At 60.9% G+C, this 56243-nt stretch carries 50 protein-coding genes and 1 tRNA gene; 35 read left to right on the top strand and 16 right to left on the bottom strand.

Going from position 1 to position 56243, the window contains the following annotated elements; genetic code table 11:
* The first annotated feature begins 64 nt into the window (after nt 1-64).
* From GXB78_RS02425 to GXB78_RS02410, 4 genes are all read left to right on the top strand, one after another.
* Nucleotides 65-625, top strand: coding sequence for a YbhB/YbcL family Raf kinase inhibitor-like protein (locus tag GXB78_RS02425; RefSeq protein ID WP_329514001.1), 561 nt, complete (start codon nt 65-67; stop codon nt 623-625).
* A gap of 46 nt (nt 626-671) precedes the next feature.
* Nucleotides 672-938, top strand: a complete 267-nt coding sequence (locus tag GXB78_RS02420) for a hypothetical protein (protein ID WP_329514000.1) — start codon at nt 672-674, stop codon at nt 936-938.
* 75 nt (nt 939-1013) lie between these two features.
* Nucleotides 1014-1391 (top strand): type II toxin-antitoxin system Phd/YefM family antitoxin, encoded by a 378-nt coding sequence (locus GXB78_RS02415; RefSeq protein WP_329513999.1) that lies wholly within the window; start codon nt 1014-1016, stop codon nt 1389-1391.
* Nucleotides 1388-1702, top strand: a complete 315-nt coding sequence (locus tag GXB78_RS02410) for a type II toxin-antitoxin system RelE/ParE family toxin (protein ID WP_329513998.1) — start codon at nt 1388-1390, stop codon at nt 1700-1702. The genes GXB78_RS02415 and GXB78_RS02410 overlap by 4 nt, the downstream gene beginning before the upstream one ends.
* Nucleotides 1703-1770: 68 nt before the next feature.
* On the opposite strand, the gene GXB78_RS02405 is transcribed toward GXB78_RS02410, so the two are convergent.
* A tRNA-Arg gene (locus GXB78_RS02405) sits at nt 1771-1847 on the bottom strand.
* A gap of 433 nt (nt 1848-2280) precedes the next feature.
* Between GXB78_RS02405 and gabD the strand changes: the two genes are divergently transcribed.
* The 3 genes from gabD (at nt 2281) to GXB78_RS02390 (ending at nt 6533) form a co-directional block, all read left to right on the top strand.
* The gene (gene gabD, locus GXB78_RS02400; RefSeq protein ID WP_329513997.1) at nt 2281-3723 is read left to right on the top strand and encodes an NADP-dependent succinate-semialdehyde dehydrogenase; all 1443 of its coding nucleotides are present in this window, start codon (nt 2281-2283) and stop codon (nt 3721-3723) included.
* Between the two features lie 185 nt (nt 3724-3908).
* Nucleotides 3909-5186: a 4-aminobutyrate--2-oxoglutarate transaminase gene (gabT, locus tag GXB78_RS02395; protein WP_329513996.1), complete on the top strand. Its 1278-nt coding sequence runs from the start codon at nt 3909-3911 to the stop codon at nt 5184-5186.
* A 135-nt stretch (nt 5187-5321) separates the two neighbouring features.
* Nucleotides 5322-6533, top strand: coding sequence for a response regulator (locus GXB78_RS02390; RefSeq protein WP_329513995.1), 1212 nt, complete (start codon nt 5322-5324; stop codon nt 6531-6533).
* Between the two features lie 137 nt (nt 6534-6670).
* Here the strand turns inward: GXB78_RS02390 and GXB78_RS02385 are convergent, their stop codons facing one another.
* Entirely contained in the window at nt 6671-7660 is a 990-nt protein-coding gene (locus GXB78_RS02385) for a GGDEF domain-containing protein (RefSeq protein ID WP_329513994.1), read from the bottom strand.
* Between the two features lie 211 nt (nt 7661-7871).
* Nucleotides 7872-9056, bottom strand: coding sequence for a delta-9 fatty acid desaturase DesA (gene desA, locus GXB78_RS02380; RefSeq protein WP_253497810.1), 1185 nt, complete (start codon nt 9054-9056; stop codon nt 7872-7874).
* A 147-nt stretch (nt 9057-9203) separates the two neighbouring features.
* Between desA and dibA the strand changes: the two genes are divergently transcribed.
* The 6 genes from dibA (at nt 9204) to GXB78_RS02350 (ending at nt 15607) form a co-directional block, all read left to right on the top strand.
* On the top strand, nt 9204-11123 hold the full coding sequence (dibA, locus tag GXB78_RS02375) for a phosphodiesterase DibA (RefSeq protein ID WP_329513993.1): 1920 nt from the start codon (nt 9204-9206) through the stop codon (nt 11121-11123).
* Nucleotides 11124-11413: 290 nt separating this feature from the next.
* Nucleotides 11414-11596 (top strand): sulfur starvation response protein OscA, encoded by a 183-nt coding sequence (gene oscA / locus GXB78_RS02370; RefSeq protein ID WP_007917682.1) that lies wholly within the window; start codon nt 11414-11416, stop codon nt 11594-11596.
* 146 nt (nt 11597-11742) lie between these two features.
* Complete coding sequence (locus GXB78_RS02365) at nt 11743-12756, top strand: sulfate ABC transporter substrate-binding protein (protein ID WP_329513992.1); 1014 nt, start codon at nt 11743-11745, stop codon at nt 12754-12756.
* Nucleotides 12757-12910: 154 nt separating this feature from the next.
* Nucleotides 12911-13729, top strand: coding sequence for a sulfate ABC transporter permease subunit CysT (cysT, locus tag GXB78_RS02360; protein WP_007952818.1), 819 nt, complete (start codon nt 12911-12913; stop codon nt 13727-13729).
* A gap of 12 nt (nt 13730-13741) precedes the next feature.
* On the top strand, nt 13742-14614 hold the full coding sequence (cysW, locus tag GXB78_RS02355) for a sulfate ABC transporter permease subunit CysW (protein ID WP_064361637.1): 873 nt from the start codon (nt 13742-13744) through the stop codon (nt 14612-14614).
* 3 nt (nt 14615-14617) lie between these two features.
* A complete protein-coding gene (locus GXB78_RS02350; protein WP_024011135.1) occupies nt 14618-15607 on the top strand; it encodes a sulfate/molybdate ABC transporter ATP-binding protein in 990 nt (329 codons plus the stop codon).
* Between the two features lie 81 nt (nt 15608-15688).
* On the opposite strand, the gene GXB78_RS02345 is transcribed toward GXB78_RS02350, so the two are convergent.
* Nucleotides 15689-16213 (bottom strand): Mpo1 family 2-hydroxy fatty acid dioxygenase, encoded by a 525-nt coding sequence (locus GXB78_RS02345; RefSeq protein ID WP_329513991.1) that lies wholly within the window; start codon nt 16211-16213, stop codon nt 15689-15691.
* Nucleotides 16214-16297: 84 nt separating this feature from the next.
* On the opposite strand from GXB78_RS02345, the gene GXB78_RS02340 reads away from it, so the two are divergent.
* Nucleotides 16298-16975, top strand: coding sequence for a Crp/Fnr family transcriptional regulator (locus GXB78_RS02340; RefSeq protein WP_329513990.1), 678 nt, complete (start codon nt 16298-16300; stop codon nt 16973-16975).
* A 126-nt stretch (nt 16976-17101) separates the two neighbouring features.
* Here GXB78_RS02340 and uraH read toward each other — a convergent pair whose 3' ends face one another.
* Both uraH and GXB78_RS02330 read right to left on the bottom strand, forming a co-directional pair.
* Nucleotides 17102-17512 carry a hydroxyisourate hydrolase gene (gene uraH, locus GXB78_RS02335; protein ID WP_042610175.1) on the bottom strand — a complete coding sequence of 137 codons (411 nt, stop codon included), beginning with the start codon at nt 17510-17512 and terminating at the stop codon, nt 17102-17104.
* A gap of 11 nt (nt 17513-17523) precedes the next feature.
* The gene (locus GXB78_RS02330) at nt 17524-18009 is read right to left on the bottom strand and encodes a GlcG/HbpS family heme-binding protein (protein ID WP_329513989.1); all 486 of its coding nucleotides are present in this window, start codon (nt 18007-18009) and stop codon (nt 17524-17526) included.
* A 136-nt stretch (nt 18010-18145) separates the two neighbouring features.
* On the opposite strand from GXB78_RS02330, the gene GXB78_RS02325 reads away from it, so the two are divergent.
* Nucleotides 18146-18826 carry a heavy metal response regulator transcription factor gene (locus GXB78_RS02325; protein ID WP_329513988.1) on the top strand — a complete coding sequence of 227 codons (681 nt, stop codon included), beginning with the start codon at nt 18146-18148 and terminating at the stop codon, nt 18824-18826.
* Complete coding sequence (locus GXB78_RS02320; RefSeq protein WP_329513987.1) at nt 18816-20201, top strand: heavy metal sensor histidine kinase; 1386 nt, start codon at nt 18816-18818, stop codon at nt 20199-20201. Before GXB78_RS02325 ends, GXB78_RS02320 begins: the two co-directional genes overlap by 11 nt.
* Before the next feature lie 104 nt (nt 20202-20305).
* Here GXB78_RS02320 and GXB78_RS02315 read toward each other — a convergent pair whose 3' ends face one another.
* Nucleotides 20306-21310 (bottom strand): AraC family transcriptional regulator, encoded by a 1005-nt coding sequence (locus GXB78_RS02315; protein WP_329513986.1) that lies wholly within the window; start codon nt 21308-21310, stop codon nt 20306-20308.
* Nucleotides 21311-21410: 100 nt separating this feature from the next.
* On the opposite strand from GXB78_RS02315, the gene GXB78_RS02310 reads away from it, so the two are divergent.
* Entirely contained in the window at nt 21411-22481 is a 1071-nt protein-coding gene (locus GXB78_RS02310) for a fatty acid desaturase (RefSeq protein ID WP_329513985.1), read from the top strand.
* Between the two features lie 178 nt (nt 22482-22659).
* On the opposite strand, the gene GXB78_RS02305 is transcribed toward GXB78_RS02310, so the two are convergent.
* Genes GXB78_RS02305 through GXB78_RS02295 form a run of 3 tightly spaced genes read right to left on the bottom strand, consistent with a single transcriptional unit; the run spans nt 22660 to nt 26695 of the window.
* Nucleotides 22660-24270 carry an arylsulfatase gene (locus GXB78_RS02305; RefSeq protein WP_329513984.1) on the bottom strand — a complete coding sequence of 537 codons (1611 nt, stop codon included), beginning with the start codon at nt 24268-24270 and terminating at the stop codon, nt 22660-22662.
* 14 nt (nt 24271-24284) lie between these two features.
* On the bottom strand, nt 24285-25100 hold the full coding sequence (locus GXB78_RS02300; RefSeq protein WP_329513983.1) for an ABC transporter ATP-binding protein: 816 nt from the start codon (nt 25098-25100) through the stop codon (nt 24285-24287).
* On the bottom strand, nt 25097-26695 hold the full coding sequence (locus GXB78_RS02295; protein ID WP_329513982.1) for an ABC transporter permease: 1599 nt from the start codon (nt 26693-26695) through the stop codon (nt 25097-25099). The genes GXB78_RS02300 and GXB78_RS02295 overlap by 4 nt, the downstream gene beginning before the upstream one ends.
* 396 nt (nt 26696-27091) lie before the next feature.
* Between GXB78_RS02295 and GXB78_RS02290 the strand changes: the two genes are divergently transcribed.
* Nucleotides 27092-28105 (top strand): ABC transporter substrate-binding protein, encoded by a 1014-nt coding sequence (locus tag GXB78_RS02290; protein ID WP_329513981.1) that lies wholly within the window; start codon nt 27092-27094, stop codon nt 28103-28105.
* A 101-nt stretch (nt 28106-28206) separates the two neighbouring features.
* Here GXB78_RS02290 and GXB78_RS02285 read toward each other — a convergent pair whose 3' ends face one another.
* Entirely contained in the window at nt 28207-29127 is a 921-nt protein-coding gene (locus GXB78_RS02285; RefSeq protein WP_329513980.1) for a LysR family transcriptional regulator, read from the bottom strand.
* Nucleotides 29128-29309: 182 nt separating this feature from the next.
* Between GXB78_RS02285 and GXB78_RS02280 the strand changes: the two genes are divergently transcribed.
* Nucleotides 29310-30230 carry a TauD/TfdA dioxygenase family protein gene (locus GXB78_RS02280; RefSeq protein ID WP_329513979.1) on the top strand — a complete coding sequence of 307 codons (921 nt, stop codon included), beginning with the start codon at nt 29310-29312 and terminating at the stop codon, nt 30228-30230.
* Nucleotides 30231-30337: 107 nt separating this feature from the next.
* Here GXB78_RS02280 and GXB78_RS02275 read toward each other — a convergent pair whose 3' ends face one another.
* Both GXB78_RS02275 and GXB78_RS02270 read right to left on the bottom strand, forming a co-directional pair.
* A complete protein-coding gene (locus GXB78_RS02275) occupies nt 30338-31954 on the bottom strand; it encodes an alkaline phosphatase family protein (protein WP_329513978.1) in 1617 nt (538 codons plus the stop codon).
* Nucleotides 31955-32131: 177 nt separating this feature from the next.
* The gene (locus tag GXB78_RS02270; RefSeq protein WP_329513977.1) at nt 32132-33076 is read right to left on the bottom strand and encodes a LysR family transcriptional regulator; all 945 of its coding nucleotides are present in this window, start codon (nt 33074-33076) and stop codon (nt 32132-32134) included.
* Between the two features lie 165 nt (nt 33077-33241).
* Between GXB78_RS02270 and GXB78_RS02265 the strand changes: the two genes are divergently transcribed.
* The 12 genes from GXB78_RS02265 (at nt 33242) to GXB78_RS02210 (ending at nt 45711) form a co-directional block, all read left to right on the top strand.
* Entirely contained in the window at nt 33242-35602 is a 2361-nt protein-coding gene (locus GXB78_RS02265; protein ID WP_329513976.1) for a TonB-dependent receptor, read from the top strand.
* Between the two features lie 22 nt (nt 35603-35624).
* Nucleotides 35625-36968, top strand: a complete 1344-nt coding sequence (locus GXB78_RS02260) for an aryl-sulfate sulfotransferase (RefSeq protein ID WP_329513975.1) — start codon at nt 35625-35627, stop codon at nt 36966-36968.
* 271 nt (nt 36969-37239) lie between these two features.
* Nucleotides 37240-38049, top strand: coding sequence for an energy transducer TonB (locus tag GXB78_RS02255; RefSeq protein ID WP_329513974.1), 810 nt, complete (start codon nt 37240-37242; stop codon nt 38047-38049).
* Nucleotides 38050-38094: 45 nt separating this feature from the next.
* The gene (locus tag GXB78_RS02250) at nt 38095-38820 is read left to right on the top strand and encodes a MotA/TolQ/ExbB proton channel family protein (protein ID WP_329513973.1); all 726 of its coding nucleotides are present in this window, start codon (nt 38095-38097) and stop codon (nt 38818-38820) included.
* A 1-nt stretch (nt 38821) separates the two neighbouring features.
* A complete protein-coding gene (locus GXB78_RS02245; RefSeq protein WP_007972930.1) occupies nt 38822-39223 on the top strand; it encodes an ExbD/TolR family protein in 402 nt (133 codons plus the stop codon).
* Nucleotides 39224-39587: 364 nt separating this feature from the next.
* Nucleotides 39588-40169, top strand: a complete 582-nt coding sequence (locus GXB78_RS02240) for an alpha/beta hydrolase (RefSeq protein WP_007918704.1) — start codon at nt 39588-39590, stop codon at nt 40167-40169.
* 51 nt (nt 40170-40220) lie between these two features.
* Nucleotides 40221-41153: a sigma 54-interacting transcriptional regulator gene (locus GXB78_RS02235; RefSeq protein WP_329513972.1), complete on the top strand. Its 933-nt coding sequence runs from the start codon at nt 40221-40223 to the stop codon at nt 41151-41153.
* 166 nt (nt 41154-41319) lie between these two features.
* Nucleotides 41320-42117, top strand: a complete 798-nt coding sequence (locus tag GXB78_RS02230) for a MetQ/NlpA family ABC transporter substrate-binding protein (protein ID WP_329513971.1) — start codon at nt 41320-41322, stop codon at nt 42115-42117.
* A gap of 640 nt (nt 42118-42757) precedes the next feature.
* Nucleotides 42758-43423, top strand: a complete 666-nt coding sequence (locus GXB78_RS02225; protein WP_329513970.1) for an amino acid ABC transporter permease — start codon at nt 42758-42760, stop codon at nt 43421-43423.
* Nucleotides 43404-44063, top strand: a complete 660-nt coding sequence (locus GXB78_RS02220; RefSeq protein ID WP_329513969.1) for an amino acid ABC transporter permease — start codon at nt 43404-43406, stop codon at nt 44061-44063. The genes GXB78_RS02225 and GXB78_RS02220 overlap by 20 nt, the downstream gene beginning before the upstream one ends.
* On the top strand, nt 44060-44842 hold the full coding sequence (locus tag GXB78_RS02215) for an amino acid ABC transporter ATP-binding protein (protein WP_329513968.1): 783 nt from the start codon (nt 44060-44062) through the stop codon (nt 44840-44842). Before GXB78_RS02220 ends, GXB78_RS02215 begins: the two co-directional genes overlap by 4 nt.
* The gene (locus GXB78_RS02210; RefSeq protein WP_329513967.1) at nt 44839-45711 is read left to right on the top strand and encodes a transporter substrate-binding domain-containing protein; all 873 of its coding nucleotides are present in this window, start codon (nt 44839-44841) and stop codon (nt 45709-45711) included. The genes GXB78_RS02215 and GXB78_RS02210 overlap by 4 nt, the downstream gene beginning before the upstream one ends.
* Before the next feature lie 111 nt (nt 45712-45822).
* On the opposite strand, the gene GXB78_RS02205 is transcribed toward GXB78_RS02210, so the two are convergent.
* On the bottom strand, nt 45823-46983 hold the full coding sequence (locus GXB78_RS02205) for an AAA family ATPase (RefSeq protein ID WP_329513966.1): 1161 nt from the start codon (nt 46981-46983) through the stop codon (nt 45823-45825).
* A gap of 194 nt (nt 46984-47177) precedes the next feature.
* Between GXB78_RS02205 and GXB78_RS02200 the strand changes: the two genes are divergently transcribed.
* The 4 genes from GXB78_RS02200 to GXB78_RS02185 all read left to right on the top strand — a co-directional run bounded on the left by GXB78_RS02200 (nt 47178) and on the right by GXB78_RS02185 (nt 54743).
* Nucleotides 47178-48281, top strand: a complete 1104-nt coding sequence (locus GXB78_RS02200; RefSeq protein WP_329513965.1) for an efflux RND transporter periplasmic adaptor subunit — start codon at nt 47178-47180, stop codon at nt 48279-48281.
* On the top strand, nt 48278-49342 hold the full coding sequence (locus tag GXB78_RS02195; protein WP_329513964.1) for an efflux RND transporter periplasmic adaptor subunit: 1065 nt from the start codon (nt 48278-48280) through the stop codon (nt 49340-49342). The genes GXB78_RS02200 and GXB78_RS02195 overlap by 4 nt, the downstream gene beginning before the upstream one ends.
* Nucleotides 49339-52401, top strand: coding sequence for an efflux RND transporter permease subunit (locus GXB78_RS02190; RefSeq protein ID WP_329513963.1), 3063 nt, complete (start codon nt 49339-49341; stop codon nt 52399-52401). Before GXB78_RS02195 ends, GXB78_RS02190 begins: the two co-directional genes overlap by 4 nt.
* 89 nt (nt 52402-52490) lie before the next feature.
* Nucleotides 52491-54743, top strand: a complete 2253-nt coding sequence (locus GXB78_RS02185; protein WP_329513962.1) for a glycoside hydrolase — start codon at nt 52491-52493, stop codon at nt 54741-54743.
* Nucleotide 54744: 1 nt separating this feature from the next.
* Here the strand turns inward: GXB78_RS02185 and GXB78_RS02180 are convergent, their stop codons facing one another.
* Complete coding sequence (locus GXB78_RS02180) at nt 54745-55371, bottom strand: class I SAM-dependent methyltransferase (RefSeq protein WP_329513961.1); 627 nt, start codon at nt 55369-55371, stop codon at nt 54745-54747.
* A 105-nt stretch (nt 55372-55476) separates the two neighbouring features.
* The gene (locus tag GXB78_RS02175) at nt 55477-55833 is read right to left on the bottom strand and encodes a DUF6124 family protein (RefSeq protein ID WP_041477463.1); all 357 of its coding nucleotides are present in this window, start codon (nt 55831-55833) and stop codon (nt 55477-55479) included.
* Nucleotides 55834-56243: the final 410 nt, after the last annotated feature.

The raw sequence follows: 56243 nt of genomic DNA, 5'->3' as shown, positions 1-56243 counted from the left end.
GCATGAACGGTACAGCTATAGTCTGCGGGCCGACGACGGCCTCACTGCACAAGGTGCTCCCGGAATGACCCGATTGACCTCTCTCAACCCATGGCTGGCGGCCATCGCCGTGACCCTTTGCGTGCAGTTCCCGGCGCAGGCCCAGGAGCGCTTCACCCTGAGCATCCCAGGCGTATCGGACAACCGTCTGTTCACCTCGGCAGCCGCCAGTGACGCGCCCGGCTGCGGCGGCAAGAACCAGTCGCCGGCGCTGAGCTGGAACGCCGGCCCCGCCGGAACCCAGAGCTACGCCATCGTCATGCACGACCCGGACGGCCAGAAAGGCCTGGGCGTCGATCACTGGATTCACTATGGGATCAAACCCACCACCCACCAGATCGCGGCCGGCGTCGGCGCCAAATCCGCCCTCGAAGGCGTCGGCGGCACCAACAGCAAAGGCAACACCCATTACATGGGCCCGTGCCCGCCAGTGGGTGACAGCGCGCACCATTACATCATCCAGATCTACGCCCTCGACCTCGCCCCGGACGCTTTGCCGGCCGGCCTGACCCGCACCGAGTTGATGGAGAAAATCAAAGGCCACGTGCTGCGCAACAGCAGCGCCGTGCGGCGTTATCACCGCTGAGGTTGTGCCGCTCAGCAGCGGCTGACCGCGCCAATCCCCCAGCCATTTGGCATTGCCCCGCGAAAACGCGCACTATCGAGCCATTGCCAATGCGCTGGAGGACACCGTGGCAGCAAAAATCGACCGCATCGCCCAGCTACTCAACTGCCCGGAGAAGGGCGAACAAATGCGGCGTGCAGTAACCGAGACACGTAAGGAATTTCTGCTGAATCAGCCGGAAGAAGACCTCGTTGAAGAAGACGAGGAGTTTGACGAGGTTGAGGAGGAGGGGGATGACGATGAATATGATGAGTTCGACTGGACGACGGAGTGACGTGCTTTGAAATCCTACCTCCATATGCGATGGATGCGTTTACCCTTGACCGCGAATAGCTGACGCCTGCGCGCCGTGGACTATTTGCTGATTGACCCAAGACTTCTTAAAAGAGCACTATTAGGTACTTTTTTACGTACCTTTGGAGTCGTTATGGAGCAGCTGCTTGCTAATCGCTCGGTGAGTATTACCGAATTGAAACGCAGTCCCAGTACGGTGATTGACCAAGCTGGGACAGAACCCATCGCCGTTCTCAACCATAATCGTCCGGCTGCCTATTTATTAGCCCATGCGACATATCAAGAACTATTAGATCGTCTTCGAGCGGCTGAATTGCGTGAAGCGATTGCTGCAAGTCGAAATGATCCTCGTCCACCTGTTGCAGCCGATACGGTATTTGCAGAGCTTGATGCGCTTATAGATGGCATCGAAGCTGAGCAAAATCACGGATGAGGCGATTATTATTTTCAGAAATTTCCCGAGATGATCTGTTGCAGATTGCCCGCTATATCGCTCGTGACAATCCTGGACGTGCTCGTTCTTTCGTCGCCGAATTACATATGCGATGTGCTCAGTTGACCAGTTTGCCAAATCAAGGAATTGCCCGGGAGGATTGCGCCAAAGGTCTGAAAATGATCACTCACGGCAGATACCTGATTTTCTACTCAATATTGAAAAGTGATGTGCTGATAGAGCGGGTACTACATGGCGCGCGGGATATAACGCGGCTATTTGATACCCCCACCACGGATCAGCCTCAGTAAGTCTCATATATCGTTACCCACAAAAAAGCCCCGGACCATCACAGTCCGGGGCTTTCTCGTTTGATTCATGGTGCACCAGGCGGGATTCGAACCCACGACCCCTGCCTTCGGAGGGCAGTACTCTATCCAGCTGAGCTACTGGTGCAGCGGGCGACATCATACCTAGGTCGGCTCGGGGCGTCCATGCCGGGTTTGGCGGGTTTTGTCAGTGTGCGTGTCGGCGCAAAATCGCTGCATTCCTTAAAGCGGTAACGTCCTGCAAAACCCTCGCTTGGCGCTTTGCCGGGGTTGATCTAAGGTTTTTCCTGCGGCACGGATTTTCGGTGCGTTGATCTGAAAAGCGGCATTTTTGTTCTTTTTTTCGAACGACCTATTGTCCTTTACCCCCTTTGAACCTACGATCCGTTTGAGATTTCAAACGCTCGTTGACGGGATGTTGCAGCGCAGGTGCGCCCGGTCGTGCACTGTAGATGCGCCACAATCCGCTCACTGATTTCCCTGACGGCAGCCTTGCGAGGCGCCTTTCTACAATCATAATTTGCTCCGCGCAGGCCGCGGTGCTGTTAAGGAAAGCCGACATGCAGCTTAAAGACACCCAGTTGTTCCGCCAGCAAGCCTTCATCGATGGCGCTTGGGTCGATGCCGACAACGGTCAGACGATCAAGGTCAACAACCCGGCCACCGGCGAAATCCTCGGCACCGTGCCGAAGATGGGCGCCGCTGAAACCCGCCGTGCCATCGAGGCCGCTGATAAGGCGCTGCCGGCTTGGCGTGCGCTGACCGCCAAAGAGCGTGCCGGCAAGCTGCGTCGCTGGTTCGAGCTGATGATCGAGAATCAGGACGATCTCGCACGCCTGATGACCCTCGAGCAGGGCAAGCCGCTGGCCGAAGCCAAGGGCGAAATCGTTTACGCCGCTTCGTTCATCGAATGGTTCGCTGAAGAAGCCAAGCGCATCTACGGTGACGTGATCCCGGGCCATCAGCCGGACAAGCGCCTGATCGTGATCAAGCAGCCGATCGGCGTCACCGCTGCGATCACTCCGTGGAACTTCCCGGCAGCAATGATCACTCGCAAGGCCGGCCCAGCACTGGCCGCCGGTTGCACCATGGTGCTCAAGCCGGCTTCGCAAACTCCATTTTCCTTTTTCGCCCTGGCCGAACTGGCCCAGCGCGCGGGCATTCCGGCGGGCGTGTTCAGCGTGGTCTCCGGCAGCGCTGGCGACATCGGCAGCGAGCTGACCAGCAACCCGATCGTGCGCAAACTGTCCTTCACCGGCTCGACCGAAATCGGTCGCCAGTTGATGGCCGAATGCGCCAAGGACATCAAGAAAGTCTCGCTGGAACTGGGCGGCAACGCGCCGTTCATCGTGTTCGACGACGCGGACCTGGATAAGGCCGTCGAAGGCGCGATCATCTCCAAGTACCGCAACAACGGCCAGACCTGCGTCTGCGCCAACCGTCTGTACATTCAGGACGCGGTCTACGATGCGTTCGCCGAGAAGCTGAAAGTGGCCGTGGCCAAACTGAAAATCGGCAACGGTCTGGAAGACGGTACCACCACCGGCCCGCTGATCGACGAAAAAGCCGTGGCCAAGGTTCAGGAACACATCGCTGACGCCGTGAGCAAAGGCGCCACCGTTTTGGCTGGCGGCAAGGCGATGGAAGGCAATTTCTTCGAGCCGACCATTCTCACCAACGTGCCGAAAAACGCTGCCGTGGCCAAGGAAGAAACCTTCGGTCCGCTGGCGCCGCTGTTCCGCTTCAAAGACGAAGCCGAAGTGATCGCCATGTCCAACGACACCGAGTTCGGTCTGGCCTCGTATTTCTACGCACGTGACCTCGGCCGTGTGTTCCGTGTCGCCGAAGCGCTGGAATACGGCATGGTCGGCGTCAACACCGGGCTGATCTCCAACGAAGTCGCGCCGTTCGGCGGTATCAAGGCCTCGGGCCTGGGCCGTGAAGGCTCCAAGTACGGCATCGAAGATTACCTGGAAATCAAATACCTCTGCCTGGGCATCTAAGCCGAGAAAGGGATCGCTGCAAACGCAAAGGGCACGAGAGCGCTGTCCCTTTGCGTCGTTTCAAACAGGAATTTTCTCTGCGGCCGGGAACGCCGTGGCAGTCGATCATCGCATGCTGCCACCGCCGATTCCTCCCGCTTCATCCTTGAACCACGCCGCCCGATGAGCGGCGAATGAGGACTGTAATGAGCAAGACTAACGCTGAACTGATGGCCCGTCGTACCGCAGCTGTTCCACGTGGTGTTGGCCAGATTCACCCGATCTTCGCCGAGTCGGCAAAGAACGCTACCGTGACTGACGTTGAAGGTCGTGAGTTCATCGACTTCGCTGGCGGCATCGCTGTACTGAACACCGGCCACGTGCACCCGAAAATCATTGCCGCCGTGACCGAGCAGCTGAACAAGCTGACCCACACCTGCTTCCAGGTGCTGGCGTATGAGCCGTACGTTGAGCTGTGCGAAAAAATCAACGCCAAGGTGCCAGGTGATTTCGCCAAGAAAACCCTGCTGGTCACCACCGGTTCCGAAGCGGTAGAAAACGCCGTGAAGATCGCCCGTGCCGCCACCGGCCGCGCCGGCGTGATCGCTTTCACCGGCGCTTACCATGGTCGCACGATGATGACCCTCGGCCTGACCGGTAAAGTCGTGCCGTACTCGGCGGGCATGGGCCTGATGCCAGGCGGCATCTTCCGCGCGCTGTACCCGAACGAACTGCACGGCGTGAGCATCGACGATTCGATCGCTTCCATCGAACGCATTTTCAAGAACGACGCCGAGCCGAAAGACATCGCCGCGATCATCATCGAACCGGTGCAAGGCGAAGGTGGTTTCTACGTCGCGCCGAAAGACTTCATGAAGCGTCTGCGCGCGCTGTGCGACCAGCACGGCATTCTGCTGATCGCTGACGAAGTGCAGACCGGCGCTGGCCGTACCGGCACCTTCTTCGCCATGGAGCAGATGGGCGTTGCCGCCGACCTGACCACCTTCGCCAAGTCCATCGCAGGCGGCTTTCCGCTGGCCGGCGTGTGTGGCAAGGCCGAATACATGGACGCCATCGCCCCGGGCGGCCTCGGCGGCACCTACGCCGGTAGCCCGATCGCTTGCGCCGCTGCGCTGGCGGTGATGGAAGTGTTTGAAGAAGAGCAATTGCTGGATCGCTGCAAGGCTGTCGGCGAGCGCCTGGTTACCGGCCTCAAGGCCATTCAGGCCAAGTACCCGGTGATCGGTGAAGTGCGTGCGCTGGGCGCGATGATCGCGGTCGAGCTGTTCGAAAACGGCGACAGCCACAAGCCAAACCCGACTGCGGTGGCAGCTGTAGTGGCCAAGGCACGTGACAAGGGCCTGATCCTGCTGTCCTGCGGAACTCACGGTAACGTGCTGCGCGTGCTGGTCCCGCTGACTTCGCCGGACGAGCAACTGGACAAAGGTCTGGCGATCATCGAAGAGTGCTTCTCTGAACTCTGATTCGTCGGTGTGACCTGCTCGACAAAAACCCGCTTCGGCGGGTTTTTTTACGCCCCTTGAAACACATCGGCGGTGTTTGCGCTGTAACGAATGGCCGGCATTGGCTAAGGTTCAGGCATTGCAAGGAGAGCGCGCATGATTGCCGTTGATTTACCCGCCGTACCCCGGGTGTTGATTGCCGAGGCGGATCCCTGGGCCCGCGACCTGCTCAAACAAGTGCTGCTCAACGTGCGCTGCGATGCGCGGCTGGATCTGTGTGCCGATGGTCAGCAGGCAATGTCGTTGCTCGGCGAGGTGCCCTATGACCTGGCCATCGTTGATTGGGAACTGCCAGGTATCGATGGCTTGCATGTGCTGCGCAGCGTCCGCCAGCGCAAACGCAATCCGCCGCTGCCGTTCATTCTCCTGAGCAGCCGCAACGACAGCGCCAGCGTGCGCGAAGCGATTCCGCTGGCGCCGACGGCGTACCTGACCAAACCGTTGAACATGGAAGGCCTGACCGAGCGCTTGCAGGGGTTGCTGCTCAATCCCGGCGAGGCCGTGGTTTGCGAAGTGCCGGCACTGGCGCCGGGCATGACCTTGTCGGTGTTTCTGGAGCGGCGTCGCGAGCAGGCCGATGGCGCGCCGCTGATGACCGACGTGCAAGTGGCGGTCAAGCGCAGCCTCAATCCCGAGGGGCTGGACCTCAAACTGCTGGAGGAAGAGATCCGCACCGATCCGCAGATCACCGCTGTGCTGATCGCGGCCGCCAACAGTGCTGCGCAGCATCACGGTGCACCTGTGCAGACTTTGGCGCAGGCGCTGCATCGACTCGGCACCGGGCAAAGCATGAACCTGATCCTCGGGCTGGCGCTCAAACGCAGCGCACGGCTCAGCGATCCATGCCTGGCGGATTACGCCGAGCGCTACTGGGGATTGTCCCTGCACACGGCGGAATATGCGCGCACGCTGGCGCGCTTGCTCGATCTGGATCAGGAGCGCTGCTATTGCGCGGGCATGCTGCATCGACTCGGCGATCTGGCGCTGCTGCGCTGCTTGCAGGAATGGCAGCAGGCCGGCGGCGAGCTGGACGAACTGGAAGAGGTCGGTGAAGCGTTGGCAAAGTTTGCCGCTTCTTACGGCTCGGCATTGAGAACTCGTTGGCGGCTGCCGCTGGAGCTGCGCGAGTTGATTGCTTCGGTCTATCAGCTCGGTGGTGGCGTTTACAGTCGTGAGGCGCTGGTGATGCACATGGCGGCGCAAATGGCGCGGCTGACCGAGCATGAGGGTGTTGAGGAACTGGCGCAGAGCCGGACGGCGCGGTTGCTCAAGATCGGCTTGCCGGAGTTGCTGCGGATGCGCAAATAAACAGATGTCACCGCCAGTCAATGTGGGAGCGAGCCTGCTCGCGAAGGCGGTGTGTCATTCAGCTTTGAGTGCATTGACAGAATGCTTTCGCGAGCAGGCTCGCTCCCACAGGTGCAGCAACAGGCGCGGAGACCGGGTCAGGCCGCAATAATCCGGTTCTTGCCCTGCCGCTTCGCCTCGTACATTGCCGCATCCGCGCGGGCGAACAGGCTGTCGAGGCTCCTGTCGTCGTCGGTGAGATTGGTCAGGCCCTGGCTCACGGTGATGCTGAACGGCTGACCGTCGTGGTTGAAGCGCAGCCGTTGAATTTCCGTTTGCAGTCGTTCCGCCACCTGCACGGCCATGTCTGGCGCACAGCCGGGGAATACCGCAGCGAACTCCTCACCGCCAATCCGCCCGAACAGATCGCCACGGCGCAATGATCCACGTCCGCACTCGGCGATCCGTTGCAGCACATTGTCGCCTTCGGGGTGGCCATAGCTGTCGTTGATCACCTTGAAGTCGTCGATGTCCAGCAGCAGGAAGGCCAGCGGTGTGCCCTGGCGGCGCGCCTCGGCGAACTCGCGGTGGGCACATTCGAAGAAGTGGCGGCGGTTGCTGCTTTGCGTCAGCACATCGGTGGTGGCCAAGCGTTGCAGCTCGGTTTCCATGTGTTTTTTGTCGGTGATGTCTTCGGCGATGCCGACGATGATCACCGGCTGCCCGGGCTCGTCCTGGCGATTGATAAAGCATTTGTCGCTGAGCCAGCGCACCTGGCCATCGGCCGCGATGATGCGGTACTCGCGATCTTCCACCGCACCTCGGTGCAGGACTTCGGCGAGGCTCTGCTCGGCGTACTCCAGATCATCGGGATAAATGCTGTCGCGCCATTGGTTGTAGTCAGCCAGCAGAAGCGCGGCGGAACGGCCGAAGATCCGTTCATAGGCCGGGCTGACATACAGCACTTGCCGGGTTTCCCAGTTGAAAGCCCAGAGCACGGCATTGACGCTGACCAGCAATGAGCTGATCAACTGTTCGCGCTCGCTCAGACGCGCGACTTCGCCTTGCGCGTGCATCAGCGCCATCAGCGTTTGCGCGGCCTCGGGCCATTGGGTGAAGGATGTGTCTTTCTGGTTGTTGTTGACCATCGGCACAGATCTCAAAGGGCACGCCGCAATGTCGACAACGGCCACAGGACAACCCGCCGGAGATGGCGAAGTGTCTTTGAGATAGGGGATTTTCGGCGAAGTTCCCGGCCATTACCGAGTCCCGCCAAGCGGCGAGATGTAGGAGCTGACGAGTGCAACGAGGCTGCGATCTCTTGATCCTCAGAATCAAAAGATCGCAGCCAGTGCCGGGTCAGACAGCCGCAGGACGCAGCGAGTAGGTTTTCAGCTGATCAGCAAAATCACGCAACGACTGAATGCCACTGGCCTCGGCCTCGTGAATCCATTCCTTGATGGCAGCGAGCATGTCGTGGCCATTGGAGCTGGTCTTGACCCAGATCTGCTGCAGGGCCAGGCGTTTTTCGTAAATGACTTTCAGCGCCTGGCTGTGTTCGAGCATGGTCTGGATGCGCAGGTGATGACGGTCTTCCAGCAGGCTGGTTTCCCGCGACAGCAGGCGTTTGGCCCGGTGGAACTGGTGGCGCACCGAGTGATCGACCTTGGCCAGCTCCTGCTTGACCAGCGGGCCGATCACCAATTTGCGGTACTGGGCCATGATCTGGAAGCGGTTGTTGAGGATCGCCATGGCAGTGTCCATGTCGAGGCTGCCTTTGCCTTCGACGCGGTGGGCGATTGGCGCGATTCGCTGCACCTTGGCCAGGCGCAGGAAGCAGAAGACCTTGATCCACGCCCAGCCGAGGTCGAATTCCCACTTCTTCACCGACAGCTTGGCCGAGTTGGGGTAGGTGTGATGGTTGTTGTGCAGTTCTTCGCCGCCGATCAGGATGCCCCACGGCACGAGATTGGTCGCCGCGTCGCGGCATTCGAAGTTGCGGTAGCCGACAGCATGGCCCAGACCATTGATGACGCCGGCGGCCCACACCGGAATCCACATCATCTGGATGGCCCAGATGGTGATGCCGATGGTGCCGAACAGCAGCAGGTCGATCACGCCCATGATCGCCACGCCCAGCAGCGGATAGCGGCTGTACAGGTTGCGTTCGATCCAGTCTTCCGGGCAGTTCTTGCCGTAGATGCGCAGGGTTTCCGGGTTCTGCGCTTCGCTGCGGTACAGCTCGGCACCGGTGCGCAGCACCGTGGACAGGCCCTTGATCACCGGGCTGTGCGGGTCATCTTCGGTTTCGCATTTGGCGTGGTGTTTGCGGTGGATGGCGGTCCACTCGCGGGTGTTCTGCGCCGTGGTCAGCCACAGCCAGAAACGGAAAAAGTGCTTCAGACCCGCATTGAGCTCCAGCGAGCGGTGGGCCGAATAACGGTGCAGATAGACCGTGACGGCAACAATCGTCACATGGGTCATCAGCAGGGTGACCGCGACCAGTGACCAGGCCGACAAGCCAAGAAAACCTTCGTACCACATAGGCTATAGGGCCCTCGATAAAGATAAAAACAGCCGTTGCATTATCACTAAGCACACAGATAAAACCAGTCGCCCTTTCAGATAAGAAGTCGCTGAATGTTTCTTGACCTATAATCCCAACCTTTTTGTAGGGACATGGACGACCGAATGTCTGCGACTTACCGCGATGCCTGGCGTGCAGCGCTGCTCTACCTGGTACTGGCCGCCGTGTGGCTGCAAGCGACTGATCATTTATCAAGCAAGTTCTTCGATGACTCCATTGAGCTGGCCCATTGGCAACTGATCAACGGTTATCTGCTGGCCGTGGTCAGCGCCGGGTTGATTTTCCTCGCGCGGGCGCGTCTTGGCCGGTTTTTCGGCCTTGGTGCGCGTTTGCGTGAGCGCAACACCGACCGCGAGCGCCTGCGTCAGGCAGCGGCAGTGTTCGACTGCACTCGCGAAGGCGTACTGGTCACCGACCATCGAGGGCTGATCGTCCACGTCAACCGCGCTTTTATCGAGATCACTGGTTATCGGCGCGATGAGGTGCTCGGCCAGCAGCCCAGCCTGTTCAAGTCCGGACACCATCCGCCGGGGTTCTATCAGGCAATGTTCGCCACCCTTGAGGCCGAAGGTGAGTGGAGCGGCGAGATCTGGAACCGGCGCAAGACCGGCGAGATTTATCCACAGTGGCAGACCATCCGGGTGATTCACGATGATTTCGGCCGGCTCAGCCATTACGTGGCGGTGTTCTCCGACATCAGTGCGATCAAGGATTCCGAGTCCGAGCTCAAACACCTGGCGCATCACGATCCGTTGACCGATCTGCCCAATCGCCTGCTGTTCAGCGACCGCGCCGAGCAGGCGCTGGCGTCGGCGCAGACGCACAAGCGTGGCTGCGCGCTGCTGATGCTTGATCTGGATCACTTCAAGCTGATCAACGACAGCCTCGGGCATAACGTTGGTGACCGCTTGCTCAAAGCGGTGGCCACGCGTTTGCAGGAGCTGTCCGGCCCCGGCATCACCCTGGCGCGGCTAGGCGGGGACGAGTTCGCGGTGCTCGCGGAAAGTTGTCCACAGCCCGCCCAGGCAGCGGCATTGGCGCAACGGATTCTGGACGCATTGAAGGAGCCGCTGCCGATCGATGGCAATCAACTGTTCATCGACGCCAGCATCGGCATCAGCCTGTTTCCCAGCGATGCCTTGAGCGCCGAGCAGTTGTTGCGCAACGCCGACAGTGCGTTGTTCAAGGCCAAAAGCAGCGGGCGCAACGGCTACGCGCTGTACACCGAAGAGCTGACCGCGCACGCCCAGGAACGGGTCGAAATCGCCTTTGAGCTGCGGCGCGCACTGGAGCAGCAGGAACTGCGTGTCTATTACCAACCGGTGCACGAACTGCAAAGCAGCCGTCTGATCGGCGTCGAGGCACTGGTGCGCTGGCAGCATCCGCAGCGCGGGCTGGTGTCGCCGGCAGAATTCATTCCGATTGCCGAGCGCACCGGTCTGATCGCCGACATCGATGCCTGGGTGATGCAGCAGGCCTGCCGGCAGATGTGCCAATGGCAGCAGAGCGGCGTGGTGCTGGCGTTCGTCGCGGTGAATGTCTCGTCGCGGCTGTTTGCCCGGCGTGAGCTTTACCAGCAGGTGGCGCAGGTGCTGCACGACACCGGGCTGGATCCGGCCCATCTGGAACTGGAAGTCACCGAAAGCGCGGTGATGGACGATCCGGAAGTGGCCCTGGAACAGATGCATCGTTTGCGTGAACTGGGTGTGCGCCTGGCCATCGATGATTTCGGCACCGGTTATTCGTCGCTGCTGCGGCTCAAGCGTCTGCCGGTGCAGAAACTCAAGATCGATCAGGGCTTCGTTGCCGGGTTGCCGTGGGATGAAGATGATGCGGCGATTGTCCGGGTGATCGTCGCGCTGGCGCGGAGCATGGGCATGCAGGTGCATGCCGAAGGGATCGAACAGGTTGAGCAGGCGGCGTTTTTGCTTGAGCAGGCGTGTGATCTGGGGCAGGGGTATTGGTTTGGGCGGCCGGTTCCGGCGACCGAAATTGACTGGACGAAAGCACCATCCTTCTATTGAAACCTGTTCCTGTGGCGAGGGAGCTTGCTCCGCTGGACTGCGCAGCAGGCCCAAAAAACTGCGAGCGCTGCGCACTCGAGCGGGAGCAAGCTCCCTCGCCACAAGGGGTTGTGGTGTTCTTTTAAACCGGGACCACCGCGCAAACCCTTGGCCCGCCACATAATGTTTTCTAGTTATATAAACATTCTTAAATAGTCTTTTTAAGAATATCCGTGCCTCTCTTATATTGCTCCCACGCCGATCGCAGTGCCGCCCACTGCCAGGCAAAATCCCTTCAAAGGAGCAGCACCATGAGCGCATCCCTTCGCAGCGTTGACGGTCAGGACGAAAGCACCATCTTGCGTGAAATCCAGAGCGCCCTGCGCGATCTGCGGTTCGGCGCGGTGGAGATCACTGTGCACAACGCGCAAGTCGTACAGATCGAACGCAAAGAGAAATTCCGTTTGCAGCAACCCGGTAAACAACCGGGCTGAGCTGAAGGTCAAGAGATCGCAGCCTGCGGCAGCTCCTACAGGGGGCTGTGCGTAGGAGCTGCCGCAGGCTGCGATCTTTGAAACGGCACCACAATTTCCGCAATACATAAGAAAAGCCACCACCAGGAATTCCAGGAGCTTTCACCATGTCGTCGATTCGCCGTTACGCTTTGGCCGCGCTGGCCAGTGCCGTGTTTGCCGGTTCCGCCGTTGCCAAGGATTACGAGCTGCTCAACGTGTCGTATGACCCGACGCGCGAGCTGTATCAGGAATACAACGCCGAATTCATCAAGTTCTGGCAGAAGGATCATGCCGGAGACACGGTGAAAATCCAGCAATCCCATGGCGGTTCGGGCAAGCAGGGTCGTGCGGTGATCGACGGTCTGCGTGCTGACGTGGTGACCCTGGCCCTGGCCGGCGACATCGATGAAATCGCCAAGCTCGGCAAGAGCCTGCCGGCCGACTGGCAGAAGCGTCTGCCGGAAGCGAGCACGCCTTACACCTCGACCATTGTGTTTCTGGTGCGCAAGGGCAACCCGAAAGGCATCAAGGACTGGGGCGATCTGGTCAAGAACGACGTTTCGGTGATTACGCCAAACCCGAAAACCTCGGGTGGCGCGCGCTGGAACTTCCTCGCCGCGTGGGCCTATGGCCTGAAAGCCAACGGCGGTGATGAAGCCAAGGCCAAGCAATACGTACAAACCCTGTTCAAGCATGTGCCGATCCTCGACACCGGCGCCCGTGGTTCGACCATCACCTTCGTCAACAACGGTCAGGGCGACGTGTTGCTGGCCTGGGAAAACGAAGCGTTCCTGGCGCTGAAAGAAGACGGCGGCGCCGACAAGTTCGATATCGTCGTACCTTCGCTGTCGATCCTCGCCGAACCGCCAGTGGCGGTGGTCGACAAGAATGCCGAGAAGAAGGGCAACGCGCAGATCGCCGAAGCCTACCTCAAGCACCTGTACAGCCCGGCCGGCCAGGAAATCGCTGCGAAAAACTTCTATCGTCCACGTGACAAGGACGTGGCGGCCAAGTACGCCCAGCAGTTCCCGAAACTGGAACTGGTGACCATCGACAAGGACTTCGGCGGCTGGAAATCCGCGCAGCCGAAATTCTTCAACGACGGTGGCGTGTTCGACCAGATTTATCAGGCGCAGTAATCTCACTCGAAACGAGCCTGGAGTTCAGGCACAAACCATGTGGGAGCGAGCCTGCTCGCGAAGGCGGTCTATCAGCGACAGGGATGTTGACTGATACTCCCTCTTCGCGAGCCGGCTCGCTCCCACATTGATGCGTTTTCAACCAGGGACTTTTATGTCGCGTCGTATCTCCCCCGTCATACCCGGCTTCGGGCTGACGCTGGGCTACACCTTGGTGTACCTCAGCCTGATTGTGCTTATCCCGCTGGCGGCGATGTTCGTCCACGCCGCCCAACTCACCTGGGATCAGTTCTGGACGATCATTTCCGCGCCGCGGGTGCTGGCAGCATTGAAGCTGAGCTTCGGTACCGCGCTGTGTGCGGCAATCATCAACGGCATCATCGGCACGTTGCTGGCCTGGGTGCTGGTGCGCTACACGTTCCCGGGGCGCAAGGTGATCGACGCGATGATCGATCTGCCGTTCGCCTTGCCCACCGCCGTGGCAGGTATCGCGCTGACGGCGCTGTACACGCCGACCGGTCTGGTCGGCCAGTTCGCCGCCGACCTTGGTTTCAAGATTGCCTACACGCCGCTGGGCATCACCCTTGCCCTGACTTTCGTGACCTTGCCCTTCGTGGTGCGCACGGTGCAGCCGGTGCTGGCCGATATTCCCCGTGAAGTCGAAGAAGCGGCCGCCTGCCTTGGTGCCAAGCCGTTGCAGGTGTTCCGGCACATTCTGCTGCCGGCATTGCTGCCCGCCTGGCTGACCGGTTTCGCCCTGGCGTTTGCCCGTGGTGTCGGCGAGTACGGTTCGGTGATTTTCATCGCCGGCAACATGCCGATGAAAACCGAGATTCTGCCGCTGCTGATCATGGTCAAACTCGACCAGTACGATTACACCGGCGCCACTTCCATCGGCGTGCTGATGCTGGTGGTTTCCTTCGTCCTGTTGCTGCTGATCAACTTGCTGCAGCGGCGTATCGAAACCCCATAAGGAGGCGCGAACATGTCCCAATCGTCTATTGCGGCCGCGTCCTCGGCCAACGCTGCGCGGCGTGGCAGCGCCACTTCGCGCCGAATCCTGATCGGTCTTGGCTGGCTGATCTTTTTCCTGTTTCTGCTGCTGCCGCTGTTCATCGTCGTATCCCAAGGTTTGAAAAACGGCCTCGGCGCGTTCTTCACTGCGATCTTTGAACCGGATGCGCTGTCGGCGCTGAAACTGACGGTAATCGCCGTGCTGATCTCGGTGCCGTTGAATCTGGTGTTCGGCGTCAGCGCGGCGTGGTGCGTGAGCAAATACTCGTTCCGTGGCAAGAGCATGCTGGTGACCCTGATCGATCTGCCGTTCTCGGTATCACCGGTGATCGCCGGTCTGGTCTACGTGCTGATGTTCGGCGCCCAGGGCCTGTTCGGGCCGTGGTTGCAGGATCACGACATCCAGATTGTCTTCGCCCTGCCGGGCATTGTCCTGGCGACGATTTTTGTCACCGTGCCGTTCGTGGCCCGTGAACTGATCCCACTGATGCAGGAACAAGGCACGCAGGAAGAGGAAGCCGCGCGCCTGCTCGGTGCCAATGGCTGGCAGATGTTCTGGCACGTCACGGTGCCCAACATCAAATGGGGCCTGATTTATGGCGTGGTGCTGTGCACCGCGCGGGCCATGGGCGAGTTCGGTGCGGTGTCGGTGGTTTCCGGGCACATTCGCGGGGTGACCAACACCTTGCCGCTGCACGTCGAGATCCTCTACAACGAATACAACCACGTGGCCGCGTTCGCCGTGGCGAGCCTGTTGCTGATCCTGGCGCTCTTCATCCTGCTGCTCAAGCAGTGGAGCGAAAACCGTATCAACCGCCTGCGCGCCAGCGCCGCGGAGGAATAATTCATGTCGATCGAAGTGCGTAACGTCAGCAAGAATTTCAATGCGTTCAAGGCGCTGGACAACATCAGCCTGGATATCCACAGCGGTGAGCTGGTCGCATTGCTCGGCCCGTCGGGCTGCGGCAAGACCACCTTGCTGCGCATTATTGCCGGTCTGGAAACCCCGGATCAGGGCAACATCGTCTTTCACGGCGAGGACGTCTCCGGCCACGACGTGCGCGATCGCAACGTCGGTTTCGTGTTCCAGCATTACGCCTTGTTCCGCCACATGACGGTGTTCGACAACGTCGCGTTCGGCCTGCGCATGAAGCCGAAAAACCAGCGCCCGAGCGAAAGCCAGATCGCGACCAAGGTTCACGAACTGCTGAACATGGTGCAACTGGACTGGTTGTCGGATCGTTATCCGGAGCAGTTGTCCGGTGGTCAGCGTCAGCGCATCGCCCTGGCCCGTGCCCTGGCGGTGGAGCCGAAAGTGCTGCTGCTCGACGAGCCGTTCGGCGCCCTCGACGCCAAGGTGCGCAAGGAACTGCGCCGTTGGCTGGCGCGGCTGCACGAAGACATCAACCTGACGTCGGTGTTTGTGACCCACGACCAGGAAGAAGCGATGGAAGTCGCCGACCGTATCGTGGTGATGAACAAGGGTGTGATCGAGCAGATCGGCTCACCGGGCGACGTCTACGAAAACCCGGCCAGTGATTTCGTCTATCACTTCCTCGGCGACTCGAACCGCTTGCTGCTGAGCGACGACAACCACGTGCTGTTCCGCCCGCACGAAGTGTCGTTGTCCAGACATGAGCTGGAAGATCACCATGCCGCTGAAGTGCGCGATATCCGCCCACTGGGTGCGACTACGCGGGTGACGCTGAAGGTCGAAGGGCAGACGGATTTGATTGAAGCCGAGGTGGTGAAAGATCACGACAGCCTGATCGGCCTGGCCAAAGGTGAGACCTTGTTCTTCAAGCCCAAGGTCTGGCAGAAAGTCGCCAATATTTAAAGGCAAAAGCTTCGCGAGCAGGCTCGCTCCCACATTTGGAATGCGTTTTTCTGTGGGAGCGAGCCTGCTCGCGAAAGCGGTCTAAACAGCCGCACGATGCGGATTGACCCGCACCACCCCCGCCCGCGCCTCGATCTGCGCTTTCAACTCCTGGCGCATCCCCAGCAGAAACGCCAACTCAGCCACGACAAACAACGGCCCGACAATCAGCCCGCTGATGTCATCGACAAACGCCGGTTTGCGCCCTTCATAGTGATGCCCGACAAACTGGATCACCCAGCCGATCACAAACATCGCCAAGCCGCTGCTCAGCCAGACCAGGGTGCTTTGCTGCGCCAGTGCATGCCCGGCCCACACCGACAGGCCCATCAGCAGCGTCATCAACACGCCGAGCTTCAACTCCAGACGCAGGTAAAACCACGCCGAGGCCAGCGCCACGACAACGGCTGGAGATATCCACAGCCCGTCCAGCGACCATTGCGGCCGCGACAGCAGAACAGCCACCGCCACCACGATCAGCGGAATGCCGATAAAGTGGCTGACGATGTTGCGTGGGTCGCGGTGGTAGGCGGCGTATTGACTGAGGTGGTCGACGAGGCTTTTCATTGTTGTTCCTCCAGTAGGGTTGAACGCATCATCCCTCGGGATCGGCGTTCGTTCTGTCGGGCAGGCGACACTCCAGGAGTGGTTATGCAAATTCGTGCACGGTTGCTCAGCGGCCAGTGGTTCAGTCATCTGCCGGCGTCCTTTCAGGATAGCCTGCTGACGCTGGCCCGCGAGCGGCGGCTGACAGCGGGACAACGGCTGTTCCAGCGCGGCGATGCGCCGTGCGGGCTGTACGCGGTGGTCGATGGCGCCGTGCGCATCGGCGCAGTCAGCGAGCAGGGCAAGGAGGCGCTGTTGAGTCTGGTGGAGGCGCCGCACTGGTTCGGCGAAATCTGCCTGTTCGATGGCCAGCCACGTACGCACGATGCCTATGCGGTCGGGCCGTGTACCTTGCTGAATATTCCACAAGCAGCATTGCTCAAACTGCTCGACGAACAGCCGCAATATTGGCGGCATCTGGCGCTGCTGATGAGCCACAAGTTGCGTCTGGCCTTTATCAATCTTGAACAACTGAGCCTGCTGCCGGCCCCGGCACGCTTGGCTCATCGCTTGCTGATGATCGCCGAAGGCTACGGCGAACTCGACGCACCACGCCGGACGCTGCAACTGCCGCAGGAGCAGTTGGCGGCGATGCTGTCGCTGTCGCGGCAGACTACCAATCAGATCCTCAAGGACTTGCAGGGGCAGGGGATTATCGGTCTGGCTTACGGCGAGATCGAAATCCTCGATGCGGCGCGATTGCGCGCCCTGGCCACGATCTAACGGGCGCCTGAAATCCCAATGTGGAAGCGAGCCTGCTCGCGAAAGCGATGGGTCATTCAACGATGATGTCGACTGATTCAACGCCTTCGCGAGCAGGCTCGCTCCCACAGAGAATCGGGGCCTGGATTACGACCCACGATAGGTCGAGAAACCGTACGGGCTCAGCAGCAGCGGGATGTGGTAATGCTGATCGGTCTGCTTGACCTGAAAGATCACTGGAATTTCCGGGAAGAACGTTTCGTGCTTGATCTTCTGGTAGTACTCGCCGGTCTTGAACACCACGCGATACTCACCGGCCTCGAATGGCTGTTTTGCCGGGAACAGTTCGGCAATCCGCCCTTGCTCGTTGGTGGTACCCTGGGCCAGTGGCTGCCAGTTTTCTCCGACGTGTTTTTCCAGGGTGACGTTGATGCCCGGTGATGGCAGGCCGTTTTCCAGGTTGAGCACGTGCACGCTCAACGGATTGCCGGCGGCCAGCGCCAGGCTGGAAACAGCGCTCAGGCCGAGCGCGGCGAGGGTCATGCGCAGGGTGGTCATGGTGGATCTCCTTATTGGGAACGGGTGATGCTCAGGCCGGCCTTGTCGGCGGCGGCGCGGGCGCAGTTTTCGTCTTGCTCACCACCGCCGGAACCGGCCACGCCCATGGCGCCGACCAGTTCGCTGCCGGCGAACAGCGGAATGCCGCCGCCGAGCAAGAGCAATTCGTCGAGGGTGTTGAGGTTGGCGGTTTCCGGGTTGCTGCGGGCGCGCTCGGCGAACAGCCGCGTCGGCGTCTTGGTCGATAGCGCGGTGTAGGCCTTGCGCTGACTGGCGGCGGTGTTGTGTGGGCCGACGCCGTCACCGCGCAATGTCACCAGCAGGTTGCCGCCACGGTCGAGCACCGACACCGTGCCGGTGCAAGCGCTCATCGCCTTGTCCGCCAGCCAGCGTGCGGTTTTCAGGTCGAGATCGGCGTGGCGCGGCAGCTCTGGCGTGGCGCTGGCAACGCCGCTGAGGCCCAGGATCAGGCTGGCGACAAGGTATTTGACGGTCATGTGCAGGCTCCGAATGGGAAGGTCTGCACCTTAACCGGCGCACTTCGTCAGAACCCCGTCAGGCGGATTACAAGTTTGTAATGGGCAACGGCGCCGAACACGCCTAGCCTGTGTACCTGATCAATCGAGGTGTGCCATGCGTTTGCTGGTCGTAGAAGATGAAGCCAAAACCGCCAATTTCCTCGCCAAGGGCCTGGGCGAGTCGGGTTTCGCCGTGGATGTGGCGCTCAATGGCCTCGACGGCCGCTACTTTATCGAGCAGCAGGAATACGACCTGATCATCCTCGACGTGATGCTGCCCGGCCTCAACGGCTGGCAATTGCTCCAGCTGATCCGCCAGCGCGGCGCCACGCCGGTGCTGTTTCTCACTGCCAAGGACGCCATTGAAGACCGCGTCCGTGGGCTGGAACTGGGCGCCGATGATTACCTGCTCAAACCCTTCGCCTTCGCCGAATTGCTCGCGCGGGTGCGCACGTTGCTGCGGCGCGGGCCGATGCGCGAAGCCGAGTCGTACAACATCGCCGACCTGGAGATCGACGTGTTGCGCCGCCGGGTCAGTCGCGGCGGCCAGCGCATTGCCCTGACCAACAAAGAGTTCGCCCTGTTGCAATTGCTCGCCAGCCGCCAGGGCGAAGTGCTCTCGCGCACGCTGATCGCTTCGCAGGTGTGGAACCTGAATTTCGACAGCGACACCAACATGGTCGAAGTCGCCGTGCGTCGCCTGCGCGCCAAGGTCGACGACCCGTACATGCCGAAACTTATCCACACCGTGCGTGGCGTCGGTTATCAACTGGAAGCGCCGGACGATGTGGAGTAAGTCGATCGCCTGGCGATTGGCGCTGGCTTTCGCCGTCGTGTGCGCGCTGGTGCTGAGCGCAATTGGCGTTTTTCTCTACCGCTCGCTGGCCTCCGAATTGGCCTTTCGTGACGACATGGCCCTGCTCGGGCGCCTGGAACAGGTTCGCGCCTTGCTCGCCGACAGCGACAGTCTCGACGCCTTGCAGGCGCGGCCACGGCTGTACCAAAACATGCTCGGCAATCTCGACAGCCTGCTGCTGGTGCGCCGGGCCGACGGCTCCAGCGTGATCGCGATCAACCCGCGTCAGCGCGAATTGCCGGCGCTCAATGCATTACCGCGAGAACAAATGCCGCAGCGCCGCGACGTGCTCACCTGGCAGGCCAGCGACGGCGCCGAACTGGCAGTGCTGTCCGGACAGGCCCAAGGCCCCAACGGTGAAACCCTCACGGTGATCGCCGGCAAAGTGCTCAGCGAGCGCGAGCAGATGCTCGGCAGTTATCGCCTGCGCCTGTATCTGGCTGTCGGCCTCGGCGCATTGCTCGCTTTTGCGCTGGGCCTGTTGTTGCTGCGTCGGGGCCTGCAACCGTTGCATCAGTTGAGCGAAGCGGTGCGCAGCATCGATCTGCGCAGCCTCGATCGACGCCTGCCTATCGAGGGCACGCCGACCGAATTGCGTGAGCCGGTGTACGCGCTCAACGCCATGCTCGCGCGGCTGGACGACAGCGTGCAGCGCCTGTCGCAATTCTCCGCCGACCTCGCCCACGAAATCCGCACCCCTCTGCACACCTTGCTCGCCAGCAACGGCCAGGCCCTGAACCATCCGCGCAGCACGGCCGAATATCAGGAAGTGCTGGCCTCGAACATGGAAGAGTTCGAACGACTCAAGCGCATGGCCGAGAACCTGATGTTCCTCGCCCGCGCCGAACAGGCCGAACGCGCGCTCAATCTGCAAACACTGGACTTGCGCAACGTCGGCGACGAGCTCTGCGATTACTTTGAAGCCTTGGCCGATGATCGCGACCTTCGACTCGAAAACCGCATGCACGGCGAATTGCCCGCCGACCAGCAACTGCTGCAACGCGCCCTCGGCAACCTGCTGGCCAACGCCGTGCGCCACGCCGACCCCGGCACCCTGATCAGCCTGCAACGCCGCGATGAACCTGGACTGTGCTGGCTGCAAGTGCACAACCACGGCCCGGTCATCGCGCCTGAGCATCTGGGCAAACTGTTCGACCGCTTTTATCGCGTCGATCCCTCGCGTGCTGAACCGGGGGATTCGGGGGGGCTGGGTCTGGCGATTGTGCAATCGATCATGCAGTTGCATGGCGGGCGGGTGCGGGTGAGGAGTGATGTGGCGGAGACGGTGTTTGAGTTGGGGTTTGTGGTGAGTTGACAGGCCTCTTCGCGAGCAGGCTCGCTCCCACAAGGAAAACGCATTCCAACTGTGGGAGCGAGCCTGCTCGCGATGGCGCCGGATCAAACAACGGTGATTTCAGCTCAACGCAAGCCATCCCGAAACTGCCCCGGGGTCATCCCCGTCCAGCGCTTGAACGCGCGGCTGAAGCTGCTGGTGTCGGCGAAGCCCAGCAGATAGCTGACTTCACTCAACGAACACTGCGGATCACGCAGGTGCAGCAGCGCGAGGTTTTCGCGGCTTTCGTTGAGCAGGGTGTCGAAGCGGCAACCCTCATCCGCCAGATGCCGTTGCAGGCTGCGCAGGCTCAGGTGCAAGGCTTGGGCGATGCGTTCGGCACTCGGTTCGCCTTCGGGCAATTGTTCTTCAATGGCATCGCGCACTTTGCGTTCCCAGGTCAGCGGTTTGAGCTGGGCGAGGGTGCGTTTGAGTACGGCTTCGTTGTGTTCGGCCAGTTCCGGGTTGGCGTCATCGAGGTGGCTGTCGAAGTCGCTGAGGGCGAATTCCAGGCGGTCTTCGGCGGCGGAAAAATACACCGGCGCGCGGAGGACTTTGTGCCATTGCTGGGCGTCATTCGGTTCCGGGCGACGCAAGTACACCGCCAGCGGTGCATAGTCTCGGCCGAGGCGATTGCGGCAGGTGCGCACGTAGATCGCTGCGAAGGCGTCGATGGCTTCGAAGGCCGGCGCCGGGTTGCCGGGCGGGATTTTCAGGCGGAATTGATAGCGGTCGTCGCGGCGGCTCAGTTCCAGCTCCAGCGCATCGCTGACCACCGGGTGATAACGCACGATGCGCTCGAACACCTCACGCAAACTGCCGCTGGCCACCAGTGCATAACCGAGCGCGTGGAAGGTGGTCGGGCTGACGAACCGCGACACGCGCAAGCCCAGCGCCGGATCGCCGCTGGCCTCAACGGCGAGTGCCCACAGACGCGTGGTGGCGGACAATGGATAGCGCGCGTTGGGGTCGTCCATCAGCGTCGGGTCGAGCCCGGCCTGTTGGCACAGGGCGAGGCTGTCCAGCCCCAGCGCGTCGAGTTGCTTGCGCAGGGCACGGGTCCAGCTGGCGAGGGAGGTCGGTTCCTTCATGCTGATTGGCGCGTCCGGTCAACAGGTTGGCGTTCTTGGCTAGCGCGGTTCAAGCCCCGGCGAGGCACGATGCACACATCTTAGACCGGAGGATGGAAGCATGGACGGTACTTCTGCAAGCCCTGAACGACTGAATGCGGCGCAGCGCTCGGCGCATATTCGCCAGGTGGTGCTGGCCAAAGGCGCGCAATTGCGTAAGCGCTATCCGATTCTTCAGTATCAGGATGCACTGGGTGCGGGGATTCTGGCGTTCGCGCTGGCTGGGATGATCGGGTCGGCGGCGCTGTACATCAGCGGCCATATGGCCTGGTGGGTGTGCCTGCTGCTCAACGGGTTTTTCGCCTCGCTGACGCATGAGCTTGAGCACGACCTGATCCACAGCATGTATTTCCGCAAGCAGCGCGTGCCGCACAACCTGATGATGGGCCTGGTCTGGCTGGCGCGGCCGAGCACGATCAACCCGTGGATCCGTCGTCATCTGCACCTCAACCATCACAAGGTGTCCGGCACCGAAGCCGACATGGAAGAGCGCGCGATCACCAACGGCGAGCCTTGGGGTTTTGCGCGGCTGTTGATGGTGGGCGACAACCTCATGTCGGCGTTCATCCGCCTGCTGCGGGCCAAAACCTGGGCGCACAAGCTGAGCATCGGCAAACGCGTGCTCAAGGTCTACGCACCGTTGGCGCTGCTGCACTGGGGCGCGTGGTATGTGTTTCTCGGCTTTCAGGCGGCCAACGGCATCGCCTATTTGCTGGGCTCGCCAATCGAGTGGTCGGCCACTACGCTGGCGGTAATGCAGGTGATCGATATCGCCGCCGTGGTGATCATCGGCCCGAACGTGCTGCGCACTTTTTGCCTGCATTTCATCAGCTCGAACATGCATTACTACGGTGACGTCGAACCGGGCAATGTGCTGCAGCAATGCCAGGTGCTGAACCCGTGGTGGTTGTGGCCATTGCAGGCGTTCTGCTTCAACTTCGGCAGCAGTCACGGGATTCATCATTTCGTGGTCAAGGAGCCGTTTTACATTCGTCAGATGACTGTGCCGGTTGCGCACAAGGTGATGCGCGAGATGGGCGTGCGCTTCAATGATTTCGGCACGTTTGGCCGGGCGAACCGGTTTGTTCGCAGGGACGAAGAGGTGGTGTCCGGGAAAGTGGTGGAGGCCTGACAGATGCCCCTCACCCTAACCCTCTCCCAAGGGAGAGGGGACTGACCGAGGTGTTCATGCTTCATTCATCGACCTGAAAATTCGAGCCGAACTCAGGTTTGAATAACATGCAGATCTGCTCCCTTTCCCCCTCTCCCTTAGGGAGAGGGCTGGGGTGAGGGGTGCTTTTGATCTTGCTTCAATCCGGCTGAAACGGCGAAGCACTGAGGATCACTCCGGTCTCCTCGACATACCGCTGCCAATGCCCGATCAACGCACTGAGCTTGTCCGGCTGACTGGACGCCAGGTCATGAATCTCCCCCGGATCGCTCGCCAGATCATAAAGCTGCCAAGTCGCCGGCCCGACCGGCCCGGGAATGAACACCGCTTTCCATGAGCCCTGACGAATCGCCCGCCGTCCGAACAATTCCCACCCTGTCACCGTGTTCTCGTCATGCACCTGCGCAGTCTCGCCGGACAAAAAGCCCAGCCACGATTTACCCCGCAGTGGAGCCACCGCTTTGCCTTTCCACTGTTTGCCCGGATGCCGCACGCCAGCCAGATCGAGGATGGTCGGGGTGATGTCCATCACCGTGCCGAAACCATGGCTGATCTGCCCTTTGAGCGGCAGCTGCGGATAGTGCAGCAGCGCCGGCACGCGGATCCCGCCTTCAGTGGTGAAGGCTTTGAACAAGCGCGATGGCGCGGTCGCCACCTGCGCCCAGTTCGGCCCGTACCAGACGTAGGAATTGGCCCGGCCAATGTTGTCGAGGCTGTTGTCGTAATGCTGGTTCAGGTAGGTCATCAGCTCCGGACCGAACTTGGGGAACGCTTCCAGCAGCGCGCCTTCTGCACCGTTATCGGACATGAACAGGATGAAGGTGTTATCGAGTTGGCCCTGCTGGCGCAAATAATCGACCACACGGCCGATGTTCCAGTCCATGCGCTCGACCATCGCCGCGTAGACCTCCATGGCACGTGCGGAAATCTGCTTTTGCTCGTCGCTCAAGGCGTCCCACTGTGCGCTGAGTTGAATCAGCGGATGCGGCTCGACGTCTGCCTCGATCAGGCCCAGTGCCTTGAGTTTTTCCAGGCGCTCGAGGCGCAGCACTTCCGGGCCGGCGTCGTAACGGCCACGGTATTTTTCAACGATGTCGGCAGGCGCTTGCAACGGCCAGTGCGGCGCGGAGAAGGGCAGATAGGCGAAGAACGGCCGGGTCTGATCGCGTTCCTTGAGGTACTGCAGCAGCTTGTCGCCGAAGCCGTCGGAGGAATAGAAGTCCTTGGGCAACTCTTCAACAAACTGATCGTCCTCGATGTACAGCGCCGGGGTGGATTTCAGCAGCCCCGGCGTCTGCTCATCGTAGGTCGGCTCGAAACCATAGTGGTTTGCAGCGCCCGGCAACAGTGAAAACGAGCGCTCGAAGCCGCGCGCATGGGGCGCCAGTTCGGCCTTCAGGCCGAGGTGCCATTTGCCGCACATCAAGGTTTGATAACCGGCCTCGCGCAGCAGCTCGGGCAGGGCGACGACGCGGTCATTGAGGTAGCCCTCGTAACCGGGCTTGCCGATCAGTTCCGGGGTCAACGCTTCGGCCATGGTGCCGATGCCGGCGATGTGGTGGTCGGTGCCGGTCAGCAACATCGAGCGCGTCGGCGAGCAGGTCGGTGCGGTGTGAAAATCGGTCAGACGCAGGCCGTTGTGAGCCAGCGCATCGAGGTTCGGCGTAGCGATTTCACCGCCGAACGCACCGATGTCGGAAAAGCCTAGATCGTCGGCGAGGATCAGCAGAAAGTTGGGACGTTGCGGCATCGCGAAACTCCTGTTCAGCAGGCAATGAACGTCAGCGGCAGATCGCGGATCTGCACCGCTGCGCTCGGTTGGTAATGGTCATCACTGGTCAATTCGTGCAGCAGTTCTTCGCGCAACTGATGGAAGTCGTAACCGCTGCGCTGACGCGGGTGCGGCAAGGCGATGTCGACCACTTGCTTGATCCGCCCCGGACGCGGCTCCATCACCACCACCCTGTCGGCGAGAAAAATCGCTTCCTCGACATCGTGGGTCACTAGAATCGTGGTGATCTTTGCCCGTTCGCGGATCGCCAGCAGCTCGTCCTGCATCTGCTGGCGAGTCAGTGCATCGAGGGCGCCGAAGGGTTCGTCGAGCAGCAGGATGCGTGGGCTGGCGACGAGGCCGCGAGCGATCGCCACGCGCTGCGCCATGCCGCCAGAAAGCTGATGCGGATAGGCCTCGGTGAAATCGCTGAGGCCGACCAGTTCGATGAAATCCTTGATGCGTTGTTGTTTCTGCGCTCCGCTCAGGGGTTCATTGACCAGGCCCAGGCCGATGTTGTCGGCGACCGTCAGCCAAGGGAACAGACGATGTTCCTGAAAGACGATGCCGCGCTCGCCGCCGATGCCGCTGACGGCTTTGCCATCGACGCTGATCTGCCCGCGAAACTCGGTGTCGAGGCCGACCAGCAAACGCAGCAGGGTGGATTTGCCACAGCCGCTGGAACCGACAATGGCGACGAATTCGCCCTCGGCGATGTCGAGGTTGAATTCACGGATCGCCTCCAGTTCGAAGCCGTTGACGGCGAAGGATTTGCCTACGTGATTGAAGCTGACAATCGGTGCGTTCATGCGTGTCTCCAGCGGGTCGCGCGAATTTCCAGGCGTTGGCCGATCAGGTTGAGCAGGGCGCCAGTGAGGCCGACCAGCAGCATGCCGGCCATGATCAGATCCATGCGCAGCAACTGTTGCGCGCCGATCATCTGGCTGCCGATGCCGCCATTGGACGGCATGAAATATTCAGCGCCGATGGTGCCGAGCCAGGCGTAGATCAGGCTCAGTCGCAGCCCGGCGAAAATCCCCGGCGCAGCGCCCGGCAGCACCAGTCGACGCAGACGCTGGCCGAGGTTCAGGCGCAGCACTTGCGCGGCCTCGTTGAGTTGCGGCGACAGGTTGGCGACGCTGCGCTGGGTGGCAATGAACAGCGGGAAGAACGCGGCAAGCGCGACGAACACCCACTTGGCGAGTTCGCCGAGGCCGAACCATGCAGTGAGCAGCGGCACCCAGGCGAAAATCGCGATCTGCCGCAGTGCGGCGAGCGTCGGGCCGAGCAGGCGTTCGCTGAAACGCGACAGGCCGAGGAGCAAGCCCAGGGCGAAACCGAGGCCGCCACCGATCAGCAGGCCACCGAGGGTGCGGCTCAGGCTCAGTGCCATGCCGCTGACCAGCGTGCCGTCGAGCAGTCCGTCCCATGTCGTGCTCAGCACAGCCGCAGGGCTGACCAGAATATTTGCGTCGACCCACTGTTGATCATTGGCCAATTGCCAAAGCGCCAACAAGCCCAGCGGCAGCAGCCACGGTTGCAGACGTTGCCAGCCCTGATAGCGCGGGCCGCGAGTGATTTGCGCGGTGGCCGGGTGCGGCCAGTGCGCCAGTTTGCGGTCGAGCAGGCCGATGCCGCGATCCATCGCCACGCCGAGCAGACCGATGATCACGATGCACACGAACACGATGTCGAGCATGAACAGCTGCCGCGCCCAGACCATCAGATAGCCGATGCCTTCACTGGAGGCCAGCAGCTCGACCGCCAGCAACGAGGTCCAGCCGGCGGCAAGTGCCAGGCGTACACCGGCCATGAACGCCGGCAGCGCCGCTGGGAGCACCAGACGCCGAATCAGCAGAAGCGGCGGCAGGCGCAACACGGCGGCGGCTTCGCGCAGTTTCGGTTGCGCGTCGCGCACACCTACCAGCGTGTGCAGGGTTACCGGCACCACAATGGCCTTGATCAGCACTACCAGTTTCAGCACTTCGCCGATGCCGAAGAACACCATGAACAGCGGAATCCATGCCAGCGTCGGCACCTGCGCCAACCCGGCGAAAGTCGGAAAAACCAATCGCTCCAGACGTCGGCTGAAACCCAGTGCGGCGCCGAGTACAGCGCCGGCCGAAACGCCTGCCAGCAAGCCCCAGAACAACCGTTGCAGGCTGATCCACAAATGGCTCCACAACTCGCCTTGCGCCAGTTCCACGGCACTGCTCAACACTAGCGATGGTGCCGGCAGGATCTGCTCGCTCATCCACTGATTGCGCGCGGCCAGCCACCACAGGGCGAACAGGCTGACGGGCAGCAGCCAAGGCAGCAGGCGTTGGCTCAGACTTGGCCAGGAGCGGCGGCTTTTCAGCGGCGGCGCGGCCAGCGGCAGGCTGAGCAGGGATTGACGGGCCATGGGTGACCTCCGTTGTCGGGTTGCATGGCGAACCGCTTTTCATGTGGGAGCGAGCCTGCTCGCGAAATGGCTGTTTTAGGCAGCATTGATGGCGGCTGGCGTGGCCTCTTCGCGAGCAGGCTCGCTCCCTCATTGGGTTTCGTCATATATGAAACTGATCTAACAGAGTTGCGTTAGATGCTATCGGGAGATAAGCGAATCCATTTAAGGCTTGCCTGCTTACGCGCATCCAATGCATTCGAAGAATATTTTCGATGCTGGTAATGCATATCGCGCTGCAAGCCGCACAACCCCTTGCTTAGCTCATACAGATATAAAAATGTGCATTTTTAGTATTTAAGCGAATGTAGCCAACCAGCCTACCTTCGGCTCCTCAGCGATCAAGGAGCCGCACCCATGAACCTTCCCTTCAAACGAATCCTCAGCCTGTTGGCCGTCCCTGCGCTTGCAGGCGTTCTCGCGCTCAATGCCCAAGCCGAAGAGCTCAAGGAAATCCGCATCGCCGTGCCCGACCTCAGCGCCGGTACGCAGCACAGCGGCGGCGGTATCGTCGATGTGCTGCGCGACCAGCAGATTTTCGAAAAGGCCTTTGCCGAGCAGGGCATCAAGATTCAGTGGAGTTTCTTCAAGGGCGCCGGGCCGGTGATCAATGAGGCGTTTGCCAACGGTCAGGTCGATCTGGCGTATCTGGGTGACCTTGCCGCGATCATCGGCAAGTCCAACGGTCTCGACACACGCCTGCTCAGCGCCACGGCGCGCGGGGTCAAGCAATACCTCGGCGTGGTGCCGGGCTCGGGGATCAAGGCCCTGCAGGATCTCAAGGGCAAGCGCGTGGCGATCTTCCGCGGTACGGCGACGCAGCTGTCGTTCGATGCGGCGCTGGCCAGTCAGGGCCTCAGCGAGAAGGACGTGAAGGTCATCAACCTGGATTTCAACGCCGCAGTCTCGGCACTCGCGGCCAGGCAGATCGATGCCTCGTGGGGCAGCTCCGCCCTGAGTGCCTTGCAAGCCAAAGGCCTTGCCGAGTTGCCGCTGAACACCAAGGACCTTGGCGGCGCCGGCAGCGTGCAGGCGGTTTTGCTGGGCAATGGCAAGTTCGTCGACACCCATCCTGAGGTCATCGCGAAGCTGCTCAAGGCGCAGCAGCAGGCGGTCGAGTGGCTGACTCAGGACAGCAACAAGGACGCCTATGTGCAGTTGGTGTCGGGGCTGGCGAGTTATCCGCCGGTGATTCTTGCTCAGGATCTGAAGGACCAGAATCTGAGCGAAATTTTCCCATCGACGCTGGATCCGGTGTTCTTGAGCGGTTTGCAGGAAAAGGTCGACCTGGCGGCGCAGCAGAAGCTGATTCGCAAACCGTTCAAGGTCAGCGATTGGGTGGCGCCTGGGCTCTCAGCCGCCAAGCTTTAGATCTCCAGCGTCTTCGCTGACCTCTTCGCGAGCAGGCTCGCTCCCACATTTGGATATGTGCACAGTTCCAGTGTGGGAGCGAGCCTGCTCGCGAAGGGGTTTCAGACAGCGACGCTAACGTCCTGCCGATCCACCGCCACCAGCGTCTCGATCATCGCCCTGGCCGCTGGCGACAGCCGGAACCCGGTACGGCTGACGATGCCGCAACGCGCGTTCATGCTTTCGAGGTTCTGCGGCAGGTTGCGCCAGTGCAACAACGCTAGCGAACCCTTGGCGACATCCTCGACAAACGCCTCTTGCGTACCGACGCCGATCGCATTGGATTGCAGCACCACTTTGACCAGCGCCGGAAAGTGCTCGGTCTCGATGGTCGGCGAGAAATCGATGCGCCCGCTGAGGTTCGCCAGCAGCTTGCGAATGCCCGGCGGGATCAGCGTGGCGGCCAGCGGGTAGTCGAACATGTCGTTGGTCGACAGGCTTTCCTTGGCCAGCAACGGATGCCCTGGCCGGCAGAAAAATACGCCGCGCTTGGGCGTCAGCGGTTGGGTCTGGAAATTCGGGTCGGACTCGAAATGACGAATGTCGGCGATGAAGAATTCGATCTCTTCGCGGCTCAGCGCACGGCTGAGTTTTTCCCAGTTATCCACCTGAAAACAGGTACGCACTTTCGGGTGCGCATTGATGAATTGCGCCACTGCATCCGGCACCAGTTTCACCGCCGGCGCCGGACCGCAGCCGAAGTGCACTTCACCGGCGTCGAGCTTGGTCATCTGCGTCACTTCGGCGCTGAGCAACGCCGCGCCCTGCACCAGGCTCAGGGCGTGTTGCAGCACTACCTGGCCTTCGGGAGTCGGGCGCAGATCCTTGTTGCCGCGATCGACCAGCACGCAGCCGAACTCCTGCTCCAGCCCCTGAATGCTGCGGCTGAACGCCGGTTGAGTGATGCCCATGGCGTCTGCCGCGCGGACAAAACTGCGGTGTTCGTTGAGGGCAATGAAGTAGCGCAACTGGCGAAGATCCATATGCTTTTCCGGCATCCTAAAAATAGCTCGAAGGCATTTGCGACGAGGGTTGCTTGAGGTTTTAAATGCAAGCTCTTATTCCGTCAACGAAGCATGTGAATATCTATTAGATGTAAATGGAATATAGATAGAGCGTTGTTTCGCTGCCGTCAAAACCGCAAGCAGTCGATGAGGGTCTTCCCATGAGCAATGCCGCACTCGCCGTAAAAGCCGTTTCTCACGCGTTGCAAATTCACCCTGTAGCCGGGCGTATCGGTGCCGAAATCCGCGGCGTGCACCTGTCCGGTGAGCTGGACGCCGCGACTGTCGAAGCGATTCAACAAGCGCTGGTCGAATACAAAGTGCTGTTCTTCCGCGAGCAGACGCAACTCGACGATCAGCGTCAGGAAGCCTTCGCCCATCTCCTCGGCGAACCGGTGGCGCACCCGACCGTGCCGTCGCGCGAAGGCACCCGTTATCTGCTCGAGCTGGACGGCGCCGAAGGTCAGCGCGCCAATTCCTGGCACACCGACGTGACGTTCGTCGACGCCTACCCGAAAGCCTCGATCCTGCGCTCGGTGGTCGCCCCGGCATACGGCGGCGATACGCTGTGGGCCAACACCGCGACGGCGTACAGCGGCTTGCCGGCCGAGCTGCGTGAACTCGCCGACAAACTCACCGCCGTGCATAGCAACGAGTACGACTATGCCGGGGCGAAGCCGGACGTCTCGGCGGAGAAGCTGGAGCGCTACCGTAAAGTTTTCACTTCGACGGTTTACGAGACCGAGCATCCGGTGGTGCGCGTGCACCCGATCAGCGGCGAAAAGAGCCTGCTGCTGGGGCATTTCGTCAAACGCATCAAAGGTTATTCGCAGGCGGACTCGGCGCACCTGTTCGGCTTGTTGCAAAGCCACGTGATCCGCCAGGAAAACACCGTGCGCTGGCGCTGGCAGGCCGGTGATGTGGCGATCTGGGACAACCGCTCGACGCAGCATTACGCGATTGATGATTACGGCACCCAGGATCGCGTGGTGCGTCGAGTGACGCTCAGGGGCGAGGTGCCGGTGGGGGTGAATGGGCAGCGCAGCCAGACCATCAAAGGCGCGGATATCGTCGGCGTCTGATCGGGCCTCTTCGCGAGCAGGCTCGCTCCCACAATGGGTTAGTGCCGGACACAACGGATGTGATCGACGCCAATCCCTGTGGGAGCGAGCCTGCTCGCGAAGAGCTTTCACCACACTCCGATCTGAACGATCTTCTCGCTTTCAGGCTCTCCATAACGAAACCGCTGCCCGCGCAAGTCGATCTCCTGATGGCTGATCGTCGTACGCCGCTTCAACCCCCGCACCCACTCAAACAGATACCCCGCGTGCTCCTCGCGCACCGCCGCACAAGCCGGATCTTCACCCAGATCGCGCAGCTCCTGCGGGTCATTCAACAGATCAAACAGCTGCGGTCGAAAGCCATCGTACGCCAGGTATTTCCAGCGCTCGCTGCGCACCATGGTCATGCGGCAACGGTCGATCGGCTGGGCCAATCGTTCCCGCGCCGGGGCCTGAAAGGCGTAGTCGTACTCGCTGATCGCATAACGGCGCCAATCGGGATTTTCCCCGTGCAGCAGCGGGATCAGTGAGCGCCCTTCGAGCCGGTGTTCCGCACCCGGTAATCCCAGCGCTTGAAGAAGCGTCGGCAACGCATCGATGGTCTCCGCGAGCCGAGCATCGACAGTGCCACGGGTGACGTCCGCCGCCGGCCGAGGGTCGCGCACGATCAACGGCACGCCCACTGCCTGCTCGAGCAAAAACTCCTTCTCGCCCAGCCAATGATCGCCAAGGAAGTCGCCGTGATCGCTGGTGAAAACGATCAACGTGTCATCCCAGCGCCCGACGCTCTGCAAAAAGTCGAACAACCGCCCCAACTGATCATCCACTTGCTTGATCAGCCCCATGTAGGTGGGGATTACATTCAATCGTACTGAGTCGCTGGAAAAGTTGAGGCTTTCCTCATGCTGGCGAAAGGCAGCATATACGGGGTGTTTGCTGGCTTCAGAGGGCGTCGCGCGGACCGGTTGAAGAACCGATTTCGTACTGTACAAGGCGTGGTATGGCGACGGTACGATGTAGGGCCAGTGCGGTTTGATGTACGAGAGGTGCAAACACCAGGCTTTTTCGCCTTGCTCAGCGATGAAGTCGATGGCGCGATTTGTAGTGTAGACAGTCTCGGAGTGTTGCTCGGGAATTCGTGCTGGCAAATTCGCATGACGCATTTTCCAGCCGCTGAGGATTTCACCGTGCTCGCCTTCGGCGGCGTTCGCCCAGTCGTGCCAGGGATTGCGGCCGTCGAAGCCGTGTTCGCGCAGATAGTGGGTGTAGGGCGCGGATTCGCGCTTGTCGTCGAATAAAGGATCGTCGGGGTAGATGCCGTCGTGGCGCAGGTACGGTTCGAATCCGACCTCGTTGAGCAACTCGGCTTGCGCGCTTTGCGGGTTGATCTCCAGGCGCTGCAAGGCGTCGACATTGGCCGTGGCGTGGGTCTTGCCGACCAGCGCGGTGCGGATGCCGTGAGGCCGCAGGTAATCGCCGATCGTCAGTTCATCCAGCGGCAAGGGCACGGCGTTCCAGGCCACTTGATGGCTGCTGACATAACGCCCGGTATAGGCCGACATCCGCGACGGGCCGCAGATCGTGCCTTGGGTGTAGGCACGGCTGAAACGAACGCCTTCGGCAGCGAGACGATCGATGTTCGGCGTGTGCAGATGCGGGTGGCCATAGCAGGACAGGTAATCGCGGCGCAGTTGATCGCACATGATGTACAGCACGTTGCGCACGGGGTTGGGAGGAGTGGACATGGGGTTCACCGGTCAGTGGGACAGGTGAGGGTTTTCGCTGTCGCGTGGGGTGTTCGGCAAGTGCATTTGGGGAATGGGGTTTATGCAGGGATTGCATCAGCCTCTTCGCGAGCAGGCTCGCTCCCACATTTGAAATGCGTAATTCTGTGGGAGCGAGCCTGCTCGCGAAGGGGCAGCTCAGACAGCAAAATTCTCCAGCGAGCACACCTCATCATCCACCGCATCGATCGCCTTGATCTGCTCGATCATCGCTTCGGCCAACGGTGACAGCCGATACCCGGCGCGGCTGACAATCCCATAGCGGGTGTACAGCTCCTCGAGATCATCGGCCAGGCCTTCGATCTTCAAGCAGACCAGCTCACCCTTGGCCAGATGCAGCGCATCGGAATACGCGCCGACAATCCCGATTGCCTCTGATCGCAACACCACACTCAACAGACTAGAGCCGTTTTCGCACTCCACATTCGGGGTGAAATCCGGGCGACCGCTGAGGTCGACGATGACCTTGCGCAGATTCGGCGGGCGGATGCTCACCGCCAGTGGATAACTCATCAACTGTTCGGCGGTGATTCGTTCAAACGCCGTCAATGGATGCCCGGCGCGGCAGCAGAAATGCCATTTGCGCGCCCGCAAGCGGTGGGTCTGGTAATCCGGATCCGCCTCGAACTGCCGGGTGTCGGCGACGAAGAATTCGAACTCTTCGCTGAGCAGGCGTTTGCTCAGGCTCTGCCAGTCATCGACCTGAAACTGCACCCGTGCTTTCGGGTAGCGGCCAATGAAGGCGCCGATTGCGCGCGGGATCAATCCGGCCGCCGGTGCCGGCCCGCAACCAAAGCGCAACTCCCCGGCTTCGAGGCCGTTGAACTGGCTGATCTCGTTGGCCATCTGCTGCGCACCGCTGACCAGTCGCCGCGCATGTTCGAGCAGGACCTGGCCCTGTTTGGTCGGCGGCAATTCCTTGCGCCCACGATCGACCAACTGGCAGCCGACGCTGTGTTCCAGCGCCTGAATGCTACGGCTGAATGCTGACTGCGACAGGTTCACCGCCTGCGCGCCAGCGACGAAGCTGCGTTGTTCAGCCAGAGCGATGAAGTGACGAAGTTGGCGCAAGTCGATATGCATTTTTCACATAAAAAATATCCGGGAAATGCATTGGATATGCATTAGGTCGACTCCTTATAAAGGCAATCTCTTATGCAGTAAATATTCGTAAATCCATAAATAAATAACTTAAAAGAATATGCAGCGCTGTAGATGTCTGTGTGTTTTTTGACCAGGAGCCGCGCCATGAGTCCGTTGAACCTTGCGTCCCCCCCATCACCCCGATGGCTCAAACGCCTGCCTTTGGCGCTTTTGCTGGCAGGCAGCGCCAGTTGGACTCACGGTTATGCCGCCGAATCGGAAGCCCCGGCGCCGGTCCCGGCAGGCACAGCGGCGGCCAATGGTTCGCAGCTGGAAACGGTGACCGTCACCACCCGCCGTCGTGAAGAAAGCTCGCAAGATGTGCCGACGCCGATGAGTGTGGTCAGTGGGCAGAATCTGGAGACGCAACGGGTTTATCGGATTCAGGATCTGCAGCAACTGGTGCCCAGCGTCAACGTCGCCTACATGCATGCGCGCCAGTCCAGCGTGTCGATCCGTGGCCTGGGCAACAACCCGGCCAGTGATGGTCTGGAAGGCAGCGTAGGTCTGTACATCGACAACGTCTATCTGGGCCGTCCGGGGATGGCGGTGTTCGATCTGATGGACATCGAGCAGCTCGAAGTTCTGCGCGGTCCGCAGGGCACGCTGTTCGGCAAGAACACCACCGCCGGGGTCATCAACATCAGTACCCGCGCGCCAACGTTCACGCCTGAGCGCAGCATCGAAACTTCGGTCGGCGAGGACGGTTATTTCCAGACCAAGGGCACCATTTCCGGGCCGCTCAATGATCAGTTGGCCGGGCGCTTTTCTGCTTACCGCACGCGCAGTGACGGCGACATCAAGAACGAATACGACGGCCACGACCTCAACGGTGGCTCCCGCGAGGGCTTCCGCGCGCAGCTGTTGTTCAAGCCCAACGAAGATTTCAATCTGCGCTGGATCGGCGATTACAACGAAGAAGATTCCAGCGCCGGCACCCGCGTGCTGTACAACACCGGGCCGACCATCAACGGCGTCAATCTGTATGAATCGCGGGCCAGTGCGGCCGGGGCGACGCTGGTCAACGGCCGGCACCGCAAGGTCAATCTCGACAACGACCAGCACGTCACCGTGCATCAGGGCGGCACTTCGGTGGAGGCCAATTGGACGTTGCCGAGCGACTTCACCCTGACTTCGATCAGCTCGTACCGCTTCTGGAATTTCACCCCGCGCAATGACGACGGCCTCAACGTGCCGGCCAGTTACAACGCCGGCGTGTCGGTGGAAGACAAACAGTATTCACAGGAATTTCGCCTGGCCTCGCCCAAGGGCGAGTTCTTCGATTACGTGGTCGGTGCCTACTATTTCGGCTCGGACCTGGACAACAAATCCTTCGCCTACTACGGCCCGCAAGCGGACATCTGGAACGGCACGCCGGCCGGCGCCCTGGCCAACGTCACCAGCGTCGGCAAGGGGCATATCAGGACCGACAGTTTCGCCCTGTTTGCCCAAGGCACCTGGCACCTGAGCGAGCGCCTGGATTTCACCGCCGGGGTGCGTGGCACCTACGAAGAGAAAAACGCCTCGGTCAGCCGCAACGCGCCGCTCGGCGGTGTGGCGGTGGCGGGCGCGGCAGCCAATGCGCGCCGCGGGCGTGCCGGCGCCTACGATTCCGGAGACTTGAATCAGTACAGCTCCAGCCCCTCCGGACTGCTCAACCTGAGCTACCGCGTCACCGACGACGTGCTCGGTTACGCCACCCTTTCCCACGGCGAAAAATCCGGCGGGGTCAACCTCGCGGTCGGCTCTGCGCCCACCGCGGGTGCCGACTCGCTATTGATCGGCACCGAGCGAGCGAACAACGCCGAACTCGGTTTCAAAAGCACCTTGTGGGATCACCGCCTGCAACTCAACGCCAACGTGTTCTGGACCCAGGTCAACGCCTACCAGACCAACGCCTATGACGCCGCCAACCGCGTGCAATACCTGACCAACGCCGGCTCGGTACGCTCACGCGGCATCGAGTTCGAAAGCACCGTGGTGCCGCTGCGTGGCCTGACGCTGAATTTCAACGGCTCGTACAACGATGTCAGCTACCTGTCCTACAAGGATGCGCCGTGCCCGCCGGAAGTCAGCCAGGCCCCGGGTGCACCGGCCTCCTGCGACCTCAGCGGCCATCAAGTGGTCGGCGCGTCGAAATGGATCGGCAACGCCAACGGCGAATACAAATGGAATCTGGCTAACGGCTTCGAACCCTACGTCACCGGCAGCTATGCGTTCCGCTCCAAAGCGGTGGGCACGGTCGAGGACTCCGACTACGGGCAGATCCCCAGCTACGCGGTGGTCAACTTCTCCACCGGCCTGCGCGGCGATTTCAATCAAGGCCAGTGGGACGTCTCGCTGTGGCTGAAAAACGCTTTCGACAAGACCTACTACACGACCCTCTGGACCGGCGGCAACGGCGGCTATGAGGGCCTGCTCGGCACGCCACGGACCCTCGGCGTTACCGGTCGCTACGACTTCTGATTTGCCTTCAAGGAGCTGCACCATGTTGCCCATCAAAAGCGCTATACCCCTGCTGTTATCCGGCGCAGTCCTGAGCAGCGGCGCCTTCGCCGCGCCCAGCGTGTACCCGACTGGCGTCACCCGTTATGACCCGGACAAGGCGTTCAACCAGTACGTGATCTTCAGCGGTGCCGACAAACAGACGCACCTGATCGACATGAACGGCAACGAAGTGAAGACCTGGCCGCAGGCAGGTTTCCCGTCTGCGATCATCGACCCGCAACTGGTCGGCGGTAAACGCGGCCATGTGCTGCTGCAATTGAGTGACAAGGACCCCGGCAAGCTCGGCTCGGCGGGCAATGGTCTGGGCAACCAGAGCGTCGGCGAACTCGACTGGGACGGCAAAGTCGTCTGGCAGTGGGGCGACAAAGCGCCGGGTGGAGCGGCGCAGCAGCATCACGATCAGCGCCGCTTGAGCAATGGCAACACCGTGGTGCTGGCGAACAAGGTGCACAAGGTCAAAGGCTTCAAGTCGCCGGAAGTCATCGATGATGTGATCTACGAAGTCAGCCCCGACGGCGCGGTGAAATGGCAGTGGCTGGCCTCGGATCATCTGAACGAATTCGGCTTTACTGCCGAGCAATTGAAACTGGTGCGCGCGAGTGACAATCCGGATTACCTGCACATCAACAACCTCAGTCTGGTCGGGCCGAACAAGTGGTTTGACGCCGGTGACAAGCGCTTCAGCCCGGACAATCTGTTGATCGATTCACGCAACGCCAACTTCATCGCCATCATCGACAAAAGCAGCGGCAAAGTGGTCTGGCGCCTCGGGCCGAATCTGCCGCTGATCAATCCGAAAACCGCGCAGAAACTACCGCGTCCGGTCGATCAGTTTGTCGGCCAGCACGATGCGCACATCATCCCTGCCGGGTTGCCTGGGGCCGGCAATCTGCTGGTGTTCGATAACCAGGGTTCGGCGGGCTATCCCAACGTCACCCTTGGCTTGATCTCCGGCTCGCGGGTGCTGGAAATCGACCCGCAGAAAAATCAAATCGTCTGGCAGTACAGCGCCGCCAATTCGAAACAGCCGGGCTGGGCGTTCTACAGCTCGTTCATCAGCAGTGCGCGGCGGTTGCCCAATGGCAACACGTTGATCGACGAAGGCATGAACGGACGGTTTTTCCAGGTAACCGCCAGCGGTGAAAACGTCTGGGAGTACGTCAGCCCGTATTTGGGCAAGGCGCCGGGTGGGGACGCGATCAGCAATTGGGTGTATCGAGCGCTGCCGGTGAGCTACGACTGGGTGCCGGTCGGTACGCCACGGTCGGAGACGGCGGTAATCGCCCCCGCGATCGGCGTTCAGCAAGCCAATGCCAGTCGTTGAGAGGCGCTGGCGGATGCCGTGGGCGAATACTTTTCATGCCGCAAAAGCATGGGGTTTATCGCTGATCGCTGTAGCCCTTGTGGCGCGCGGCCTCGGTGGAAAAGGCCGATTTGTATATTCCATGCAGATCTATGCATAACTTTAAAGATTACTTTCGGTGATAAGCGTTCAGGCCCAATGATTGCCCCGTCGACTACGCCGTGGGGGCTTCACGAATGGCGGGTCGATCGCTTTGGCTAGTAGAACGAAAGAGACCGCAGGGAGTTGAACAATGGGCAATGTCCAGACCGCCGCCAGCGCAGGGGAATTGCTGTGGCGGCACACGCCGAGTGGCGAACTGGTCGATCTTGGCCGGCCGCATCGGGTGCCGTTGGGGCAGTTGCGTTTGCAGCGTGCACCCAAGGGCATTTTGAGCCGGCGCGAAACCCTTCTGCTCGGTGTGCTCGCGTTGGTCGTGCACGGCGCGGTGATTTATTGGGTCAGCCAGAAACCGACGCCGGTGCTGCCGGTGGTACCGCCGGAAATTCCGCCGATGACCATCGAGTTTTCGCGTCCGGCTCCGCCAGCGCCACCGGTTGTGGTGCCGCCACCACCGGCACCGGTGGTAGAACCGCCACCGCCAGTGGAGGACGAGTTGGCAGTGAAACCCCCTCCACCCAAGCCGATTGCCAAACCCAAACCGGTGGTCAAGGCGCCGCCCAAACCCGCGCCCAAACCGGTGGAGCAAGCGCCAGCTCCAGCGAAACCGGCGGCCCCGGTCGCCGCGCCAGCGCCTCCTGCGCCACCGGCACCGGCGCCTGTTACCCCGGCGTCAGCCAACGCTGCGTACCTGAAAAACCCGGCACCGGAATATCCGTCGCTGGCCCAGCGTCGCGGTTGGGAAGGCACGGTGTTGCTGCGGGTGCATGTGTTGGCCAGCGGCAAGCCGGGTGAGATCCAGATTGCCAAAAGCAGCGGCCGCCAGCAGCTCGACGACGCTGCGCTCAATGCCGTGAAGCGCTGGAGTTTCGTTCCGGCCAAGCAGGGTGATGTCGCTCAGGACGGCTGGGTCAGCGTGCCCATCGAATTCAAGATTCATTAAACCGAAACCAAATTCGCGCGAAATGTTTACACGAGGGAACACATCATGACGTTAATGGCTTCTCCACTGGAATCCATCGAAAGCGCGGTGATCTGGCTGCTGGTGGTTTTTTCCGTCGCCACCTGGGGCCTGGCTCTGCTCAAGGCTGTGCAGTTCGGCCGTCTGAAGGCGCAGGATCGGCGCTTTCATAAACGTTTCTGGGCGGCGTCGAGTCTGGATGCCGCCGCCGAGCTGAGCGAAACCCAGCCCGGCGCCGCAGCGCGAGTTGCGCAGGCCGGTTACGCGGCAATCCAGGTGGGCGAGGCGCCGCAGGCGAATGATTTGAGCCAGGCGATCAACCATCAGGATCGTCTCGAGCGCGCCCTGCGCCAGCAAATCGTGCGTGAACGGCGCTCGCTGGAAACCGGTCTGGCGGTGGTTGCAAGTATTGGCAGCACCTCGCCGTTCATTGGTCTGTTCGGCACGGTGTGGGGAATCATGGAGGCCTTGAAAGGCATCAGCGCCGCCGGTTCGGCGAGCCTGGAAACGGTGGCCGGCCCAATCGGTGCGGCGCTCGTTGCGACCGGCGTGGGTATCGCCGTCGCGGTGCCGGCGGTGCTGGTCTACAACTACTTTTTGCGCCGTCTGAAGTTGACCGCAGCGGATCTGGACGACTTCGCTCACGACTTCTACAGCCTGGCGCAGAAGAGTGCGTTCCGCGTACTGATTCACCCGACCGCGCACAAGGTGGCAACGCCGGGCAACGCGGCAAAAGTGAAGGAGGCGTCCTGATATGGCGTTCTCCACGCAAGACACGGATGAGGTGCTCAGCGAGATCAACGTGACGCCGCTGGTGGACGTGATGCTGGTGCTGCTGGTGGTGTTCATCGTTACCGCTCCACTGCTGACCAACGCGATACCGATCAACCTGCCGAAGACCGAAGCGGTGGCGCCGGTCGAGCAGAAGGACCCACTGGTGGTGAGCATCGACGGCGCCGGCAAGCTGTTTATCAACAAGGACGAGATTCAGCCCGACTTGCTCGAATTCAACCTCAAGTCGGCCAAGGCCAAGGACCCGGAAGTGCGCGTGCAATTGCAGGCCGATGACGGGGTGAACTACGGCGAAGTGGCGCGGGCCATGGCTTCGATCGAACGGGCAGGGATTACCAAGTTGTCGGTGATTACTGCGCGGTGACAGGTTTTTGCTTTTCCGGGGCCGTCTCCTTGGCAGGGTGCGGCCCTTTTTTTTGAGTTCGGTTTTGGAAAGCCCCTCACCCTAGCCCTCTCCCGGAGGGAGAGGGAACTGGCCGCGTTGTTTGGGTGCTATACACCGACATGAAAATTCCAGTCGAACTCAGGATTTGAACGGCATGAAGATCGGCTCCCTTTCCCCCTCGCCCCCTTGGGGGAGAGGGCTGGGGTGAGGGGGAAGAATCTCAAGCCGTACGTAAATTACATATTCGATACAGATATTAATAAATAGCTTCTTATTCCTTAACGAATATAACTCCTCTCCCTATACTCGACCCAGAACAGACACGACGCAGGAGAGCTTCCCCATGCGCAATGAATCAATCCGTTACCTGATTGTGCCGGGCTGGCAAGGATCGCCAGAAGATCATTGGCAAAGCCATTGGCAGAACAGCCTGCCGAACAGCGCGCGGGTCGAGCAGGCCGATTGGCTGACGCCGCGTCGTGAAGATTGGGTCGCGGCGCTGGCCGAAGCGATTGCTGCCGACAGCACGCCGGTGATCCTCATCGCTCATAGCCTGGGCTGCATCACCGTTGCCCATTGGGCGGCGACTGCGCCGCTGCAATACCTGCGTCAGGTGCGCGGGGCATTGCTGGTCGCGCCGGCCGATGTCGAGCGTCCTGCGTGCGCGCCGGCACTGCGCAACTTCGCTCCGATTCCGACGGATCTGTTGCCGTTCCCCAGCCAGGTCGTCAGCTCCGACAACGACGCCGCCGTCAGTGCGCCGCGCGCTTTGGAGCTGGCGCGCAATTGGGGTGCGGAGGCGGGGATTCTCGCCGGGGCCGGGCACATCAACGTCAAGTCCGGGCATCAGCGTTGGGAGCAGGGTTTTGCCTATCTCTATCGCCTGCAAAACCGCCTTGAACACCACGCCCGCCGTCGCGCCTGACCTTATTTTTCAACGCCCCCGTCGGCTGGCGGTTTTGGGCGGGAGCCTGCCATGAGTTTCGAAACCTTCGGTCAGCCCTTGCTGACCTTTCCCGATGCGGAAAAAAGCCCCCTGAGCATTCGCGCCAAGGCGCTGGTGTTTGTCGATCCGCGCTCGCGGCAATTGCGTGAAGAACTCGAACAACTGGCACCACGTTCGATCTCGGTGTTGATTCGCGGTGAGACCGGTACCGGTAAAGAGCTGCTCGCTCGTCACATTCACCGCGCGAGCGACCGCAGCGGCCTGTTCGTTTCGGTGAATTGCGGCGCGATCAGCCCGACCTACGCCGATGCCGAACTGTTCGGCTACGCCGCCGGCAGCTACAGCGGCGCGGCCAGCAGTCGCGCCGGCTGGTTCGGTTCGGCCAACGGCGGCACCTTGTATCTGGATGAAATCGGCGACCTGCCACTGCCGATCCAGATCAAGTTGCTCGCCGCGTTGGAAAACCACGAAGTCACCCGTGTCGGTGCGCATCAGCCGAGCCCGGTGGATGTGCGCCTGGTCGCCGCGACCAGTATCGATCTGGCCCAGGCGGTGGACGCCGGAAAATTCCACGAGCGGCTCTATCACTATCTCAGCGAGGGTCATCTGGAGCTGCCGGCGTTGCGCGCGCGCACCGGCGACATCCTCTCGCTGGCCGAGTATTTCCTCGGCATCTACAGCCAGCGTCTCGACCTGCCGGTGCCGCTGATCAGCGAAGCGGCGCAGCGTGTACTCGAACAACACAGCTGGCCGGGCAACACCCGCGAGCTGGAAAACGTCATTCACTTCGCTCTGCTGGTCAGTACAGGCGACGAGATTCTGCCGGAGCATCTGAACCTGCCCGAAGCGTCTGCGCCGCAGGTTCAGATCGAACGACTGGTGAGGCAGACCCACATCGGCGGTAGCAGTGCAGAACGTAAGGCATTGAAAGATTGGCTGATTCAGTTGAGCGAGACGGTTTAACCGTTTTCTCCAACATGAACAAAATGGAATATGAAGCTGAATAAACGTTATTGTCCGGGAATAAAAAATCCGGGTATTGTCCGCTCCACGCCAGCGATATCACTTCACTGGCACACGTATTAATGCCGTCGTCGATGACGACCGTGATTTTCGATAAGGACACTGCATGAAAAAGGTTCTGTTGTTTACCGCATTGGCGGCTGCGCTCACGGTTTCTTTCGCCAACGCCGGCGAGAAACTGGTGGTTGCCGCAACGCCGGTGCCACACGCTGAAATCCTCGAGCTGATCAAGCCGACCCTGGCCAAAGAAGGCGTGGATCTGGAAATCAAGGTCTTCACCGACTACGTGCAACCGAACGTACAGGTTGGCGAGAAGCGTCTGGACGCCAACTACTTCCAGACCCTGCCGTACCTGAACAGCTTCAACCAGGGCAAATACAAGGACGACAAATCCAAGTACCTGGTGACCGTGCAGGGTGTGCACGTTGAACCGTTCGGTGGTTACTCGAGCAAGTACAAGACCCTGGCTGAACTGCCGGACGGCGCGACCATCGCCATCCCCAACGAAGGCAGCAACAGCGGCCGTGCCCTGATCCTGCTGCAAAAGGCGGGTCTGATCGAACTGAAAGATCCGAAAAACGCTTTGGCAACGCCAAAAGACATCGCCAAGAACCCGCACAACTTCAAGTTCAAGGAACTGGAATCGGCTCTGCTGCCACGCGTTCTGAAAGAAGTTGATCTGGACATGATCAACACCAACTACGCCCTGGAAGCCAAGCTGAACCCGACCAAGGATGCGCTGGTGATCGAAGGTGCCGACTCGCCGTACGTGAACTTCCTGGTGGCCCGTGAGGACAACAAGAACAGCGACGCGATCCAGAAACTGGCCAAGGCCCTGACCAGCCCGGAAGTCAAAGCGTTCATCGAGAAGAAGTACAGCGGCGCGGTGTTGCCGGCGTTCTGATTTGACTTGAGTGAATCTGCTTCAGATGTAGAAACGCCGATGGCCTGTGATGGTCATCGGCGTTTTTGTGTGTGCGTTGAAAAGCCCCTCACCCTAACCCTCTCCCGGAGGGAGAGGGGACTGAATGGGGGATGCTGTAGAGGTCCGCCGACCTGATCGCGCGTCGCTGAATCCATAATCGACTCGGTCCTTCAGGTCGATGTACGACGAAAGACACTGCGGTCGGCCCCCTCTCCCTCCGGGAGAGGGCTGGGGTGAGGGGCTTTTGATTTACGCTGTGGTCTTCAACGCCCGGCGCAACGCCACCAACAATTTCACAATGTCCTGCGGATCCAGCCGCTGCGGCACTTTTACGTCCATGTCTTTCTTCCTTGTGGTGAATGGGCCGGAGAGTCTGGCCAAAAGCTGTGGCTCCTTGGAGGTCTTTCGTGAAAAAAAGATCCGTCCTACAGCGCAAAGAAAAATAGCCTTCTTATTCTTTCCCGGCAAACCCACAGGATAGTTTTTTGGGTGATATCAATATGCTTTAACGGTATTTAAATTCTTGTTTTTATACCTATAAAGTCAGTGCCTGCCGGACAGCCGCCCGCCGTCCATGGATTGCATTACCGCTGCTTACCGAGCGGCGTCAGGACGCTTCATGACTTTCGACTACGCCTTTATCCTCAGCACCCTGCCGGCCTTTCTCAAGGCCGTCGGTGTGACCCTGCAGGTCGGATTGATCGCGATCGGCACTTCGCTGCTGGTGGCGCTGCTCAATGCGACAATTCTGGTTTTTCGTACTCCGTACCTGCGCAAACTGGTCGGCCTCTATGTAGAGCTGGCGCGCAACACGCCGCTGCTGATCCAGCTGTTCTTCGTTTATTTCGCTCTGCCGGCGGTGGGGATTCAGGTTTCCGGTTTCACTGCGGCAATCATCACCATGACCTTCCTTGGCGGTGCCTACCTCACCGAAGTGCTGCGCGCCGGTGTCGATGCAATCCCCCAGGCGCAGCTGGAATCCGGGCGTTCGATTGGTCTGTCTCACGGGCAATTGCTGCGTTATGTGATCCTGCCGCAGGCGGGGATTCTCAGCTTGCCGTCGCTGTTCGCCAATTTCATTTTTCTGCTCAAGGAAACCACCGTGGTCTCGGCGGTGGCGGTGCCGGAAATCCTCTACACCACCAAGAGCTACATCGCGCTCTACTACAAAACCTACGAAATGCTCGCGGTGCTGACGCTGATCTGCGTGCTGCTGTTCCTGCCGCTGTCGCTGTTGCTCAGCCGCCTGGAAAGGAGGCTCCAGCATGGCCAGTTCGGGTCTTGAGCTGCTCTGGGTGTCGTTGCCACAACTGGCCAGAGGCGCCGGGCAGACTTTGTCGATCTCGTTTCTGAGCATCGCCATCAGCACGGTCGGCGGCGTGCTTTACGGCGTTTTGCGCACGTTGAACGTAACGTGGCTGAACGCGATTTTGCGCGTCTATCTGGAGCTGTTCCGGGCGATTCCGGTGCTGGTCTGGTTGTATCTGCTGTTCTTCGGTTTGCCGATTTTCTTCGGCCTGAGCCTGCCGAGCTTCTGGTGCGCGGTGCTGGTGCTGTCGCTGTGGGGCGCCAGCGAGGTCGGTGAAGTGGCGCGCGGGGCGCTGCATTCGTTACCGCGCGGGCAACGTGAAGCGGGGCTGTCGATTGGTCTGAACGCCGCGCAACTCTACGGCTACGTGTTGCTGCCGCAAGCGCTGAAACGCATGACGCCGCCGACCATCAACGTCTACACGCGGATTATCAAGACCAGCTCGCTAGCGGTGCTCATTGGCGTGGTCGATGTGATTAAGGTCGGCCAACAGATCATCGAGCGCACCTACGAATCAGTACTGATCTACGGCGCGCTGTTTCTGTTTTTCTTTTTCATCTGCTACCCGCTGTCGGCCGCTTCGCGCGTGCTGGAGCGGCGCTGGACGCAAGCATGAGCGCATTGATCGAGTTTCATGGCTTCAACAAATTCTATGGCGAACAGCAGGTGCTCAATGGCATCGATCTGCGGGTGCAGATTGGCGAGGTGATCGTCATCCTCGGCCCCAGCGGTTGCGGCAAAAGCACCTTGCTGCGTTGCCTCAATGGTCTGGAAGAGGCGCACAGCGGCAGCCTGAAATTCGTCGGCCGGGAGCTGCTGGACAAAGCCACTGACTGGCGCGAAATCCGTCAGCAGATCGGCATGGTCTTCCAGAGTTATCACCTGTTCCCGCACATGAGCGTGTTCGACAATCTGCTGCTCGGTCCGCTCAAGGTGCAGAAGCGTCAGCGCCGCGAAGCGCAACAGCAGGCCGAAGCCTTGCTTGAGCGTGTTGGCCTGCTGGACAAGCGCGATGCCTTTCCGCGTCAGCTCTCCGGCGGCCAGCAGCAACGCATCGCCATTGTTCGGTCGCTGTGCATGAACCCGCGGGTCATGCTCTTCGACGAAGTCACCGCCGCCCTCGACCCGGAAATGGTCAAGGAAGTGCTGCAAGTCATTCAGGGTCTGGCCCGCGAAGGCATGACCCTGTTGATCGTCACCCACGAAATGGCCTTCGCCCGCGCGGTGGCCGACCGCATCGTGTTCATGGATGCCGGGCGCATCCTCGAACAATCCCCGCCCGAGATTTTCTTTACGAACCCGCAAACCGCACGCGCGCAGCAGTTCCTGGAGAAGTTCTCCTTCGTTGCCACACTGCCAGAAACGAATCCGATAAAGGAACTGGAACCGCTATGAAAACTGCCGCTTTGTTAATGCCTCTGCTCAGCCTCGCCTTGCTCGCCGGTTGCGGTAAAACCGAAGAGCCGCCAAAGCCGAAAGTCGCCAGCGAAAGCACCGCGCCGGCCGGTTATCTGGACAAGATCAAGGCCCGCGACAAACTGATTGTCGGCGTCTTCACCGACAAGCCACCGTTCGGTTTCGTCGATGAGGCCGGACGCTACGTTGGCTTCGATACCGACATCGGTCGGCGCTTCGCCAAGGATCTGCTCGGCGATGAAAACAAGGTCGAGTTCGTCGCCGTCGAACCCGCGAGCCGCATTCCGTTTCTGCAAAGCGACAAGGTCGACCTGATCCTCGCCAACATGACCGTTACTCCGGAGCGCAAGGAAGCGGTGGAATTCACCAACCCGAACCTCAAGGTGGCCGTGCAGGCGCTGGTGCCGCAGGGCAGTTCGGTGAAGAAACTTGATGACCTGGCCACGCGCACCACGATTGTCACCACCGGCACCACCGCGGATATCTGGCTGACCAAGAACCACCCGGACTGGAAACTGCTCAAGTTCGAGAAAAACTCCGAATCGCTGCAAGCCTTGGCCAATGGCCGTGGCGATGCCTATGCGCAGGACAATCTGGTGTTGTTCAGCTGGGCCAAGCAGAACCCGGGCTATCGGGTGCTCGAAGAAAAGCTCGGAGCCGAAGCGCCAATTGCGCCAGCAGTGAAGAAGGGCAATCTCGAGTTGCGTGACTGGGTCAACAGCGAGCTGGCCAAATTGGGCGAGGAGAAATACCTGCTCAAGCTGTATGACCAATATGTGCGCAAGGAGCTGAGCGATGACACCCGGCCTGAGAGTGTGATTGTTGAAGGGGGCAAGTGGCAGGGCTAGTTATTGGATTCAGCGGTGACGCTTGAATCGCTTTCGCGAGCAGGCTCGCTCCCACATTCAACCGCGTACGATTGTGGGAGCGAGCCTGCTCGCGAATTCTTAAGGCACCCCTCAATCCGGCCAGTGCCACGCCGGCTCATCCAGCACCCGCTGGCCGACAATCCCGGTCTGCCCCAGCGTCTTCTCCAGCACGATGCAATTGCACTGCGGATCTTCCTGCAATGCCGAGATCAATCGCCGTGCATGGGACACCACCCACACCTGACACTGCTCCGAAGCGCGGATGATCAGTCGCGCCAGCGCCGGCAGCAGGTCCGGGTGCAGGCTGGTTTCCGGTTCGTTGAGCACCATCAGCGATGGCGGTCGCGGGGTCAGCAACGCCGCGATCAACAGCAGATAGCGCAAGGTCCCGTCCGACAATTCCGCCGCCGACAACGGCCGCAGCAAGCCTTCCTGATAAAACTCGATAGCGAAACGGCCACCGGCCAGCGGTTCAATGGTCAGCCGCGCCCCGGGAAATGCATCGCTGATCGCCGCGCTTAATGCCTGCGGGTCGCCGATTTCGATAATCGTCTGCAAGGCTGCCGCCAGGTCGCGACCGTCGTGGTGCAGCACCGGCGTACGCGTGCCCAGTTGTGGCTGGCGTGCGGGCGCATCGGCATCGCTGCGAAAGTGATCATAGAAACGCCAGCGGCGGATGAACTCGCGCATCTGGAACACCTCCGGCGAGCTGCGCAGGCTGCCGACCTGATCGAACAGACTGTCGAAGTTCGGCGTGTGTTGTGCCACCACATCCCAGGAACGGCCCTCGCGGGCGCGGATCATCGGACCGTTGCGATCGACCAGCAGGCTCGCCGGGCGAAACACCGGGCCGGCCCAGATGCATTCACGTTTGATTTCCGGATCCAGAGCAAAAAACGAACGGGTCGGGGTGGGCAGGCCCAAGGCTATCGAGTAGCTGAAATCTTCCCCGGCAAACCCCAGTCGCAAACGCACCGGCGCCTTCCACACAGTGCCTTCGATGGCCACCTCACCCTTGTGCATGCGCCGGCTGATGGTTTCCGGCCCGGCCCAGAAAGTCGATTCCAGCCCACCCTCACGCGCCAGCGCATTGACCACGCCGCCCTGGGCGGTTTCCGCCAGCAGGCGCAGGGCGCGGTAAAGATTGGACTTGCCGCTGCCGTTGGGCCCGGTAATCAGGTTCAGGCGCCCGAGCGGAATCACCAGTTTGTTGATCGAGCGGTAATTGGCCACGGCCAGGGTATTAAGCATGGAATTCCTTCTCTGCGGGCGGCCCTTGTAGGAGCTGCCGAAGGCTGCGATCTTTTGATCTTGAAAAAGCAAAGATCGCAGCCTTCGGCAGCTCCTACATGGAAATGTCAGGATCGTGCGAGCGAACGTTGAACCCTGTTCTAAGCTCACAGTCGTATCGTCACTTGCACGTTCGTACACAGGAAGGAGTCTGCATGGCAAGTCCCGGAATGAAAACAGCAGTCATGCTGAGTCTGTTCACTTTGCTCAGCGCTTGCGGCGACAAGAAACCTGCTCAGGAATATCTGCCACGGGTCTTTGTGCAAGAAGTCGAACCGGCCAACTACGCCGCAGCGGTGACCCTCACCGGTGATGTGCAGGCGCGGGTGCAGACACAGCTGTCATTCCGCGTCGGCGGCAAAATCATCCAGCGCATGGTCGATGTCGGCGACCGTGTCAGCGCCAAGCAGGTGCTGGCCAGACTCGATCCGAAAGATCTGCAGACCAACGTCGATTCCGCTCGGGCCCAAGTCGTCGCCGAACAGGCCCGCGTGAAGCAGGCAGCAGCGGCGTTCGTCCGTCAGCAGAAACTCCTGCCCAAGGGCTACACCAGTCAGAGCGAATACGATTCGGCGCAAGCGGCGCTGCGCAGCAGCCAGAGCGCATTGAGCGCGGCGCAAGCGCAGTTGGCCAACGCCACGGACCAGCTCAGCTACACCTCGCTGATCGCCGATGCTCCGGGCGTGATCACCGAGCGCCAGGCCGAAGTCGGCCAGGTAGTGCAGGCCACCGCGCCGATTTTCAGTCTTGCCCGCGATGGCGACCGCGACGCGGTGTTCAATGTCTACGAGTCGCTGCTGGCCGAGCGGCCGTCCGATCGCTCGATCGTGGTCAGCCTGCTCGACAACCCCGAGATCAAGACCACCGGCACCGTGCGCGAAATCACCCCTTCGGTGTCGGCGCAATCGGGCACCGTACAGGTCAAGGTCAGCCTCGACAAACTGCCGCCGGGCATGCAGCTCGGTTCAGTGGTCAGTGCCACCGCCAAAGGCACCGGCAAATCGGCGGTGGAGCTGCCCTGGTCGGCGCTGACGAAAAACATCAGCGACCCGGCGGTGTGGCTGGTCGATGACAAGGGCGAAGCGCAGTTGCATACGGTCACGGTCGGTCGTTACCTGACCGGCAAAGTGATCATCAGCGAAGGCCTCAAGGGCGGCGAGAAAGTCATTGTCGCCGGCGGCCAGTTGCTGCACCCCGGCATGAAAGTCGAGATTGCCGAAAACACCTACAAGGATCTGCAACCGGGAGCGCAGCCATGAAGCGTCTCGGCCTGTTGTGCATGGCGCTGCTGCTGGGCGCCTGCTCGGAAAAGGAAAAACCACCGGAACCGGTACGCCCGGTGCTGTCGGTCACGGTCAAAGCGCTGAACGAAGAAAGCCTCGGGCGCTTTGCCGGGAGCATTCAGGCGCGCTACGAGAGCAACACCGGTTTCCGCGTCGGCGGCCGGATCGCCCGGCGTAACGTCGATGTCGGCGCCGAGGTGCAGAAGGGCACTTTGCTCGCCACCCTCGACCCGTCCGACCAGCAGAATCAGTTGCGTTCGGCCCAAGGCGATCTGGCGAGAATCCAGGCGCAACTGATCAACGCCCAGGCCAACGCACGCCGTCAGCAAGCGCTGTTCGATCGCGGCGTCGGTGCCCAGGCGCAACTGGACGTCGCCAACACCGACCTGAAAACCACCCAGGCCTCGCTCGATCAGGCGCGTGCGGCGGTCAGCCAGAGCAAGGATCAATTGAGCTACACCGAGCTGCGCTCCGATCACAAAGCCGTGGTCACCGCGTGGAACGCCGAAGCCGGGCAAGTGGTAACTGCCGGGCAACAAGTGGTGACGCTGGCCCAACCGGACATCAAAGAAGCGGTAATCGATCTGCCCGATACGCTGGTCGATCAGTTGCCCAGCGACGTGGTGTTCTCGGTGGCCGCGCAACTCGACCCGAGCATCAACACCACAGCGATCATCCGCGAGATCGAGCCCCAGGCACAAAGCGCTACGCGCACTCGTCGCGCCCGTCTGACGTTGTCGGATACGCCGGACGGTTTCCGCCTCGGCACCGCGATCAGCGTAACCCTCAGTTCGGCAATCAAACCACGCATCGAACTGCCGCTCACTGCCTTGCAGGAAGTCGATGGCAAAACCCGCATCTGGGTGATCGATACGCAAAACAAAACCGTCAACCCGCGTGAGGTCAGCGTGGTCAGCCGTGGCGACCACAGCGTAGTGCTCGCTGGCGGCGTGCAAAACGGCGAGCGCGTGGTCAGCGCCGGCGTCCACAGTCTCAAACCCGGACAATCGGTAAAACTTGACGAGGACAGTCAATGAAAGGCTCTTTCAACCTCTCCGAATGGGCCCTCAAGCACCAGTCTTTCGTGTGGTACCTGATGTTCGTCGGGTTGCTGATGGGTGTTTTCTCCTACTTCAATCTGGGCCGCGAGGAAGACCCGTCGTTCACCATCAAGACCATGGTGATCCAGACCAAATGGCCGGGCGCGACCCAGGAAGAAACCCTCAAGCAGGTGACCGACCGCATCGAGAAAAAACTCGAAGAGCTCGATTCCCTCGACTACGTGAAAAGCTACACACGCCCCGGCGAATCGACGGTGTACGTGTACCTGCGCGACACCACCAGTGCCAAGGACATCCCGGAAATCTGGTACCAGGTGCGCAAGAAGATCGACGACATTCGCGGCCAGTTCCCCCAAGGCATTCAGGGCCCGGGCTTCAACGATGAATTCGGTGATGTGTATGGCTCGGTCTACGCCTTCACCGCCGACGGCCTGACCATGCGCCAGTTGCGCGATTACGTGGAACAGGCACGTGCCGAAATCCGCAACGTGCCGGGGCTGGGCAAGATCGAAATGGTCGGCCAGCAGGACGAGACGATTTACCTGAATTTCTCCACGCGCAAACTCGCAGCGCTGGGTATCGACCAGCGCCAGGTTGTGCAGAGCCTGCAATCGCAGAACGCGGTAACACCGGCCGGGGTGATCGAGGCGGGGCCGGAGCGGATCTCCGTGCGCACCTCGGGCCAGTTCGAGTCGGAGAAAGATCTGGCCGAGGTCAACCTCAAGCTCAACGATCGCTTCTATCGTCTGGCCGATATCGCCGAAATCAGCCGTGGTTACGTCGACCCGGCGACACCGCAATTCCGCTTCGACGGCAAACCGGCGATCGGCCTGGCGATTGCCATGCAGAAGGGCGGCAACGTGCAGGAGTTCGGCAAAGCGCTGCACGAGCGCATCGACCAGCTCACCGCCGACTTGCCGGTTGGCGTTGGCGTGCACACGGTTTCCGATCAGGCTGTGGTGGTGGAAGAGGCCGTTGGCGGTTTCACCAGCGCCCTGTTCGAAGCGGTCATCATCGTGCTGGTGGTGAGTTTCATCAGCCTCGGCGTGCGCGCCGGTCTGGTGGTGGCCTGCTCGATTCCGCTGGTGCTGGCGATGGTCTTTGTGTTCATGGAATACAGCGGCATCACAATGCAGCGGATTTCCCTCGGCGCGCTGATCATCGCCCTCGGTCTGCTGGTGGACGACGCGATGATCACCGTGGAGATGATGGTCACGCGCCTGGAGATGGGCGAGAGCAAGGAGCAGGCGGCGACGTTCGCCTACACCTCGACGGCCTTCCCGATGCTCACCGGTACGCTGGTGACCGTCGCCGGTTTCGTGCCTATCGGCCTCAACGCCAGCTCTGCCGGTGAATATACCTTCACGCTGTTCGCGGTGATTGCGGTGGCGATGATCGTCTCGTGGGTAGTGGCGGTGTTCTTCGCGCCGGTGATTGGCGTGCACATCCTCAGCGACAAGGTGAAGGCCCATGATGCCGAGCCGGGTCGCGTGGGCCGGGCCTTCAACGGCGGTCTGTTGTGGGCCATGCGCAATCGCTGGTGGGCGATCGGCGTCACCGTGCTGTTGTTCGTGCTGGCGGTGTTCTGCATGCGTTTCGTGCAGAACCAGTTTTTCCCGGCTTCGGATCGCCCGGAAATACTCGTCGACCTGAACCTGCCGCAAAACGCCTCGATCGATGAAACCCGCAAAGCGGTGGACAAGCTCGAAGCAACGCTCAAGGGCGATCCGGACATCGTGCGCTGGAGCACTTACATCGGTCAGGGCGCGATCCGTTTCTACCTGCCCCTCGATCAGCAATTGCAGAACCCGTACTACGCGCAACTGGTGATCGTCAGCAAGGATTTCGAAGCCCGCGAGGCCCTCAGCCAGCGCTTGCGCGAGCGCCTGCACAAAGACTTCGTCGGCATCGGCAGCTACGTGCAGGCCCTGGAAATGGGCCCTCCAGTGGGGCGTCCGATCCAGTATCGAGTCAGCGGCAAGGACGTCGATCAGGTGCGCAAACACGCCATCGATCTGGCCACCGAACTGGACAAGAACCCGCACATCGGCGAGATCATTTACGACTGGAACGAACCGGGCAAAGTCCTGCGCATCGACATCGCCCAAGACAAGGCGCGGCAACTCGGGCTGTCATCCGAAGACGTCGCCAACCTGATGAACAGTATCGTCAGCGGCTCGCCATTGACCCAGGTCGATGACGATATCTACCTGATCAACGTGGTCGGTCGCGCGGTGGACTCCGAGCGCGGTACCCCGGAAACCCTGCAGAACCTGCAGATCGTCACGCCGAGCGGCACCTCGATTCCGCTGCTGGCGTTCGCCACCGTGCGCTATGAGCTGGAGCAGCCGCTGGTGTGGCGTCGTGACCGCTTGCCGACCATTACCATCAAGGCCTCGGTGCGCGACGAGATTCAGCCGACCGATCTGGTGAAACTGCTCAAGCCGTCGATCGACGCTTTTGCCTCGAAACTGCCGGTCGGCTACAAGGTCGCCACCGGCGGTACGGTCGAGGAAAGCGGCAAGGCCCAGGGGCCGATTGCCAAGGTGCTGCCGCTGATGCTGTTTCTGATGGCGACGTTCCTGATGATCCAGTTGCACAGCGTGCAGAAGATGTTCCTGGTCGCCAGTGTCGCGCCGCTGGGGCTGATCGGCGTAGTGCTGGCGCTAGTGCCGACCGGTACGCCGATGGGCTTTGTGGCGATCCTCGGGATTCTCGCGCTGATCGGCATCATCATCCGCAACTCGGTGATTCTGGTGACGCAGATCGATGAGTTCGAGCAGAAAGGCTATGCACCGTGGGACGCGGTCGTGGAAGCGACCGAACACCGGCGCCGACCAATCCTGCTGACCGCGGCGGCGGCGAGCATGGGCATGATCCCGATTGCCCGGGAAGTGTTCTGGGGGCCGATGGCCTACGCGATGATTGGCGGGATTGTCGTGGCGACGCTACTGACGCTGCTGTTCCTGCCGGCGCTGTATGTGGCCTGGTACAAGATTCGCGAGCCACAGAAGGATGAGAAGCCGGCGCAGTGAGACAGCGCCTGCGATCTTTGGGAAAGGTCTGACTTACAGGGTGAGCGGACTGCGCTAACGTCCCTTCTTCATTCGAGGAGGGACGTGCCATGTCGACTGTTTCCGGCTGGTTACGCGGATGGTTGCTGCTCGCTGGCTTGAGCCTGTCGCCGGCAGGACTGGCCGAAGTGCTGCTGGAAAATCAGCTGTGGCGGGTGCAGGTCGATCCTGCGACGCTGGCTGTGCGGGTTGAATCGGCCGGCGCTCCACCAGTGCAAGCTTCGGCAGGCGTGCTGCGGCACAAGGTCAGCGGGATGGTCAGGCGCGGCAATCGCATCGATTGGCAATGGGACGATGGGCGCTGGGTCCTCAGCGTTGACCTTGATCAGCGTGACCTGAGGTTTTCGATCACCGCCAACGCGCCCTCGGAAATCGAGTTTATTCATCAGCCCGCCAGTGCAATGGGTCAGGCGCTGATCTGGCCGCTTGCCGAAGGTCGCTACGTGCCGCGCGGTGACCGGGTGTGGCAAAAATTCCTCCTCGCGCAGGGCGCGCTCGATACCACCCAGGACTTGAGCCTGCCGCTTTGGGGGATGGAGTACGAGAATTTCAGCCTGCACTGGCTACTGACCAACCCTTACCACAATCAACTGCGCTTCAAGGCCAGTGACGATGCGCTGGGGCTGTCGGCGCGGCATCGATTCACCTCGCTTGAACCCTCGAAGCCACTGACCTTCAGCCTGTTTCTCGGTGCTGTCGATCCCTTGGCTGGCGCCCGGCGCTACAAGCAGTGGCTCGTCGATAGCGGCCGATATGAACCTTTGCCGGACAAGTTGATGAAGACCCCGCAGGCCGCGAAGCTGATCGGTGCCGCGCATGTCTATCTGTGGGGCAACGATCTGCTCGGTCCCGACGACGTGCGCAACTGGCCACTGCTGGTTGCCCGGTTGCGCGGCTCGGGATCACTTGTCAGTGAGTTACGTGCGGCGATGGATAGTGAGGTGCTTCGGTCGATCGCCAGCGAGACCGTACTCAATCAGTATCAACAAACGGCGCTGTTGCGCAGCCTCAACCGGGCGCTGAACACTCAGGCGCGCAAAAACTGGCAGACCGGCGCGGCTGCGGACATGCAGGTGCTGGTCGCCGGTTATGCCGAGGTCCGCGCGCAACTGGCCGCTGTCATGACTGATGCGCTGACCGCTGATCCTTCGCGCTGGGGACGCACCTTGTCGCGCCGGACCATCGAACGATTGCAGAGCGCCGGGCTATCGCGATTATGGCTTGGGCTCGGCGAGGGCTGGGAAGGTGGACTCTGGCATCCGGAGGCGGTGCGCGCCGCCGTCTCGGCGGGGTATCTGATTGCTCCTTATGACTCCTACGAAACCGCGCTGCGCCGGGACGAAAATCCGGACTGGACCACTGCACATCTCGGCGATCGGGCCAATACCGAGTGTGCGATTGTGGAGGAAAACGGTGCGCTGAAAAGCGGGTTTCAGCAGTCCGGCCACTACACCGATCCGCGTTGTGTACGGCCGTTGCTTGAGCGGCGCATCGATGCAATCCAGAAGTTCGCCGGCTTCAACAGCTGGTTTGTCGACGCTTACGCCGCTGGCATGCTGTTCGACAGTTATCGCCCCGGCGCGCCGATGACCCAGGCGCAAAATGCCGCGGGCAACATCGCAGCGTCGCGCTGGATCAACGAGGTGTTGCAACTGCCGAGCGGCTCCGAGGATGGCAATGCCACCACCGCTCAGGGAGTCTTGTTTGCCCATGGCATGCAGACGCCGGTGATCGGTTGGGGCGATCCGGACATGCTTGAGCCGGGCACAGCGGACTTTTTCGTCGGCCAGTGGTACCCACCGGAGCAGCCGGCGGTGTTCTTCAAACCGACCCGGTTGAAGGCTGGCTACCGACGCGTGCACTTCTCCCCCGTCAACCGTTTACCGCTTTATCAGGCGGTATTCCACGGCTCGGTCATTACAAGTCACCACTGGTTGTTCGATAACCTGAAATTGAGCGACGTGCGGGTGGAAAACGAGCTCACCCAGTTGCTCTACAACGTGCCGCCGCTGTACCACCTGAGCGCAGCCAGCCTTGATCAGCGCTTGCCGTTGATTGTGCGTCAGAACCAACTCTTTCGTCCGCTGCACGAACGTCTGGCGACGCAGGCGCTGACCGCTTTTGACTGGTTGAGCGAGGACCGCCTGCTACAGCAGACGACGTTTGCCGACGGCACGCGGCTTCTGGCCAATTTCGACGCCGCTCCACGCAATTGGCAGGGCCGGACGTTATCGGGACACAGCCTGACTGCGCTGTTACCCGACGGCAGCGACAGCCAGTATCAGGTCCAGGCGGCGCCCTGACTCAGGCTTTGCGCCACACGCTCGCCAGCCACGGCTGCTGCTCACGCGGCAACCCGGCGGGACGGTAGTAATGCTCAAGCTCGACAAAACCCGCCGCCGTCAGCAGCCCGCGCCAGGCCTCCAGATCGTGATAAGAGCCGTAGCGCGGGCCGTTCCAGCCTTCCCGGTTGTCCCCGCGCGGATTGGAGCTGAACAGCACACCACCCGGTTTCAAGGTGCCGTGCAGTTGCCCTAGCACTTGCGGCAACACCTGCAATGGCACATGAAACAGCACGGCATTGGCGAAGATCCCGTCGAAGCGCTCCGCCGGCAGATCAAGTTTGAGAAAGTCCTGCTGCCAGACTTCGCAACCGCTGTCCTCGCGGGCCATGCGCGCGAATTCCTGCGAGCCATCGAGGCCGATCGCGATGTGGCCCATGCGCGTGAAGGTCCGCAAATCCCGTCCCGGACCGCAGCCGAAATCGAGAATCGTCAACGGCGGCTCAGCCTGAATGTGGCGCAACAGGGCTTCGATATTCTGGCTGACATCGTGGTCGCGAGTGCCTTCACGGAAATCCTCGGCCACCGAGTTGTAGTGACCGAGAGTAGTGGCGGTGATCTGTTCGAGGTCGCTGGGCGTTTGCTTCATGATCGATGCTGTGTGGGCGATGAGAGAGCGGACTATAAGCTTTTTCACCGGCAAAAAAACGCCGCCTGCGCTGGGGACAGTGCAGGCGGCGATGAATGCCAGGCTTCAGTGCTGCTTCGCGCCCAGACAATCGATCGAACGGTCCATCATCGCCTTGGCCATCTCCAGCAGATGCCAGACCGAGAACACCATGGCTCGATCCGCGCCCCCGAGCTGGTCACCGCATTGATGGACGGTCACCGAAGCGCAGCGCAGCAGATCGGCAACATACAACTGGGCGTCCTCCAGCGTCACATCTTCGCTGATGCTGTAGACGCGTTTCTGTCCCGCCAACGTGACCTGATTGCCGGCCAGGTGCGAGTCGACGGCGCGGCACAGTGCAGAGCGATCCTTGAGCAAATCCTCGGTGAACCGCTTGCTGGAGGTAAGGCTGAGTGGCGGATCGGCAAGATTTTTTTCCATGGGTAAACTCCTGACTTCAAGTGGGAGCCAACCATTTCGCGACTAAACGAGCAGGACGGCAGCTGCACGAGGATCAGTCGCCGGCCGGACAACTGAATCCAGTCACCGCAAAACAGTGACGACCGGAGATTAGCTACAGGATATTTCGGGTACAAGCGGGCAAAATATTCTAGGAATCGTCCTGCAAACCCGCGTGGTTGGGGATGGCGAAACGATAAATTCTTCGTAGGAAGTGTCTGATTATTGCGAAGGGCGTTGCCCAAGATATCGCGATCAGATGGGTCTGGTTGATGGCCACCTGCCGCCATCGACCTTAGCGTTTATTCAGCCCTAGCGCTAGCCCGTCTGAATGACCGCATGGGGGCGCAAACCTGAATGCAACTGGTAGTTCTTACAGTATCGGAACAGAG

It is taken from the genome of Pseudomonas moraviensis subsp. stanleyae, assembly GCF_036283065.1.
GTDB classification, from domain to species: Bacteria; Pseudomonadota; Gammaproteobacteria; order Pseudomonadales; family Pseudomonadaceae; genus Aquipseudomonas; species Aquipseudomonas stanleyae.
The sequence above is the reverse complement of the archived record's forward strand: the minus strand, read 5'-3'. Positions and strand labels throughout refer to the sequence as shown.

What these genes read in the sequence shown, in the direction of transcription:
- GXB78_RS02425 (WP_329514001.1), top strand. Translation starts at nt 65, where the DNA reads ATGACCCGATTGACCTCTCTCAACCCATGGCTGGCGGCCATCGCCGTG.
- GXB78_RS02410 (WP_329513998.1), top strand. Translation starts at nt 1,388, where the DNA reads ATGAGGCGATTATTATTTTCAGAAATTTCCCGAGATGATCTGTTGCAG.
- gabD (WP_329513997.1), top strand. Translation starts at nt 2,281, where the DNA reads ATGCAGCTTAAAGACACCCAGTTGTTCCGCCAGCAAGCCTTCATCGAT.
- gabT (WP_329513996.1), top strand. Translation starts at nt 3,909, where the DNA reads ATGAGCAAGACTAACGCTGAACTGATGGCCCGTCGTACCGCAGCTGTT.
- GXB78_RS02390 (WP_329513995.1), top strand. Translation starts at nt 5,322, where the DNA reads ATGATTGCCGTTGATTTACCCGCCGTACCCCGGGTGTTGATTGCCGAG.
- GXB78_RS02385 (WP_329513994.1), bottom strand. Translation starts at nt 7,660, where the DNA reads ATGGTCAACAACAACCAGAAAGACACATCCTTCACCCAATGGCCCGAG.
- desA (WP_253497810.1), bottom strand. Translation starts at nt 9,056, where the DNA reads ATGTGGTACGAAGGTTTTCTTGGCTTGTCGGCCTGGTCACTGGTCGCG.
- dibA (WP_329513993.1), top strand. Translation starts at nt 9,204, where the DNA reads ATGTCTGCGACTTACCGCGATGCCTGGCGTGCAGCGCTGCTCTACCTG.
- oscA (WP_007917682.1), top strand. Translation starts at nt 11,414, where the DNA reads ATGAGCGCATCCCTTCGCAGCGTTGACGGTCAGGACGAAAGCACCATC.
- GXB78_RS02365 (WP_329513992.1), top strand. Translation starts at nt 11,743, where the DNA reads ATGTCGTCGATTCGCCGTTACGCTTTGGCCGCGCTGGCCAGTGCCGTG.
- cysT (WP_007952818.1), top strand. Translation starts at nt 12,911, where the DNA reads ATGTCGCGTCGTATCTCCCCCGTCATACCCGGCTTCGGGCTGACGCTG.
- cysW (WP_064361637.1), top strand. Translation starts at nt 13,742, where the DNA reads ATGTCCCAATCGTCTATTGCGGCCGCGTCCTCGGCCAACGCTGCGCGG.
- GXB78_RS02350 (WP_024011135.1), top strand. Translation starts at nt 14,618, where the DNA reads ATGTCGATCGAAGTGCGTAACGTCAGCAAGAATTTCAATGCGTTCAAG.
- GXB78_RS02345 (WP_329513991.1), bottom strand. Translation starts at nt 16,213, where the DNA reads ATGAAAAGCCTCGTCGACCACCTCAGTCAATACGCCGCCTACCACCGC.
- GXB78_RS02340 (WP_329513990.1), top strand. Translation starts at nt 16,298, where the DNA reads ATGCAAATTCGTGCACGGTTGCTCAGCGGCCAGTGGTTCAGTCATCTG.
- uraH (WP_042610175.1), bottom strand. Translation starts at nt 17,512, where the DNA reads ATGACCACCCTGCGCATGACCCTCGCCGCGCTCGGCCTGAGCGCTGTT.
- GXB78_RS02330 (WP_329513989.1), bottom strand. Translation starts at nt 18,009, where the DNA reads ATGACCGTCAAATACCTTGTCGCCAGCCTGATCCTGGGCCTCAGCGGC.
- GXB78_RS02325 (WP_329513988.1), top strand. Translation starts at nt 18,146, where the DNA reads ATGCGTTTGCTGGTCGTAGAAGATGAAGCCAAAACCGCCAATTTCCTC.
- GXB78_RS02320 (WP_329513987.1), top strand. Translation starts at nt 18,816, where the DNA reads ATGTGGAGTAAGTCGATCGCCTGGCGATTGGCGCTGGCTTTCGCCGTC.
- GXB78_RS02315 (WP_329513986.1), bottom strand. Translation starts at nt 21,310, where the DNA reads ATGAAGGAACCGACCTCCCTCGCCAGCTGGACCCGTGCCCTGCGCAAG.
- GXB78_RS02310 (WP_329513985.1), top strand. Translation starts at nt 21,411, where the DNA reads ATGGACGGTACTTCTGCAAGCCCTGAACGACTGAATGCGGCGCAGCGC.
- GXB78_RS02305 (WP_329513984.1), bottom strand. Translation starts at nt 24,270, where the DNA reads ATGCCGCAACGTCCCAACTTTCTGCTGATCCTCGCCGACGATCTAGGC.
- GXB78_RS02300 (WP_329513983.1), bottom strand. Translation starts at nt 25,100, where the DNA reads ATGAACGCACCGATTGTCAGCTTCAATCACGTAGGCAAATCCTTCGCC.
- GXB78_RS02295 (WP_329513982.1), bottom strand. Translation starts at nt 26,695, where the DNA reads ATGGCCCGTCAATCCCTGCTCAGCCTGCCGCTGGCCGCGCCGCCGCTG.
- GXB78_RS02290 (WP_329513981.1), top strand. Translation starts at nt 27,092, where the DNA reads ATGAACCTTCCCTTCAAACGAATCCTCAGCCTGTTGGCCGTCCCTGCG.
- GXB78_RS02285 (WP_329513980.1), bottom strand. Translation starts at nt 29,127, where the DNA reads ATGGATCTTCGCCAGTTGCGCTACTTCATTGCCCTCAACGAACACCGC.
- GXB78_RS02280 (WP_329513979.1), top strand. Translation starts at nt 29,310, where the DNA reads ATGAGCAATGCCGCACTCGCCGTAAAAGCCGTTTCTCACGCGTTGCAA.
- GXB78_RS02275 (WP_329513978.1), bottom strand. Translation starts at nt 31,954, where the DNA reads ATGTCCACTCCTCCCAACCCCGTGCGCAACGTGCTGTACATCATGTGC.
- GXB78_RS02270 (WP_329513977.1), bottom strand. Translation starts at nt 33,076, where the DNA reads ATGCATATCGACTTGCGCCAACTTCGTCACTTCATCGCTCTGGCTGAA.
- GXB78_RS02265 (WP_329513976.1), top strand. Translation starts at nt 33,242, where the DNA reads ATGAGTCCGTTGAACCTTGCGTCCCCCCCATCACCCCGATGGCTCAAA.
- GXB78_RS02260 (WP_329513975.1), top strand. Translation starts at nt 35,625, where the DNA reads ATGTTGCCCATCAAAAGCGCTATACCCCTGCTGTTATCCGGCGCAGTC.
- GXB78_RS02255 (WP_329513974.1), top strand. Translation starts at nt 37,240, where the DNA reads ATGGGCAATGTCCAGACCGCCGCCAGCGCAGGGGAATTGCTGTGGCGG.
- GXB78_RS02250 (WP_329513973.1), top strand. Translation starts at nt 38,095, where the DNA reads ATGACGTTAATGGCTTCTCCACTGGAATCCATCGAAAGCGCGGTGATC.
- GXB78_RS02245 (WP_007972930.1), top strand. Translation starts at nt 38,822, where the DNA reads ATGGCGTTCTCCACGCAAGACACGGATGAGGTGCTCAGCGAGATCAAC.
- GXB78_RS02240 (WP_007918704.1), top strand. Translation starts at nt 39,588, where the DNA reads ATGCGCAATGAATCAATCCGTTACCTGATTGTGCCGGGCTGGCAAGGA.
- GXB78_RS02235 (WP_329513972.1), top strand. Translation starts at nt 40,221, where the DNA reads ATGAGTTTCGAAACCTTCGGTCAGCCCTTGCTGACCTTTCCCGATGCG.
- GXB78_RS02230 (WP_329513971.1), top strand. Translation starts at nt 41,320, where the DNA reads ATGAAAAAGGTTCTGTTGTTTACCGCATTGGCGGCTGCGCTCACGGTT.
- GXB78_RS02225 (WP_329513970.1), top strand. Translation starts at nt 42,758, where the DNA reads ATGACTTTCGACTACGCCTTTATCCTCAGCACCCTGCCGGCCTTTCTC.
- GXB78_RS02220 (WP_329513969.1), top strand. Translation starts at nt 43,404, where the DNA reads ATGGCCAGTTCGGGTCTTGAGCTGCTCTGGGTGTCGTTGCCACAACTG.
- GXB78_RS02215 (WP_329513968.1), top strand. Translation starts at nt 44,060, where the DNA reads ATGAGCGCATTGATCGAGTTTCATGGCTTCAACAAATTCTATGGCGAA.
- GXB78_RS02210 (WP_329513967.1), top strand. Translation starts at nt 44,839, where the DNA reads ATGAAAACTGCCGCTTTGTTAATGCCTCTGCTCAGCCTCGCCTTGCTC.
- GXB78_RS02205 (WP_329513966.1), bottom strand. Translation starts at nt 46,983, where the DNA reads ATGCTTAATACCCTGGCCGTGGCCAATTACCGCTCGATCAACAAACTG.
- GXB78_RS02200 (WP_329513965.1), top strand. Translation starts at nt 47,178, where the DNA reads ATGGCAAGTCCCGGAATGAAAACAGCAGTCATGCTGAGTCTGTTCACT.
- GXB78_RS02195 (WP_329513964.1), top strand. Translation starts at nt 48,278, where the DNA reads ATGAAGCGTCTCGGCCTGTTGTGCATGGCGCTGCTGCTGGGCGCCTGC.
- GXB78_RS02190 (WP_329513963.1), top strand. Translation starts at nt 49,339, where the DNA reads ATGAAAGGCTCTTTCAACCTCTCCGAATGGGCCCTCAAGCACCAGTCT.
- GXB78_RS02185 (WP_329513962.1), top strand. Translation starts at nt 52,491, where the DNA reads ATGTCGACTGTTTCCGGCTGGTTACGCGGATGGTTGCTGCTCGCTGGC.
- GXB78_RS02180 (WP_329513961.1), bottom strand. Translation starts at nt 55,371, where the DNA reads ATGAAGCAAACGCCCAGCGACCTCGAACAGATCACCGCCACTACTCTC.
- GXB78_RS02175 (WP_041477463.1), bottom strand. Translation starts at nt 55,833, where the DNA reads ATGGAAAAAAATCTTGCCGATCCGCCACTCAGCCTTACCTCCAGCAAG.